The sequence below is a fragment of the Metaplanococcus flavidus genome, assembly GCF_042675885.1.
Classification (GTDB): domain Bacteria; phylum Bacillota; class Bacilli; order Bacillales_A; family Planococcaceae; genus Planococcus; species Planococcus flavidus.
Genome location: NZ_JBHTKI010000012.1, coordinates 170,630 through 228,300, shown reverse-complemented (window position 1 = coordinate 228,300; position 57,671 = coordinate 170,630). Strand labels below are relative to the sequence as shown.

General features: G+C 42.7%; 54 protein-coding genes and 2 pseudogenes (2 of these 56 running past the window's edge). 52 read left to right on the top strand and 4 right to left on the bottom strand.

Translation table 11 applies throughout. The features are described from left to right. From rnpA to ACFQ1X_RS09950, 14 genes are all read left to right on the top strand, one after another. Positions 1 to 239: the 3' portion of a ribonuclease P protein component gene (rnpA, locus tag ACFQ1X_RS10015; protein ID WP_144839693.1), read on the top strand. It extends 103 nt beyond the left edge of the window; 239 of the gene's 342 nt are visible here — the last part of the coding sequence; its start codon lies beyond the left edge, outside the window; the stop codon is at positions 237 to 239. 406 nt (positions 240 to 645) lie between these two features. Next, on the top strand, positions 646 to 1,425 hold the full coding sequence (yidC, locus tag ACFQ1X_RS10010) for a membrane protein insertase YidC (protein WP_144839695.1): 780 nt from the start codon (positions 646 to 648) through the stop codon (positions 1,423 to 1,425). Further along, on the top strand, positions 1,422 to 2,183 hold the full coding sequence (gene jag, locus ACFQ1X_RS10005; protein WP_144839697.1) for an RNA-binding cell elongation regulator Jag/EloR: 762 nt from the start codon (positions 1,422 to 1,424) through the stop codon (positions 2,181 to 2,183). The genes yidC and jag overlap by 4 nt, the downstream gene beginning before the upstream one ends. A 336-nt stretch (positions 2,184 to 2,519) precedes the next feature. Continuing rightward, a complete protein-coding gene (gene mnmE / locus ACFQ1X_RS10000; protein WP_144839699.1) occupies positions 2,520 to 3,905 on the top strand; it encodes a tRNA uridine-5-carboxymethylaminomethyl(34) synthesis GTPase MnmE in 1,386 nt (461 codons plus the stop codon). A gap of 22 nt (positions 3,906 to 3,927) precedes the next feature. Then, on the top strand, positions 3,928 to 5,817 hold the full coding sequence (gene mnmG / locus ACFQ1X_RS09995; RefSeq protein ID WP_144839701.1) for a tRNA uridine-5-carboxymethylaminomethyl(34) synthesis enzyme MnmG: 1,890 nt from the start codon (positions 3,928 to 3,930) through the stop codon (positions 5,815 to 5,817). A 368-nt stretch (positions 5,818 to 6,185) separates the two neighbouring features. Further along, positions 6,186 to 6,899, top strand: coding sequence for a 16S rRNA (guanine(527)-N(7))-methyltransferase RsmG (gene rsmG / locus ACFQ1X_RS09990; protein ID WP_144839703.1), 714 nt, complete (start codon positions 6,186 to 6,188; stop codon positions 6,897 to 6,899). A 103-nt stretch (positions 6,900 to 7,002) separates the two neighbouring features. Continuing rightward, positions 7,003 to 7,863: a nucleoid occlusion protein gene (noc, locus tag ACFQ1X_RS09985; RefSeq protein ID WP_144839705.1), complete on the top strand. Its 861-nt coding sequence runs from the start codon at positions 7,003 to 7,005 to the stop codon at positions 7,861 to 7,863. 153 nt (positions 7,864 to 8,016) lie between these two features. Next, positions 8,017 to 8,778 carry a ParA family protein gene (locus ACFQ1X_RS09980; protein ID WP_144839707.1) on the top strand — a complete coding sequence of 254 codons (762 nt, stop codon included), beginning with the start codon at positions 8,017 to 8,019 and terminating at the stop codon, positions 8,776 to 8,778. Next, positions 8,771 to 9,604, top strand: coding sequence for a ParB/RepB/Spo0J family partition protein (locus tag ACFQ1X_RS09975; protein ID WP_144839709.1), 834 nt, complete (start codon positions 8,771 to 8,773; stop codon positions 9,602 to 9,604). The genes ACFQ1X_RS09980 and ACFQ1X_RS09975 overlap by 8 nt, the downstream gene beginning before the upstream one ends. A 110-nt stretch (positions 9,605 to 9,714) precedes the next feature. Further along, positions 9,715 to 10,431, top strand: coding sequence for a DUF554 domain-containing protein (locus ACFQ1X_RS09970; protein WP_144839711.1), 717 nt, complete (start codon positions 9,715 to 9,717; stop codon positions 10,429 to 10,431). Between the two features lie 15 nt (positions 10,432 to 10,446). Beyond that, a complete protein-coding gene (locus ACFQ1X_RS09965) occupies positions 10,447 to 11,337 on the top strand; it encodes a mechanosensitive ion channel family protein (protein WP_144839713.1) in 891 nt (296 codons plus the stop codon). A gap of 143 nt (positions 11,338 to 11,480) precedes the next feature. Continuing rightward, positions 11,481 to 11,681 carry a DUF951 domain-containing protein gene (locus tag ACFQ1X_RS09960; protein ID WP_144839715.1) on the top strand — a complete coding sequence of 67 codons (201 nt, stop codon included), beginning with the start codon at positions 11,481 to 11,483 and terminating at the stop codon, positions 11,679 to 11,681. A gap of 86 nt (positions 11,682 to 11,767) precedes the next feature. Further along, on the top strand, positions 11,768 to 12,868 hold the full coding sequence (gene ychF / locus ACFQ1X_RS09955; protein ID WP_144839717.1) for a redox-regulated ATPase YchF: 1,101 nt from the start codon (positions 11,768 to 11,770) through the stop codon (positions 12,866 to 12,868). Positions 12,869 to 12,987: 119 nt separating this feature from the next. Next, positions 12,988 to 13,362 (top strand): gamma-glutamylcyclotransferase family protein, encoded by a 375-nt coding sequence (locus tag ACFQ1X_RS09950; protein ID WP_379082355.1) that lies wholly within the window; start codon positions 12,988 to 12,990, stop codon positions 13,360 to 13,362. 142 nt (positions 13,363 to 13,504) lie between these two features. Here ACFQ1X_RS09950 and ACFQ1X_RS09945 read toward each other — a convergent pair whose 3' ends face one another. After that, on the bottom strand, positions 13,505 to 14,056 hold the full coding sequence (locus tag ACFQ1X_RS09945; protein ID WP_144839721.1) for a DUF3267 domain-containing protein: 552 nt from the start codon (positions 14,054 to 14,056) through the stop codon (positions 13,505 to 13,507). Positions 14,057 to 14,281: 225 nt separating this feature from the next. Between ACFQ1X_RS09945 and rpsF the strand changes: the two genes are divergently transcribed. The 22 genes and pseudogenes from rpsF (at position 14,282) to ACFQ1X_RS09835 (ending at position 38,934) form a co-directional block, all read left to right on the top strand. Continuing rightward, on the top strand, positions 14,282 to 14,569 hold the full coding sequence (gene rpsF, locus ACFQ1X_RS09940; protein WP_144839723.1) for a 30S ribosomal protein S6: 288 nt from the start codon (positions 14,282 to 14,284) through the stop codon (positions 14,567 to 14,569). A gap of 50 nt (positions 14,570 to 14,619) precedes the next feature. Continuing rightward, positions 14,620 to 14,889: pseudogene (gene ssb, locus ACFQ1X_RS09935) on the top strand (single-stranded DNA-binding protein); the annotation flags it as partial. Between the two features lie 582 nt (positions 14,890 to 15,471). After that, positions 15,472 to 17,283, top strand: a complete 1,812-nt coding sequence (gene ltrA, locus ACFQ1X_RS09930; protein ID WP_144839725.1) for a group II intron reverse transcriptase/maturase — start codon at positions 15,472 to 15,474, stop codon at positions 17,281 to 17,283. Positions 17,284 to 17,446: 163 nt separating this feature from the next. Then, a pseudogene (locus ACFQ1X_RS09925) lies at positions 17,447 to 17,662 on the top strand (single-stranded DNA-binding protein); the annotation flags it as partial. Positions 17,663 to 17,713: 51 nt separating this feature from the next. Then, positions 17,714 to 17,950, top strand: a complete 237-nt coding sequence (rpsR, locus tag ACFQ1X_RS09920; RefSeq protein WP_144839727.1) for a 30S ribosomal protein S18 — start codon at positions 17,714 to 17,716, stop codon at positions 17,948 to 17,950. 564 nt (positions 17,951 to 18,514) lie between these two features. Further along, positions 18,515 to 19,474, top strand: a complete 960-nt coding sequence (locus tag ACFQ1X_RS09915) for a YybS family protein (protein ID WP_144839728.1) — start codon at positions 18,515 to 18,517, stop codon at positions 19,472 to 19,474. Positions 19,475 to 19,487: 13 nt separating this feature from the next. Continuing rightward, positions 19,488 to 21,464, top strand: a complete 1,977-nt coding sequence (locus tag ACFQ1X_RS09910) for a DHH family phosphoesterase (RefSeq protein WP_144839730.1) — start codon at positions 19,488 to 19,490, stop codon at positions 21,462 to 21,464. Next, positions 21,461 to 21,910 (top strand): 50S ribosomal protein L9, encoded by a 450-nt coding sequence (rplI, locus tag ACFQ1X_RS09905; protein WP_144839732.1) that lies wholly within the window; start codon positions 21,461 to 21,463, stop codon positions 21,908 to 21,910. Before ACFQ1X_RS09910 ends, rplI begins: the two co-directional genes overlap by 4 nt. 12 nt (positions 21,911 to 21,922) lie before the next feature. Further along, positions 21,923 to 23,278 (top strand): replicative DNA helicase, encoded by a 1,356-nt coding sequence (dnaB, locus tag ACFQ1X_RS09900; protein WP_144839734.1) that lies wholly within the window; start codon positions 21,923 to 21,925, stop codon positions 23,276 to 23,278. A gap of 132 nt (positions 23,279 to 23,410) precedes the next feature. Then, positions 23,411 to 24,697, top strand: coding sequence for an adenylosuccinate synthase (locus ACFQ1X_RS09895; RefSeq protein ID WP_144839736.1), 1,287 nt, complete (start codon positions 23,411 to 23,413; stop codon positions 24,695 to 24,697). 942 nt (positions 24,698 to 25,639) lie between these two features. After that, positions 25,640 to 26,833 (top strand): M23 family metallopeptidase, encoded by a 1,194-nt coding sequence (locus ACFQ1X_RS09890; RefSeq protein WP_379082346.1) that lies wholly within the window; start codon positions 25,640 to 25,642, stop codon positions 26,831 to 26,833. A 288-nt stretch (positions 26,834 to 27,121) separates the two neighbouring features. Next, a complete protein-coding gene (yycF, locus tag ACFQ1X_RS09885) occupies positions 27,122 to 27,829 on the top strand; it encodes a response regulator YycF (protein ID WP_144839740.1) in 708 nt (235 codons plus the stop codon). Positions 27,830 to 27,834: 5 nt separating this feature from the next. After that, positions 27,835 to 29,661 (top strand): cell wall metabolism sensor histidine kinase WalK, encoded by a 1,827-nt coding sequence (gene walK / locus ACFQ1X_RS09880; protein WP_144839743.1) that lies wholly within the window; start codon positions 27,835 to 27,837, stop codon positions 29,659 to 29,661. Continuing rightward, positions 29,658 to 30,995: a YycH family regulatory protein gene (locus ACFQ1X_RS09875; RefSeq protein ID WP_144839745.1), complete on the top strand. Its 1,338-nt coding sequence runs from the start codon at positions 29,658 to 29,660 to the stop codon at positions 30,993 to 30,995. Before walK ends, ACFQ1X_RS09875 begins: the two co-directional genes overlap by 4 nt. Continuing rightward, the gene (locus tag ACFQ1X_RS09870; RefSeq protein WP_144839747.1) at positions 30,982 to 31,794 is read left to right on the top strand and encodes a two-component system regulatory protein YycI; all 813 of its coding nucleotides are present in this window, start codon (positions 30,982 to 30,984) and stop codon (positions 31,792 to 31,794) included. Before ACFQ1X_RS09875 ends, ACFQ1X_RS09870 begins: the two co-directional genes overlap by 14 nt. Positions 31,795 to 31,806: 12 nt before the next feature. Further along, a complete protein-coding gene (locus ACFQ1X_RS09865; protein ID WP_144839749.1) occupies positions 31,807 to 32,595 on the top strand; it encodes an MBL fold metallo-hydrolase in 789 nt (262 codons plus the stop codon). Between the two features lie 120 nt (positions 32,596 to 32,715). Next, on the top strand, positions 32,716 to 33,930 hold the full coding sequence (locus tag ACFQ1X_RS09860; RefSeq protein ID WP_144839751.1) for a S1C family serine protease: 1,215 nt from the start codon (positions 32,716 to 32,718) through the stop codon (positions 33,928 to 33,930). A 572-nt stretch (positions 33,931 to 34,502) separates the two neighbouring features. Beyond that, positions 34,503 to 35,006 carry a DinB family protein gene (locus ACFQ1X_RS09855; protein ID WP_144839753.1) on the top strand — a complete coding sequence of 168 codons (504 nt, stop codon included), beginning with the start codon at positions 34,503 to 34,505 and terminating at the stop codon, positions 35,004 to 35,006. Between the two features lie 249 nt (positions 35,007 to 35,255). Then, positions 35,256 to 35,477, top strand: a complete 222-nt coding sequence (locus ACFQ1X_RS09850; protein WP_379082340.1) for a CxxH/CxxC protein — start codon at positions 35,256 to 35,258, stop codon at positions 35,475 to 35,477. 89 nt (positions 35,478 to 35,566) lie between these two features. Next, positions 35,567 to 36,046 carry a 23S rRNA (pseudouridine(1915)-N(3))-methyltransferase RlmH gene (gene rlmH, locus ACFQ1X_RS09845; protein ID WP_144839755.1) on the top strand — a complete coding sequence of 160 codons (480 nt, stop codon included), beginning with the start codon at positions 35,567 to 35,569 and terminating at the stop codon, positions 36,044 to 36,046. Between the two features lie 227 nt (positions 36,047 to 36,273). Continuing rightward, on the top strand, positions 36,274 to 37,401 hold the full coding sequence (locus ACFQ1X_RS09840) for a DNA methyltransferase (RefSeq protein ID WP_379082337.1): 1,128 nt from the start codon (positions 36,274 to 36,276) through the stop codon (positions 37,399 to 37,401). A gap of 24 nt (positions 37,402 to 37,425) precedes the next feature. Continuing rightward, positions 37,426 to 38,934 (top strand): DNA methyltransferase, encoded by a 1,509-nt coding sequence (locus ACFQ1X_RS09835; RefSeq protein WP_144839759.1) that lies wholly within the window; start codon positions 37,426 to 37,428, stop codon positions 38,932 to 38,934. Between the two features lie 43 nt (positions 38,935 to 38,977). Here ACFQ1X_RS09835 and ACFQ1X_RS09830 read toward each other — a convergent pair whose 3' ends face one another. Then, positions 38,978 to 39,991 (bottom strand): hypothetical protein, encoded by a 1,014-nt coding sequence (locus tag ACFQ1X_RS09830; protein ID WP_379082334.1) that lies wholly within the window; start codon positions 39,989 to 39,991, stop codon positions 38,978 to 38,980. A gap of 432 nt (positions 39,992 to 40,423) precedes the next feature. Here ACFQ1X_RS09830 and ACFQ1X_RS09825 point away from each other — a divergent pair, with 432 nt between their 5' ends. Then, a complete protein-coding gene (locus ACFQ1X_RS09825; protein WP_379082331.1) occupies positions 40,424 to 40,921 on the top strand; it encodes a JAB domain-containing protein in 498 nt (165 codons plus the stop codon). Then, positions 40,921 to 41,259, top strand: coding sequence for a hypothetical protein (locus ACFQ1X_RS09820; RefSeq protein WP_144839763.1), 339 nt, complete (start codon positions 40,921 to 40,923; stop codon positions 41,257 to 41,259). The genes ACFQ1X_RS09825 and ACFQ1X_RS09820 overlap by 1 nt, the downstream gene beginning before the upstream one ends. A 119-nt stretch (positions 41,260 to 41,378) precedes the next feature. Here ACFQ1X_RS09820 and ACFQ1X_RS09815 read toward each other — a convergent pair whose 3' ends face one another. After that, positions 41,379 to 41,873, bottom strand: coding sequence for an arginine repressor (locus ACFQ1X_RS09815; RefSeq protein ID WP_144839765.1), 495 nt, complete (start codon positions 41,871 to 41,873; stop codon positions 41,379 to 41,381). A gap of 300 nt (positions 41,874 to 42,173) precedes the next feature. On the opposite strand from ACFQ1X_RS09815, the gene ACFQ1X_RS09810 reads away from it, so the two are divergent. The 6 genes from ACFQ1X_RS09810 (at position 42,174) to ACFQ1X_RS09785 (ending at position 48,854) form a co-directional block, all read left to right on the top strand. Continuing rightward, entirely contained in the window at positions 42,174 to 42,659 is a 486-nt protein-coding gene (locus ACFQ1X_RS09810) for a hypothetical protein (RefSeq protein ID WP_379082327.1), read from the top strand. A 36-nt stretch (positions 42,660 to 42,695) separates the two neighbouring features. Next, entirely contained in the window at positions 42,696 to 44,477 is a 1,782-nt protein-coding gene (locus ACFQ1X_RS09805) for a DNA primase family protein (protein ID WP_144839769.1), read from the top strand. Positions 44,478 to 44,812: 335 nt separating this feature from the next. Further along, the gene (locus ACFQ1X_RS09800) at positions 44,813 to 45,349 is read left to right on the top strand and encodes a recombinase family protein (RefSeq protein WP_144839771.1); all 537 of its coding nucleotides are present in this window, start codon (positions 44,813 to 44,815) and stop codon (positions 45,347 to 45,349) included. Positions 45,350 to 45,353: 4 nt separating this feature from the next. Continuing rightward, the gene (locus tag ACFQ1X_RS09795; RefSeq protein WP_379082378.1) at positions 45,354 to 47,006 is read left to right on the top strand and encodes a recombinase family protein; all 1,653 of its coding nucleotides are present in this window, start codon (positions 45,354 to 45,356) and stop codon (positions 47,004 to 47,006) included. Between the two features lie 63 nt (positions 47,007 to 47,069). After that, the gene (locus ACFQ1X_RS09790) at positions 47,070 to 47,360 is read left to right on the top strand and encodes a hypothetical protein (RefSeq protein WP_144839775.1); all 291 of its coding nucleotides are present in this window, start codon (positions 47,070 to 47,072) and stop codon (positions 47,358 to 47,360) included. Positions 47,361 to 47,816: 456 nt separating this feature from the next. Next, complete coding sequence (locus tag ACFQ1X_RS09785) at positions 47,817 to 48,854, top strand: restriction endonuclease PLD domain-containing protein (protein WP_144839777.1); 1,038 nt, start codon at positions 47,817 to 47,819, stop codon at positions 48,852 to 48,854. Between the two features lie 69 nt (positions 48,855 to 48,923). Here ACFQ1X_RS09785 and ACFQ1X_RS09780 read toward each other — a convergent pair whose 3' ends face one another. Beyond that, positions 48,924 to 49,283, bottom strand: coding sequence for a cyclic-phosphate processing receiver domain-containing protein (locus tag ACFQ1X_RS09780; protein WP_144839779.1), 360 nt, complete (start codon positions 49,281 to 49,283; stop codon positions 48,924 to 48,926). Between the two features lie 60 nt (positions 49,284 to 49,343). On the opposite strand from ACFQ1X_RS09780, the gene ACFQ1X_RS09775 reads away from it, so the two are divergent. From ACFQ1X_RS09775 to ACFQ1X_RS09740, 8 genes are all read left to right on the top strand, one after another. After that, positions 49,344 to 49,562, top strand: a complete 219-nt coding sequence (locus ACFQ1X_RS09775) for a hypothetical protein (RefSeq protein WP_144839781.1) — start codon at positions 49,344 to 49,346, stop codon at positions 49,560 to 49,562. A 195-nt stretch (positions 49,563 to 49,757) separates the two neighbouring features. Further along, complete coding sequence (locus ACFQ1X_RS09770) at positions 49,758 to 50,837, top strand: hypothetical protein (protein ID WP_144839783.1); 1,080 nt, start codon at positions 49,758 to 49,760, stop codon at positions 50,835 to 50,837. After that, positions 50,816 to 51,019 carry a hypothetical protein gene (locus ACFQ1X_RS09765; protein WP_144839785.1) on the top strand — a complete coding sequence of 68 codons (204 nt, stop codon included), beginning with the start codon at positions 50,816 to 50,818 and terminating at the stop codon, positions 51,017 to 51,019. Before ACFQ1X_RS09770 ends, ACFQ1X_RS09765 begins: the two co-directional genes overlap by 22 nt. 521 nt (positions 51,020 to 51,540) lie before the next feature. After that, the gene (locus tag ACFQ1X_RS09760) at positions 51,541 to 52,881 is read left to right on the top strand and encodes a Sapep family Mn(2+)-dependent dipeptidase (RefSeq protein WP_379082319.1); all 1,341 of its coding nucleotides are present in this window, start codon (positions 51,541 to 51,543) and stop codon (positions 52,879 to 52,881) included. Positions 52,882 to 52,901: 20 nt separating this feature from the next. Further along, complete coding sequence (locus tag ACFQ1X_RS09755; protein ID WP_144839789.1) at positions 52,902 to 54,164, top strand: M24 family metallopeptidase; 1,263 nt, start codon at positions 52,902 to 52,904, stop codon at positions 54,162 to 54,164. 20 nt (positions 54,165 to 54,184) lie between these two features. After that, positions 54,185 to 55,099: a dihydrodipicolinate synthase family protein gene (locus ACFQ1X_RS09750; RefSeq protein ID WP_144839791.1), complete on the top strand. Its 915-nt coding sequence runs from the start codon at positions 54,185 to 54,187 to the stop codon at positions 55,097 to 55,099. After that, positions 55,096 to 56,277: an NAD(P)/FAD-dependent oxidoreductase gene (locus ACFQ1X_RS09745; protein ID WP_144839793.1), complete on the top strand. Its 1,182-nt coding sequence runs from the start codon at positions 55,096 to 55,098 to the stop codon at positions 56,275 to 56,277. The genes ACFQ1X_RS09750 and ACFQ1X_RS09745 overlap by 4 nt, the downstream gene beginning before the upstream one ends. Before the next feature lie 19 nt (positions 56,278 to 56,296). Continuing rightward, positions 56,297 to 57,671 carry the 5' portion of an FAD-dependent oxidoreductase gene (locus ACFQ1X_RS09740; protein WP_144839795.1) on the top strand. 284 nt of this gene lie beyond the right edge of the window, so the window shows 1,375 of its 1,659 coding nt (coding positions 1-1,375); it begins with the start codon at positions 56,297 to 56,299; the stop codon falls past the right edge of the window.

The window sequence follows — 57,671 nt, the reverse complement described above, 5'->3', positions numbered from 1 at the left end:
GTGACCAGTCCGAATTCAGGATCGGCTTATCCGTCAGCAAAAAAGTAGGCAACGCAGTGGCGAGAAATCGCATCAAGCGTTATATCAGGCAGGCTTTCCTGGAAATGAAGGAAGAGCTGGTGCCAAACGCGGATTATGTTATCATCGCCAGGCAACAGGCGGCCACATTGGATTACCATGAAAGCAAGAAAAGTTTGCAGCATGTTTTAAAAATTGCCCGCGCACTGCCAAAGAAGTAGAAAGCGCAGCAAAGGGAATGTTACTATAGAAGTAATTAAGAAATTGAATTAAAGCATCAGCATAAATATGCCGCTTCGTCGCTTTGGACAAGGCTCTCGCAATAAGCCAAGAAGAACGCTTGTCTTATTGCTTCGCCCAGTCCGGAGGCGCGCCGGCGCTAGAGAAACCTCTAGAGATATGGAGCAAAACAGCGAAGACTCCATGGGGAGCAGAAACGGCGTTGGCTTTCCAACGTCGTTTCGACGAAGTGCGAGTTCCTTTAGGTGCTCCTGCATCGCTTCGCTGCTTCGTCGCAAAGACTTAGCCTCGCCTGCTTCGGCTAATGTCTTCGAAGCTGTTTTGCGGAATATCGGTTACTGCAGTAATTTATTTCAATTTATTTAGAATCAGTTTGGGGGAAGAAGCTTGAACAAGCGTAATTTATTGATCATCGCGCTGATAGGCGTTGCTTTGCTTTTATCCGGCTGTACAGAATTCGATCAGCCGATCAACAGCGACAGTGATGGGTTCTGGAACGAGTTTATCGTCTGGCCGCTCGTATCAGCAATCACTTATTTCAAAGACCTTTTGGGAACATATGCATTCGGGATCATCGCAGTAACCATCATCATCCGTTTGGTGATGCTGCCACTCATGATCAAACAGACACGCAGTTCGAAGCGTATGCAGGAAATTCAGCCGGAACTTAAGAAGCTGAAAGAGAAATACCAATCGAAAGATGCTGTGACTCAGCAAAAATACCAAAAAGAAATGATGGCGATGTTCCAGGAAAGAGGCGTCAATCCGATGGCGGGCTGTCTGCCGATTGTGGTCCAGATGCCCGTACTGATCGGTTTCTATCACGCTATCAGCCGTATGAACAGCACACCGGAGATCAATCTTGGGTCGTTCCTAATTTTTCCGCTTGCAGAACCAAGCATTATTTTGGCGGTCATCGCCGGTGCGATGCAGTATGTCGTATTACGTACAGGACCGGCAATGGACAATCCGCAAATGAAAATGATGATGTATTTCATGCCTGTCATGATCGTCGGATTTGGTGCTATTTTGCCTTCCGCCTTGACATTGTATTGGGTAATCGGAAATATCATTTCAATGATTCAAAATTTATTCATCTACCGTCCATGGGAAAAGAAAGAAGTGCAACAACCTGTTAAAACGAAAGCAGGAGGGGCTAAAAAGTGAAACAGATTACGCAGACGGGTCTAACTGTTGAAAACGCGATATCTGCAGCATTAGAAAAACTCCAAGTTACACGTGAAGAAGTAAGTATCAACGTAATCCAGGAAGAGAAAAAAGGATTTTTCGGATTTGGCGCCAAACAGGCGGAAGTTGAAGTGACGGTGAACAAACCGGAGCCGACACTGCATGACAGCGAAAAAGAAACCGAAATTCCTGTAATTACAGAAGAAACAAACGAAAAGTCTGCTGAAAAAGAGGGACAAGAGGAAGAATCCGGCGACCTGCAGGAAAAATCCCGTCCTTCGAATGATCAGGCGATTGAAGAAACGAAGAAATACTTGCAGGCAGTTGCGAAGGAAATGGGAATCGACGATTTATCGATCAGCCATACCGTCAAAGGCAAGCAAGCCAGTTTTTATCTGGAAAGCGAAAAAGTGGCGATGCTGATCGGAAAAAGAGGGCACACCTTGAATTCGCTTCAGCAATTGGCACAATTAGTGGCCAATAAATACGCCAATCAATTCATGATGGTGGAGCTGGATGCGGAGAATTACCGGGAACGCCGGCAGGAAACGCTGGAACAGCTGGCCGACCGGATGGCTGATAAAGCAATCCGCACCGGCAGCCGTGTCCAATTCGAACCGATGCCGTCCTATGAACGCAAAGTGATTCACCAGGCTTTGTCGAGACGCCTTGATATTGATACCTTTTCGGAAGGAAAAGATCCGAACCGCTACCTGGTCATCGAACCGGTGCGATAAAAAGAGCAGCCCGCTTGTAAAAAAGCGGGCTGTTTTTTTGTGGGCTGAAAACATGGACTGAACTGGAGCCATAACAGAAAAAGAGGGAGAAGAGGCAGTGATGGATTGCCGGTTGAATTAATTCACAAAAAAAAGTTCTCTGTCTTTCAGTCTAAAGGGAATTATGCTATTGTAATATGTTAGAAAGTCATGTAATTTTCTCAGTTGTCCACATGTGGACAACTTTTTTAAAGAGCAAACTGAAATTATATAGATGAAGAGACCAAATGACGGGTGTGGATAATTAATTATTCCGGCCCGGCATTTGATTTTTCTGCACATAGAGGAGGATACATCATGGAGTTCGATACGATTGCTGCGATATCGACACCCAGCGGCGAAGGAGCCATCGCCATTGTCCGTTTGAGCGGACCGGAAGCAATATCGATTGCTGATTGCCTGTTCCGAGCGGCCAGCGGCAAAACTTTGGCAACGCAGCCGACGCATACCATTCACTACGGCCACCTTCAGGATCCGTGGACAGAGGAAATAGTTGAAGAAGTGATGCTGTCATTCATGAAGGGCCCGAAAACCTTTACACGGGAAGACGTCATCGAGATCAATTGCCACGGGGGAATCGTTTCGGTTAACCGTGTGCTGCAGCTCGTATTGCGCGCCGGAGCACGGCTTGCGGAACCGGGTGAATTTACGAAACGCGCATTCCTGAACGGCCGCATCGATTTATCCCAGGCGGAAGCCGTCATGGATTTGATTCGTGCGAAGACGGACCGTGCCATGGACGTGGCTCTCGGGCAAATGGAAGGGCGGCTGTCGAAACTGATCGGCACATTGCGCCAGGCGCTGCTCGAGTCGATTGCCCAGATGGAAGTCAATATCGATTATCCGGAATACGATGACGTCGAAGAAATGACACGGCCGATGATGCTTGAAAAGGCAAAATGGGTGCAGACGGAAATCGACAAACTTCTTCAGACTTCGTCACAGGGGAAAATTCTCCGTGAAGGGCTTTCCACTGTCATCGTGGGACGTCCGAATGTCGGAAAATCGTCTCTTTTGAACAGTCTGGTCCAGGAAAATAAAGCCATCGTGACTGAAATTGCGGGGACGACCCGTGATATAATAGAGGAATACGTAAATGTTCGCGGTGTGCCGCTTCGCCTGGTCGATACGGCCGGCATTCGGGAAACCGAAGACATTGTTGAACGCATCGGCGTCGAGCGCTCCCGCAAAGTGCTGAAGGAAGCGGATCTTATCCTGTATGTGCTGAATTACGCGGAAGAATTAACCGAAGAAGACGCTTTACTATTTGAAGCGGTCAAAGGGATGAATTATATTGTCGTGGTCAATAAAACCGATTTGCCACGCAAAATCGATATGGAACAAATGCAGCAACTGGCAGGCGGTAATTTGATGGTGACGACTTCTTTAATAGAAGAAGAAGGGATCGATCAACTTGAAAAAGCCATTGCAGATCTGTTTTTTGAAGGCGAAATCGAAGCAGGGGATATGACTTATGTTTCGAACGCACGCCATATTTCATTGTTGCACCAGGCACACCAAACCATTTCGGATGCCATCGGAGCTGCAGAAATGGATGTGCCGGTCGATATGATCCAAATAGATGTTACACGCACTTGGGAAATACTCGGGGAAATTATCGGCGATACGGCTGATGACGGACTCCTGAACCAATTATTCTCGCAGTTCTGCCTAGGAAAATAAAATTTGAAGGGAATGAACGGACATGCCACAATTTGAAGCAGGCACGTTCGATGTAATCGTTGTAGGAGCGGGACACGCAGGCGCTGAAGCAGCGCTGGCCTCTGCACGCATGGGAGCAAAAACGCTTGCCTTAACGATGAATTTGGATATGATCGCGTTTATGCCTTGCAACCCGTCCATCGGTGGACCGGCGAAAGGGATCGTTGTACGCGAAATTGACGCACTTGGTGGAGCCATGGGGCGTGTAATCGATAAAACACACATTCAGATGAGAATGTTGAATACTGCCAAAGGGCCGGCTGTGCGCGCCTTACGTGCCCAGGCTGATAAAGTGCTTTACCAGCAGGAAATGAAACGCTTGATGGAAGACGAAGAAAACCTCGCTCTTCATCAAGGTGTCGTTGAGAAGCTGATTGTTGAAGATGGCACGGTCAAAGGATTGATTACACAGGCTGGCGGCATTTACCGCGCCAATTCGGTAGTCATCACAACAGGCACGTTCCTGCGCGGTGAAATCATCATCGGCGACCTGCGTTATTCAAGCGGACCAAACAACCAGCAGCCTTCGATCAAGTTGGCTGAGCACCTGGAGGAACTCGGCTTTGAAACGGTGCGTTTCAAAACCGGGACACCTCCGCGCGTCAACAGTAAAAGCATCGATTATTCGAAAACGGAAATCCAGCCGGGTGATGAAGAACCGCGGGCATTCGGTTTCGAAACAACAGAATTCATTATGGATCAATTGCCTTGCTGGCTGACATATACAACTGCCGAAACACACCAGATCATTGACGATAATCTTCATCTGTCGCCGATGTATTCGGGGATGGCAAAAGGGACAGGCCCGAGATACTGCCCGTCCATCGAAGACAAAATCGTCCGTTTCGCCGACAAGCCGAGACACCAGATTTTCCTTGAGCCGGAAGGCCGCAATACAAGCGAAGTCTATGTCCAGGGGCTTTCGACGAGTCTGCCGGAACACGTGCAGCGCAAACTTATAGAGTCCATCCCGGGACTTGAAAAAGCGGATATGATGCGCGCCGGCTACGCCATCGAATACGATGCAATCGTACCGACGCAATTATGGCCGACACTCGAATCAAAACAAATTGAAAATCTTTATACAGCCGGCCAGATCAACGGAACATCCGGCTACGAAGAAGCGGCAGGACAAGGATTGATGGCCGGCATCAATGCAGCAGCGAAAGTGCTCGGCAAAGAAGAAGTGATCCTGAGCCGCTCGGAAGCCTATATCGGTGTTCTGATCGACGACCTGGTAACAAAAGGCACGAGTGAACCCTACCGTTTATTGACGTCGCGCGCTGAATATCGTTTATTGCTGCGCCATGACAATGCGGATATGCGCTTGACTGAGCTGGGCTACAAACTCGGCATGATTGATGAAGCACGTTATGACCGCTTTATCGGGAAAAAACAGCGCATCGAAGAAGAAATCGCACGCTTGCGCAAAGCCATGATCAAGCCGACTGAAGAAACACAGCAAGCAATCCGCGATGCAAGCGGCAGCGAACTGAAAGACGGCATCCGTGGTGCGGATCTGTTGAAGCGTCCGGAAATGAACTATGAAATGATTGAGAAATTGACGCCACCTGAAACTAAACTTAGCGAAGATATTAAAGAGCAGGTTGAAATCCAGGTGAAATACGAAGGCTACATCGAAAAGTCCTTGCAGCAAGTGGACAAACTTAAAAAAATGGAAAACAAGAAAATTCCGGACCACATCGATTACCATGCGATTTCCGGCATTGCGACGGAAGCAAGAGGGAAATTGTCAGAGGTCAGACCTCTTTCCATCGCACAAGCTTCCCGAATTTCAGGCGTAAACCCTGCTGACATTTCGATTCTTTTGGTGTATATTGAACAAGGAAGAATCGCGAAAGTTTCGGTATAATTTAGACACAAAAATAATAAAGATAGTAAGGCATTCATATCGCTTCGGCGCTCTGGACAAGGCTCCTGCTATAAGCTAAGTCCGAAGGCGCGCCGGCGCTGAATGAAATATCTGGAGATATGGAGCAAAACAGCGAAGACGCCCAGGGGACCAAGCGAAGTGATGAGATCCACTCGGACGAAGTGAAACGAGACCGAGTTAGCTCAGTGCGAGCCCCCAGGCAAGCGAAGCTGTTTTGCGGAATATCGATTTATATGGACTTACTGTTAGAATATACAAAAAGCCGAAAAAAAGGGCTGGGAGATACCAGCCCTTTTTACATATGATGATGCGTTAAGGTTTGGACAAAAGAGGGAGGAAGAAGCAGATTGAATGAACAGCAATTTAAAGACGCCCTCAGCGAAAAAGGAATAGAACTGGACGACCGGCAACTGCAGCAATTCAAAATTTACTTCGAAGAACTGGTCGAATGGAACGACAAGATGAACCTGACAGCCATCACTGATCAGCCATCTGTTTACCTGAAGCATTTCTACGATTCGATAACGGCGGCTTTTTATTTGGATTTCACCAAGCCGTTAAAATTATGTGATGTAGGAGCCGGTGCCGGTTTCCCGAGCATTCCGTTAAAAATCTGTTTTCCGCAGATCCAGGTGACAATTGTGGATTCATTGAATAAACGCATTCAATTCCTCAACCATTTAAGCGATAAGCTGGAATTGAAAGATGTTGAGTTTGTGCATGCACGAGCGGAAGACTTCGGCCAATCGGAGCATCGCGCAAAATATGATGTGGTGACGGCCCGTGCTGTGGCAAGGCTGTCCGTGCTGGCCGAGCTATGTGTGCCTCTTGTTAAAAACGGAGGAATATTCGCTGCGATGAAAGCAGCTTCCGCAAAGGACGAATTGAAAGATGCCGAACGGGCTCTCGATAAACTCGGGGTCAAACAGGAAAGTGTCCACGCATTCACCTTGCCGATTGAGGAAAGTGAACGGTATTTGCAAGTGTTCCGGAAATTCAAGGAAACACCGAAAAAGTATCCGAGAAAACCGGGTATGCCTAATAAATCACCGATTACTTAAATCAGAAATTTTAATGTTTCACGTGGAACAATTGGAAAAGCAGGTATTGCAGCAGAAACAGCGAATTATGTACAAGTGAGCTTTTAAAAGGTGGTGCTTGAGGATGAAAAGTCCTTTTTCACGTTTCTTCGGGGGCGGAGATAAAGAAGAGACAGAAGTTATTGAAAAACCGGCGAGTGGATCTTCAGAAGAAGTTGTCAAGTTGCCGATTGATAAAATAATTGCGAATAAATTTCAGCCAAGAACAATCTTTGATGAAGATAAAATCGAAGAATTGGCGCGTACGATTCATATGCACGGGGTTATCCAGCCAATCGTAGTGCGGGTTGATGAAGACGATAATTTTGAAATCATTGCAGGGGAACGTCGTTTCCGGGCGATGAAATCATTGGGCTGGGAAGAAGTGCCGGCTATCGTTCGCCAATTGAATGATAAAGAAACAGCGTCTATCGCTTTGATTGAAAATCTTCAGCGCGAAGAACTGACAGCAATCGAGGAAGCCAATGCCTACCACAATCTTTTGGAAATCCATGAGATCACGCAGGAAGCACTGGCTCAACGATTAGGCAAAGGGCAATCTACGGTTTCCAATAAGCTGCGGTTGTTAAAATTGCCGGAAGAGCTGAAGCAGGCTTTGATGGACAGGGTTATTACGGAACGCCATGCCCGTGTGCTGCTGCAATTGAAAGATCCAGCAGTCCAGATAAAATTTTTCCAGGAAACAGTTGAACAGAATCTGAACGTGAAGCAACTGGAAACGAAAGTGAAAAATCATCTTTCGACTGAACCGAAAAAAGCCAAGCCAAAGCGCAAAGCATTCAGCCGTGATGTCAGGATTGCGATGAATACGATCAAGCAATCTGTGACGATGGTGACAAAAAGCGGAATCGATGTATCTTCAGAAGAAGAAGAACATGACGATTATTATCAAATAACGGTGAAAATACCGAAGAAAAAGTCTTAAAAAGCACTTTCCTGTGAGGGAAAGGCTTTTTTTAATCGCTTTGTAATCTTACTTTAGAATTATTTTGATACAATAGAGTGACGGGGAAGAAAACAACAGCGAGAGCGCTGTTTTCTGCAGAAATGAGAAAAGAAGAAGAAAGTTGGTGCAAGTGTGGGTAGAACAATTGCGATCGCCAATCAGAAAGGCGGCGTAGGGAAGACAACATCCTCAGTGAACTTAAGTGCCTGTCTTGCATACTTAGGCCAGAAAGTTCTTTTAATAGATATCGATCCACAAGGGAACGCAACCAGTGGGGTAGGCGTCAATAAAGGAGACGTCGACCAATGTATATATGAAGTACTGATTGACGATGTGGACATTAAAGACACCATTATGGAGACGAAGGTGGAAAACCTTCATTTAGTCCCGGCGACCATATCCCTGGCCGGCGCTGAAATCGAGCTGGTTTCCACCATGTCAAGAGAGGTTCGGCTGAAAGGTGCACTCGAAGAAGTTAAAGGGATGTATGATTACCTCATCATCGATTGTCCGCCGTCATTGGGACTGCTGACCATCAACTCTTTAACGGCTTCCGATGCCATCATCATTCCTGTGCAATGCGAGTATTATGCACTGGAAGGATTAAGCCAATTATTGAGCACTATCCGTCTGGTCCAAAAGCATTTAAACCATGATTTGATGATTGACGGTGTATTATTGACTATGCTCGACGCCCGTACGAATTTGGGCATTCAGGTTATTGAAGAAGTCAAAAAGTATTTTCAGGACAAAGTATACCGGACAATTATTCCCCGGAACGTACGCTTGAGCGAAGCACCAAGCCACGGCGAACCGATTATCATCTACGATGCAAAATCAAAAGGCGCAGAAATGTACTTAGAATTGGCGAGGGAAGTGATTCGTAATGGCTAAAGGATTGGGGAAAGGCATCAACGCTTTATTTCCAGGTGAAAATTTAACGAAAAATGAAACGGTCAGTGAAATCAATATTGCGGATATCAAAGCGAACCCTTATCAACCACGTAAAATCTTCGACGATGCTGCACTGGGTGAATTGGCGGAATCAATCAAAGAGCATGGTATTCTGCAACCGGTAGTGGTCAGGAAAGCAGGAAAGCGTTTTGAACTGGTTGTTGGAGAAAGACGTTTCCGGGCTGCCAAGCTTGCAAAATTAGATGAAATTCCAGCGATCATTAAGGAATTAACAGACCAGCAAATGATGGAACTTGCTATATTGGAAAACCTTCAAAGGGAAGATTTAACACCGATTGAAGAAGCTGAGGCTTACCAGAAATTGATGGAAGCTTTAAACCTGACGCAGGAACAATTGGCTTTCCGTTTAGGAAAAAGCCGTCCACACATAGCAAACCATGTTCGTTTATTGGCATTGCCGAAAGAGGTCCGCCAATTGATTTCAGACAAGAAATTGTCGATGGGGCATGGGCGTACGCTATTAGGTCTCCGTTCTAAGAAAACCATTCCGGAAACAGCTCAGAAAGTTGTCAAAGAAAACTTGAACGTTCGTCAACTTGAGAATCTGGTGCAAAGACTGAACGAAGATGTTCCACGTGAAACAATTGAGAAAAAGAAAGATATCTTTATAGAAGAAAAGCAATCTGAACTTCGTGACCGGTTCGGTACAAACGTCCAAATCAAGAAAAACAAGAACAAAGGAAAAATTGAAATTGAGTTTTTCTCGGAAGAAGACCTGGAACGAATATTGGAACTTTTGAATTAACAAGCCTGTGCCTATTCTCCTCAGAAGGGGAATAGGTTCTGTTTATGTGACAGGGCTTTGAATGTTGAAAGTGGCGAGTCAGTTTTGGAGTGGGGGAAGGAGCTGGATAGATGGTTCTTTTAGGAACGTTGATAAATGCGGCATTGATAATTGCAGGAACTCTTATCGGCAGAGCTCTTCGGAATATCCCGGATAAGATGAAGGAAACAGTTATGTATGCGATTGGATTGGCAGTAGTGGTGCTCGGCCTGCAAATGGGATTCGAAAGCCAGAATTTCGTAATTGTCATCATCAGCCTGGTGTTTGGAACGGTCATCGGTGAATGGGCGAATCTTGACGGGAAACTCAATAATTTTGGCCATTGGATTGAAGTTAAACTTGGCGCGAAAGAAAGCAAGGGAAGTATCGCACAGGGCTTTGTTACCGCCACGCTGATTTTCGTGATCGGGGCAATGGGTATCATCGGCGCTTTGGAAAGCGGCCTGAGCAATGAACACGGCGTTTTGATCTCGAAAGGCATTATCGATGGATTCACCTCGATCATCCTGGCGTCGACGCTGGGCATCGGAGTATTATTATCTGCTGCGCCGGTATTCGTTTATCAGGGGCTGATTGCGCTTTTTGCCACGCAGATCAGCCTGCTTATACCTGAGGCGGCACTCGATTTGTTTATCTCAGAAATGTCAGCTGCCGGCGGTATAATGATTGTCGCAATCGGTTTTAATCTGATGGGTATTACAAAAATACGGGTGGCGAATTTATTGCCCGGAATTTTAGTTGTTGCATTGGCAGTCACGGTAATTTATCAATTCAATTTGATGCCTTAAGGAAGTGAAACAATAATGACTTTAGAAAGCCTGTATGAGGCAGCCTTTGAGATGCTGACAGATGAGGCGATGTGGATAGGGTTTGGTTGGATCATTGTGAAAGTGATCCTGATTACACTGGCCGCCTATATTACCGTAATTGTCATAAGAGTTGTCGTACGGAAAACATTCTCGGTCAGGATCCGCGGACCGTTGAAATACAATGAGCGGCGTCAGCAGACTTTGTCGAAATTGCTTGAAAATGTTGTGGCTTATGTCGTGTATTTTGTTGCCATCATTGCGGTGTTATCGACCTTCACGATCGACATTACCGGGTTGATAGCCGGTGCAGGTGTGCTGGGTCTCGCAATCGGCTTCGGTGCGCAGAACCTCGTGCGCGATATCATCACTGGATTTTTCATCATTTTTGAAGACCAGTTTTCGGTAGGTGATTACGTGCGGATCGGGCTGGCTGAAGGCACGGTTGAAGAAATTGGATTGCGGACGACAAAAGTGAAGGCATGGACGGGGGAATTATTCATTTTTCCGAACGGCAATGTAACCGATGTAGTCAATTTTTCCATTCATAATTCGATTGCGGTGGTGGATGTCAATATTTCCTATGAATCGGATATTGCGAAAGTGGAAAACCTGATTATTGAGTTTCTGGAAACTCTGCAGGATCGTTATGAACAGATCATCAAGCCGGCTGAATTGCTCGGAGTACAAAATCTGACGACAACAGAAGTGGTCATGCGCATTACAGCCGAGACCTTGCCGATGCAGCATTTTGCAATCGCCAGAAGTATGCGTCGGGATTTAAAGGAATTCCTCGATCAACGTGGAGTTGAAATTCCTTACCCCCGCATGGTGATGATGCAGCGCTCGCCGGAAGCATCGAATTCGACAGCAATTGCCAAAAAGTAATAAAGAGAAACTTCGTTCAGCGGGAATATTTACTACCGCTGAACGTTAGTTGATCCAATCGGGTTTTTATGGTCAGTCGGATCTCCCGTTCGAAGAAGAGGGAGTCATACTGACCGTTAATACGGGATAAGGGAGTTTGGACGATGGAAATGAAAGAGTTCGGTCTGAATGATGTCGTTGAAATGAAAAAAGGCCATCCTTGCGGCGCAAATGCCTGGAAAATCATCCGGATGGGTGCGGATATCCGCATCAAATGTGAAGGATGCCAGCACAGCGTCATGATTCCACGAAATGAATTCAATAAGAAGATGAAAAAAGTTCTGGTAAAAGCCGAAACGGAATGATTAATGGACATTTCGTTGTTCTGTTCCTATAATAGAGAAGCTGTAAAAAATAAATTGTTTTTTATAAAAGAAAGGTCGTGAATCCTTTGGCATTAACTGCAGGGATTGTAGGATTACCAAACGTAGGGAAATCCACATTATTTAACGCTATAACTAAAGCGGGCGCGGAAGCGGCAAATTACCCGTTCTGTACAATAGACCCAAACGTCGGGATTGTAGAAGTTCCGGATGAACGCTTAGATAAACTGACTGAATTGGTCGAACCGAAAAAAACTGTTCCGACTGCGTTTGAATTCACGGACATTGCGGGTATCGTAAAAGGCGCCAGCAAAGGTGAAGGATTGGGCAATAAATTCCTCTCACACATTCGTGAAGTGGATGCCATCTGCCAGGTAGTGCGCTGTTTTGCAGATGACAACGTTACACACGTGTCCGGAAATGTGGATCCGATTTCCGATATTGAAGTCATCAATCTTGAATTGATTCTTGCTGATATGGAAAGCATTGAAAAAAGGATTGCCCGTGCAGCGAAACTTGTTAAACAAAAAGACAAGGAAGCAGTGGCGGAAGAGCCGGTTCTTATGAAATTGCGCGAAACCTTCGAAGAAGGAAAGCTTGCCCGGTCCATCGATTTTACGGATGATGAAATGCGTATTGCTAAAAACTTGAATTTATTGACACTAAAGCCTATGCTTTATGTTGCCAACGTAGCTGAAGATGAAATTGCAGAAGCTGATAATAATCCGTACGTGCAGGAAGTACGGAAATATGCGGCTGAAGATAATTCAGAGGTCATCGTGGTTTGTGCGAAAATTGAGGAAGAAATGGCCGAGTTGGAAGATGAGGAAAAAGAAATGTTCCTTGAAGAACTTGGCATCGAAGAATCAGGCTTGGATCAATTGGTCAAAGCATCGTACAATTTGCTTGGACTTGCGACATACTTCACTGCCGGCGTGCAGGAAGTTCGTGCATGGACATTCAAAAAAGGGATGAAAGCCCCGCAATGTGCCGGTGTAATTCACTCTGATTTCGAGCGTGGTTTTATTCGTGCCGAAACAGTAGCTTATGAAGAGCTGGTGGAAGCCGGTTCAATGGCTTCTGCAAAAGAAGCTGGGAAAGTTCGCCAGGAAGGCAAGGAATATCTTGTCAAAGACGGCGATGTCATGTTGTTCAGATTTAATGTGTAAGACTTTGGAAGCCGCCATGGATACAACTCAAGAATAACCAAGGCGACAGACCGAGTCAGGAATAATAAACCAAACCGGATGCCTTTTTGCATCCGGTTTTTAATTTGGGAGGGTAAAACATGTTGTTATTTGTATATGGAACATTAAAGACAGGCGGAAAATATCATTTCTATCTGGAGGAAGCTTCCTTGAAAGCTGAGCAGGCAGTTGCTGCAGGTTCTCTTTATGATACCGGACTCGGCTATCCGGCGATGAGACTGGATGGAACGGATCAGATCCACGGAGAAGTTTACGAAATACCGGAAGTGCTGTGGCCGGCAATCGACTTTCTTGAAGACTGCACAGGAGATGAAGCAACCGATCTTTACGAGAAAGCGGTGATTCCTGTGGAAGTTAACGGAGAAGTTCTGGAAGCCACGGTGTATCTGGCAAAAGATAAAGAGCTATTGAAAACGAAAATTTCAGGCGGCGTTTGGGATATTGCATACGTATAGAAAAGCGACAGCGCCCGTTAAGCTCTGAAAGGCATAAGGCAGACCAGCGAAGTGGCCTTGGCCGCGCAGCTGGGTTGCCTTATGACCCGAAGAGCTGGGTGGCTGGAGTCTGGACAAAGAAAAGTAGAAACAAGAAAACCGTTCATTCTAAGGACTCGGGATATTCATCATAAATACGAAGACGGGGCTGTGAAGGATCATCGAGGATCCAGGCTTCGTCTTTTTCTTTGCGCAATTTACTGTGCATCAGAAAATCTCCCGCTGCCCCAGTAGCGAGCATCGCACCGAGGAGCACGAGAACCTGGTCTTCCAGCCAGAAACCGATGATCGTCGGAAGAACAGCAGTGGTCCAAAAAGGCAACAGCAGCACTTTGCGCATTGTCTTGTTTTGAACCGGTGCGCTGCTGGTCGCGTAGGCATAGCCCTTAGACAAATCAATGCCGTAACTGAGGGAAGAAAGCGGCACTTTTCCGAACACTATGAAACCAATAAGATGAAAAAGTTCATGCAATAGGATCAACACGATATAGCCGATTGTAAAATAGGCAATGCCAAAAAGGGAAAAGCCGAATGTTAAGGGCTCTGCAAACAGGTGATAGGCGACAGCAAAAGCGATCAGCAGCCATATATTGATCCACAGCATTTTAGGTGCGATTTCTTCCAGTTTTAATTCGATTACGGATGAAGGTTTCACTGGTTCACTTCCTTTTCGTTTGAAAATTCGGTGGTGAAGAGGGATTCTAAAAGAGAGAAGTTTTCCTCTATATAATGAAATTATAGCTGATTATCCTGTGGAAATGACAGTTGCAGGGCATATCCGTTTGTGCTACAATACAGTGATGTGAGTAATATTTTTAATTGCTTGCTCCTTGCCCGCTGAAATCAGTAGGGCCCAAGTCCATAAGGAGGTGACAACACGATGAGAGAGTATGAACTAATGTACATTATTCAGCCTGCAATTGAAGAGGAAGCGAAAAAAGCTCTAGTTGAGCGTTTTGACGAAATCCTTACTACTAACGGTGCTGAAATCATCGAGTCGAAAGAATGGGGTAAACGTCGTTTAGCTTACGAGATCAATGATTTGCGTGAAGGTTTCTACCAGATCGTTAAACTTAACGCTGGCTCTGAAGCTATCAACGAATTTACACGTCTTGCGAACATTAACGAAGACATCATTCGCCATATCGCTGTACGCAAAGACGCGTAAGCGCCATATGGAATTGTAAATATTCTTGACTTAAAGGAGGTTGAATTCTGATGATTAACCGAGTTGTTTTAGTCGGAAGGCTGACAAAAGATCCAGATCTTCGCTACACACCAAGCGGGGCGGCGGTGACACGTTTTACACTGGCTGTAAACCGGACATTCTCCAATGCGCAAGGTGAAAAAGAAGCGGATTTTATCAACTGTACTGTTTGGCGCAAACAAGCTGAAAACACAGCGAACTTCCTGAAAAAAGGAAGCTTGGCAGGTGTTGAAGGCCGTATCCAGACAGGCAGCTACGAGGGACAGGATGGAAAACGTGTTGTGCGCCCATCAGGTGCGATGAATAAAATGTTAGTAGCGTAAACATACAGATAATTCACAAAAGTGCTTAAAGCACATCTGTTCGTCAACAACCTTATCCGAGAGGGAAACCAAACGGGGAGTGTAGCATGGTTGTAAAGTGGTAAGTTGGAAAGTCATCATTCCACAACTGAACTGCGAGACGATAAAAGTAGTATGAACAAGGTTGAAAGCTAAACTGCTTGAACACTAACCCAAAGTGGAATAATGCCACCCGTGACAAAAGATGGCTAGACATGTCATGCGATGTTCAGCAACACAAATTAGACTCGGTTGTGTTGCGTTGTGAAGGAATATCGGCTATATATCATCGATATAAAAGGGTGAAAGGTGCAACCGAAATCATACGAACGCTGTATTCATCGTATTTAATGGGGATTACCTAACCTGGAAAGCCCTAATGGGCTATGACATTTAGTGTCTGAATATCCAGTATGGTAACGGAGTTCTCGTAGTAGTCCGAGATAGGGAAAGCCTATCACATGGCGAAGGGGAACAGCTTGCAATGTTCAATAGAGAATATGGAAAGGTGCGTGAGGCACTATGAGAAATCCACTTTCGGTATTGGACAGTCTAGAGGGAAAAGATGCCAACTATGAATTTCATAGACTATACAGAAACCTTTATAATGTTGATTTCTACTTAACAGCGTATAGCAACATATACGCTAAAGAAGGAAACATGACTAAAGGGAATGACAATCTTACGATAGACGGCATGAGTATTGAGAGAATCAACAATATAATAGAAAGAATCAAGGATTTGAGCTATAAACCAAATCCAGCACGAAGAGTTTACATCCCTAAGAAAAATGGGAAGAAGAGACCGCTAGGTATTCCTTCCTTCGATGACAAACTCGTTCAAGAAGTGTTAAGAATGATTCTCGAAAGTATATATGATAAAAACTTCTCTGATAAATCTCATGGTTTCAGACCTAACAGAAGTTGTCACACAGCTCTTGAACAATTCCAAACTTTAGCAACTGGTGCAAAATGGTGGATTGAGGGAGATATCGAAGGTTTCTTCGATAACATCGACCATCAAACCCTTATAGGTATCCTAAGAAGAAGAATCAAGGACGAACGCTTCATCCAACTGATCCAGAAATTCTTGAAAGCAGGATACATGGAAGAATGGACCTTTCATAAAACTATTAGCGGAACACCACAAGGAGGAATCATCAGCCCCCTGCTAGCTAACATCTACCTAAATGAATTAGATGAGTTTGTAGAAGAACTCAAAGGAAAATTCGATATAGGAAAGAAAAGAGCTAGGAGCCATGAATATAAAATGGCTTCTCAAAGATTATACAGAGCAAGAAAAAGATATGAGGAAACTAAAGAGCATCTATCTGACGCTGAAAAAGCTGAAGCAATAAATATCATCAAAAATCTAAAAGAGGAAACCTACCGTTTCCCCTCAACAGAACCTTTTGACGAAAACTTCAAACGAATTCAGTATGTTAGATACGCAGACGACTTCCTCATAAGTGTAATCGGGAGTAAAAAGGACGCTGAAATGATAAAGGCAGAATTGACAGGTTTCCTCAAGGAAACATTAAAGCTCAATCTCTCACCGGATAAAACTCTTATTACTCACTCACCAGAAAAAGCTAATTTTCTTGGATATGAAGTGTTCATAGGTAAAAACGACAACAGAAGTAAAGATTCCAACGGAATCTCAAAGAGAAGATACAACAATGCCGTCAATTTATCAATGTCAAAAGATGTATGGATAAATAAACTCTTCGAACTGAAAGCCATCAAAATAAGTAACGATGGTAAACAGTTCAGAGCAATGCATAGAGCATCTCTATTAAACAACGATGATTTAGAGATTTTTCTCACCTATAACGCGGAAATTAGAGGTTTGTATAATTACTACCAACTAGCCAACGACGTACACATGTTAAATGACTTTAGATTTTGGATGAGATGGAGCTTACTTAAAACTCTAGCTAATAAGTACAAAACTAACGCCAAAACCATGAACAAGAAGTACAGCGTCAATGGCAAATTAGGAGTTAAATATACAAACAGCAAGGGCATAGAAAGAAGTATTATCTTCTTTGATGAACCCATCCGCAAGGGAACAAAAATCATAAATCAAGAAGTTGATAAATTACCCACCACTATGAAGTACAAGAGTAGAACAAATCTAACGGACAGATTAAAAGCTGAAAAATGCGAATGGTGTCATGAAAAAGAAAACCCAATCGAAATCCATCACGTCAGGAAACTTAAAGACCTAAGTGGAAAGAAGAAATGGGGAAAATTCATGATTGCCAGAAACAGGAAGACTTTAGCACTCTGCCGAGATTGTCACTACAAACTGCATAGAGGCTTACTAGACTAAATACAAGTGGAAAGCCGTATACATCGAGAGGTGTACGTACGGTTTGGAGGAGAGTTCAAGGAAACCTACTTAGAGACATCGCAAGAGTACAGTTCGTAGAGCGCAATTGACTATATGAACCGCACTGATGGAATCTAAGCAAGGCGTCGGGTTCTTATCCTACTATACGACTGAAGTGGTGGCGGACAGCGTTCAATTCCTTGAACCGCGAAGCGCAAATGCCGGTTCAGACCGTTCACAAGGGCAACAGCCATCCTATCAGCAGAACCAACCGACAAGTCAGCCAAGTCAGCAAAATAATCATACCCGTGTAGACCAGGATCCATTCTCGAACAACAGCGGACCGATCGAAGTTTCGGATGACGATCTGCCGTTCTAAGAGGAACTGGCCAAAGGGCTTAAAATCTTAACAAAAAGGAGGTAATTCGATATGGCACCACGTCGCGGAGGCAAAAAGCGTAAAAAGGTTTGTTATTTTACGTCAAACAACATCACGGCAATCGACTATAAAGATACAGACCTATTGAAGAAATTCATTTCTGAAAGAGGGAAAATCTTGCCACGTCGTGTTACAGGCACAAGCGCTAAATGGCAACGTAAGTTGACAATCGCTATCAAACGCGCTCGTATCATGGCACTTATTCCGTTTGTTGCGGAAGAAAGATAATTAACACACAAAAAGACCGGGAAACCGGTCTTTTTGTGTTTGTCGAAAAACTATTGTCTGTTCTAATCATTTCGCTCTAGGCGGACGCTTTCCGCGGGCGTGGCCTGAGCCTCCTCGCTCGCTTCGCTCACTGTGGGGTCTCAGGACTCACGCTATTCCCGCAGGAGTCGCCGCCTGCTGCTTCATTCGGGATTTGTTATCTAACTTGCTATTACATTTAAAAATGAAATTTCTAAATCTCGCATTTTTATTTAAGAATTTCCGAAGATATGGAGCAAAACAGCGAAGACGCCCAGGGGACCAAGCGAAGTGCTGAGATCCACTCGGGCGAAGTGGAACGAGCCCGAGTTAGCTCAGTGCGAGCCCCCAGGCAAGCAAGCTGTTTTGCGGAATATCGGTTATATAGTAGAAACATTTTTTTATTTTCATACATATGTGAACTTTTAAAGAAGAGGGCGAGGCAGATGCAGTGCCTCGAGGCTTCACCCTTTTTTGTTCACGTTCTGCAATCGTGTTACAATTATAAGGATGAAATAAACCCGAAAGAAGGGGAAAAACAGCTTCATGCAAAATCAACGCACAAAACAAATAACGAACGGTGCTTTGATGGCGGCAGTGTTTACGGTATTGCTGGCCATTTCGGTATACGTTCCTCTTTTAAATGTAGTTACCACCTTGTTTCTGGCTTTGCCGGCAGCCTGGTACAGCGCCAAATATTCATGGAAACCGACTGCACTGTTTGCTGCGGTCTGCCTGTTTCTCAGCTTTATCATCGGTGGTATTTTATCTCTTCCGCTGGCACTGATTTATCTGCCGTTGGGGCTGGCTATTGGACAGTCAATCCATTACAGGAAAAGTAAATTATTCATGTTCATCAGCGCAAGCCTTGTGACGCTGTTTTCGGTCATGGCGCAATATGTGATTTCAATCTGGCTTCTGGGTATCAATGTTATAGAAGAATTTATTACAATGACCCGCACAACGTATGCTAAAGGTGGAGAATGGGTGGAACGAATCGGCGGCGATGCCGAACAAATTGAACAGTACAATGAAGCTTCAAGGCAAATGCTTACTTCATTGGAAACTTTGATACCAACTTTGCTCATTATGGCAGTTTTTATGACTGTCTGGATCCTTCTGCTGATTAATTTGCCGGTTTTAAAACGGCTGGGCATAGCGGTTCCAAAATTCCCTCCATTTTCTGATATGAAATTACCGAAATCTGTATTATGGTATTATTTAATCGTATTACTTATTTCATTGCTGATGGAATTGGAACAGGGAACTATGGCATACTTAGCGTTTATGAATGCGACAATGCTTTTACAGATGCTTCTGTTCCTGCAGGGGATATCTTTCTACCATTTCTATATCAAGCAGGAAGGCTGGCCGAAATGGGTGACAGTCGTTGTCACAATCCTGGCATTGCCGTTACAGGCATTTACAATAATCGTTGGAATCGTGGACCTTGGATTCGATATCCGGGGCTGGGTCAAAAAGGCACATGATTTTAAAGGGAAATAAGGAGCTGAAATGAATGTCGGCTTTTTTTAGGAAAAGAAAATTGAGGTACCCGCTCTTGGCATTGCTTATACTGGGACTGGCCGCAACAATTATGATCGCGTTTTTATCAGAATTGGCTGCGGGTATATTCTTTTTTCTTTTCGCTGCCGCTTTTGCGTATACGTGGCTAATTGAAAAAAGGACATATGAAACAACCGAAAAACATATTGAAACCCTTTCCTACCGAATGAAAAAAGTCGGGGAAGAGGCGTTGCTTGAAATGCCGATCGGTATTTTATTGGCAAATGACAATTTCGATATTGAGTGGGCGAATCCCTATATCAGCTCTGTACTTGAATATGACACCTTGATCGGCGAGTCGATTTACACTTTGTCGGACGATTTTCACACATTGGTGAAATCAGAAGAAATCCGGGATTTGACGATCACTCTCGGCGATCGTAAATACCGCGTCTACTATAAAGCGGATGACCGGTTATTCTATCTTTTCGACATTACGGAACAAGTGGAAATCGAAACATTGTATTACGCGGATCGCACTGTCATCGGCATTCTGTTCATCGATAATTATGATGAATTGGCCCAGGGCATGGACGATCAGACGCGCAGCAATTTGAACAGTCTGGTCACGTCGCTCGTCAATGACTGGGGAGCGACACACGGTATCTTCGTCAAACGGGTTTCATCAGACCGTTTCATGGCCGTATTTAACGAATCAATCCTGAAACAGCTGGAGATGTCGAAATTTGCCATCCTGGATGATATCCGGGAAGTGACAGCAAAAGATAATCTGGCACTGACCCTGAGTATCGGTGTAGGTGCCGGTTCGGCATCGCTTGTCGAACTTGGCAGCATGGCGCAGTCGGGGCTTGATCTGGTTCTTGGCCGCGGAGGCGACCAGGTGGCGATCAAACATCCGAGCGGAAAAGTGAAGTTTTACGGAGGCAAAACCAACCCGGTCGAAAAACGTACGCGGGTTCGGGCTCGCGTCATTTCGCACGCATTGCGCGATCTGATCCAGGACAGCGACCAGGTGTTTATCATGGGGCATAAGATGCCGGATATGGATGCCATCGGGGCAGCAGTCGGAGTCGCCAAAATGGCGGCGATGAATCAGGTCAAAGCACGCATCGTGCTCGATTTCGATGAATACGACCGCAGCGTCAGCCGCCTGATGGAGGAAATCGAAAAAGATGATGATCTTTTCGAACAATTTATCACGCCGGAAGAGGCGCTGGCCGATATGACGGATAATTCGCTGCTCGTTGTAGTGGATACGCATAAGCCGTCGATGGTCATCGAAGAACGGCTGCTTCAGCGGATGGAAAGGGTCGTATTAATTGATCACCACCGCAGAGGCGAAGAATTCATCACCAATACCATGCTTGTTTATATGGAACCTTATGCATCTTCCACTGTCGAACTGGTGACGGAATTGATTGAATATCAACCGAAGCATGAAAAGCTGTCGATGCTGGAAGCAACAGCAATGCTTGCGGGAATTATCGTGGATACAAAAAGTTTTACATTGCGGACAGGAGCCCGTACATTCGAGGCGGCATCCTATTTGCGCGCAAACGGCGCAGACACCGTACTGGTGCAGCGCATTCTGAAAGAAGATATGGATACGTATCTTGAACGTGCGAGAATCGTTGAAACAGTTGAATTTGTCGGCAACGGCATCGCGGTTGCCCACGGTCAGGCAGGACAAACCTACAGCCCGGTGCTGATCGCACAGACGGCGGATATCCTGCTGACGATGAAAGATGTCAACGCATCGTTTGTCATTGCGGAACGGGTTGAAGGCGGCATCGGCATATCGGCACGCTCGCTCGGAGAAGTGAATGTCCAGGTCATTATGGAAAATCTCGGAGGCGGCGGCCATTTGACAAATGCGGCGACGCAGATGCCGGAAGCGACCATTGAAGAAGCGATTGAGAGCGTAAAACAAACTATTTTAGAAACTTATGAGGGGGATCAATCCGAATGAAGGTAATATTTTTGAAAGACGTAAAAGGCAAAGGCAAAAAAGGTGACATTAAAAATGTGGCGGACGGTTATGCACATAACTTCCTATTGAAAAACAATTTGGCAAAAGAAGCCGATCAGGCAGCAATCAGCCAATTGGCCGGCCAGAAGAAAAAAGAGGAAAAAGAATCTGCGCAGGAATTGGCAGAAGCCCAGAAATTGAAAGAAGAACTGGAAACTCTGACAATCGAGCTGACAGCAAAATCCGGTGAAGGCGGCCGTCTATTCGGTTCCATCACAACAAAGCAAATTGCGAAAGAACTTGAAAAAACCCACGGCATCAAATTGGACAAACGCAAAATGGAGTTGGATGACGCCATCCGCGCGCTTGGCTACACAAATGTGCCGGTAAAATTGCGCAACGATGTAACAGCGACGCTCAAAGTTCATGTAACAGAAGAAACGTAAGGAGATGGACCGATGAATGATGTTATGGATCGTGTCCCTCCGCATAACCAGGAAGCCGAGCAATCGGTTCTCGGTGCCATATTCTTAGAGCCGCAATCTTTAATTTCGGTTGCAGAAATTGTTATGCCGGAAGATTTCTACCGCATCGCGCACCAGAAAATATTCCAGACAATGATCAATTTATCGGATCGCGGAAAAGCGATTGATGTGGTGACAGTAACAGAAGAGCTTTCCGCTAAAAAGGAATTGGAAGATGTCGGCGGGCTGTCGTATTTGACGGAAATCGCCAATGCGGTGCCGACCGCGGCGAACGTCGGCCATTACGCCCATATCGTGGAAGAGAAAGCTTTGCTGCGCCGCCTGATCCGCGTAGCGACTTCCATTGTGGAAGACGGTTTCAGCCGCGAAGATGAAGTGGAAGCATTGCTTGCTGAAGCGGAAAAGAAAATGATGGAAGTGTCCAGCCGTAAAAATGCCGGCGACTTCATTCATATTAAAGATGTGCTTGTGAAGACGTATGACAACATCGAGTTGCTGCATACCCGCAAAGGGGACGTCACAGGCATTCCTACCGGGTTCAAGGACCTCGATAAGATAACGGCAGGATTTCAGCGCAACGACCTGATTATCGTGGCTGCACGTCCTTCTGTCGGTAAGACGGCATTTGCACTCAACGTCGCACAGAACGTTGCAACAAAGACCGATGAAAATGTGGCCATCTTCAGTCTCGAGATGGGTGCGGAACAGCTCGTCATGCGTATGCTCTGTGCGGAAGGCAATATTGATGCGCAGGTGCTGCGTACCGGTGCTTTGCAGAACGAAGACTGGCGCAAGCTGACGATGGCGATGGGCAGTCTGTCGAATGCCGGAATTTTCATCGACGATACGCCGGGCATCCGGGTCAATGATATCCGCGCGAAATGCCGTCGTTTGAAACAGGAGTACGGTCTCGGCATGATCATGATCGATTATCTTCAGTTGATCGCTGGTCCCGGCAAATCCGGCGAAAACCGCCAGCAGGAAGTATCGGATATTTCCCGTTCCCTCAAAGGCCTGGCCCGTGAACTTGAAGTTCCGGTCATCGCACTGTCCCAGCTTTCCCGTGGAGTGGAGCAGCGCCAGGACAAGCGGCCGATGATGTCGGATCTTCGTGAATCCGGAAGTATTGAGCAGGATGCCGATATTGTGTCGTTCCTGTACCGGGAAGATTATTACGACAAGGAAACAGAAGATCAGAACATGATTGAAATCATCATTGCCAAGCAGCGTAACGGCCCGACCGGCACAGTGAAGCTGGCTTTTGTGAAAGAATACAATAAATTCGTCACCATCGACTGGAGTCAGCACGAATCCGGCGGCGACTTCTAAACACGAACATTCAAATGTGGAAACGCATTTTATGTTCGTGTTTTCTTTGATTTTTTATTGACGAAAATAGGTTTCATTGATACAATGGACACTGTTTGAAACAAGGGCGAAAGCCTGACGGAGGTGCGGACAATGACATCAGTCGTAGTAGTAGGAACGCAATGGGGAGACGAAGGCAAAGGGAAAATCACGGATTTTCTATCCGAGCACGCGGAAGTGATTGCACGCTATCAGGGCGGAAATAACGCCGGGCACACAATCATCTTTGGCGGAGAAACATATAAATTGCACTTGATTCCATCAGGAATATTCTATAAAGATAAAACTTCAGTGATCGGCAACGGCATGGTCGTGGACCCGAAAGCATTGGTCAAAGAATTGAAAGGCCTCCACGACCGTGGCGTCACAACAGAAAACCTGCGCATTTCAAATCGCGCACACGTTCTACTGCCTTATCACATCAAGCAGGACGAAGTGGAAGAAGCGCGCCGTGGCGCCAATAAAATCGGCACGACCGGAAAAGGCATCGGACCGGCATATATGGACAAAGCTGCACGCGTCGGAATCCGTATGGCCGATCTGCTGGATCATGTCGTATTTGAAGAAAAACTTCGCATGAACTTGAAAGAGAAAAATCGCCTGTTTGAGAAATTTTACGAAACAGATGGTTTTACTGTTGAAGAAATCATGGAGGAATATTATCAATACGGCCAGGAAATCGCCAAATACGTGACGGATACATCGAAAGTATTGAACGATGCATTTGACGAAGGCCGCCGCGTATTGTTTGAAGGTGCACAAGGCGTAATGCTCGATATCGACCAGGGTACTTATCCTTTCGTAACTTCATCCAACCCGGTTGCCGGTGGTGTCACTATTGGAGCGGGTGTAGGACCGACGATGATTTCCCATGTTATCGGTGTCTGCAAAGCCTATACATCACGTGTAGGGGATGGACCGTTCCCAACAGAATTATTCGACGAAGTCGGCGACCAGATCCGCACAGTCGGCAAAGAATACGGCACCACGACTGGCCGTCCGCGCCGCATCGGTTGGTTCGACAGCGTTGTCGTGCGTCATGCGAGACGTGTCAGCGGGTTGACGGATTTGACGGTCAACTCGATCGACGTTCTGACGGGTCTTGATACGGTGAAAATCTGTACAGCATACCGTTACCAGGGCGAGCTGATCACAGAATATCCGGCGAACCTTCGCATGCTTGCTGATTGCGAGCCGGTCTACGAAGAACTTCCAGGCTGGACGGAAGATGTAACGAGCTGCAAATCGCTCGATGAATTGCCTGAAAACGCGCGCCATTATTTGGAGCGCATCTCGCAATTGACAGGCGTTCAAATCTCGATTTTCTCAGTAGGACCTGACCGCAACCAGACGAATATTGTTACAAGTGTTTGGAGATAACAAAGAAAAGCGACGGCACCCGTTTAGCTCCGAAAGGCATAAGACGGACCAGCGAAGTGGCGTTCTGCCACGCAGCTGGGCTGGCTTATGACCCGAGGAGCTGGGTCGCCGGAGTCTGGACACCGAAAAGCGGAAACGGCCGTTAAGCTCCGACAAGCGTAAGACACTCTGGCGAAGCGGCGTGTTTTCAGCCGTACAGCCAGAGGGGCTTACGCCTCGAGGAGTTGGCCGTTGGAGTCTGGACAAAGAAAAGCGACGGCACCCGTTAAGCTCCGAAAGGCATAAGACGACCCAGCGAAGTGGCGGTTTATGCCACGCAGCTGGGTTGGCTTATGACCCGAGGAGCTGGGTCGCCGGAGTCTGGACATCGAAAAGCGACGGTACCCGTTCAACATATAAACAACATTCTATACTTCATTGATTTATTGAAAGAGGCAAAAAGCCGGACACAATTGTGTCCGGCTTTTTGCCTTTTTGAAAGTTTATGATTCTCGACCAATGACTCATTGTGGAACATTGGATATAAGGTCATACACAATTTGGACGCTTTTTTTGCTATGTCAAAAAAATATCCGTCCCTAAAATTAAAGAATGCTACAGGAATATGACAAAAATTACAGGCATTTACCGTTAATATCCTTTTTAAGCACTCATTATTAGAAAAAATAACTAATTATAAACGTTAAAAACCTAATAAAATCCATTAAATGTAATAAAATGTAAGTTATATATCGTTTTATTTACAGTGGGCAGTTTTATGCTATTTTGGTATAAGTTTGTGATATGGTGATGGAGGCTTAAATTTAATCAGAGAAATGTATGAGGAAATTGTAAGTGAAAGGGGATTATGAGTGCCATATGGGAAACTTTAACGTTAAGAGCTTCAACATTAGCGGCTCACACCTTATTAAAATAGCAGCATCGGTTTTTCTGGTGATGGGGATGCATACTAATCCAGCAGCCGCAGAAGACGGTTTTGAAACGATTTATCATATATATAATGATGGGAACTATGTAGGTGCCGTTAATGAAGGCGAAAAAGTCGAAGAGCTGGCGGCGGCAAAATTAGCTCTTGCAGAAGAAGATTTTACAGAGCTGGACCTGGAGCCTGATGAAAGCTTCAGTATGATTGCCGAGCAGGTTTTTGAACCTTCAGAGAATAATGAACAGGAAGTCCTTGAAAAACTGGATCAAGAATTGGACATTAAAGCTGCTTCATTTGCATTGACTCTTGACGGAGAGGTAATTGCACAGCTGAAAGACCGTTCAGCTTATGATGCAACAATCCGTGAGCTGCTGCTTGCTTATGCAAGCCCTGAAGAGTTGGATCAATGGGAAGAAAATAAGCGTACAGGAAACGGTTTACCCGAACTCGAAGCGGGTCAAACACAAATCACGGCCATTAATATAGAAGATAGTATTTCCGGCACAAGAGATCAGGCCGACCCGGAAACGATAAGCACGCCTGAAGAGGCGGCTGAGATTCTGTTGGCAGCAAAAGACATCACTGTCTCTGTTGAAAAACAGCAAAAAGAGGAAGAAAACGTAAAATTCGAGACTGTCGAGAAAGAAGACAAGAATCTTTTTATCGGCGAATCGGAAGTTGAGCAAAAAGGGAAAGACGGCGAAAAGCAGGTTCTGTATAAAATGATTGAAAAAGACGGTGAACAATTGGAGCGGGAAGCGGTTGGAGAAGCTGTCACCGTTGAGCCGGTCGAAAAAATAGTGTTGAACGGCACAAAAGAGTTGCCATCAATTGGAACCGGTGAATTTGTCTGGCCGGCACAGGGCGGCTATATTTCCAGCAAGAAAGGGCCGCGCTGGGGCAAGCAGCATCAAGGCATCGATATCGCCCAGCCGGACGACTTTGCTATACTGGCTTCTGACCACGGAGTCGTGAAGACTGCCGGCATGCACAACACTTTCGGCAATCACGTCATTATTGACCACAATAACGGCTTTGAAACAATTTACGCCCATCTTGATTCCATCGATGTGAAAGTCGGCGATAAGCTAACACAAGGTACCAAGCTAGGTGTTATGGGAACAACAGGCCGCTCTACCGGAATTCATCTGCATTTTGAAATTCACGAGAATGGGGTTAATAAAGACCCTTTGAATTATATAAGCGAATAAAATAACAAGGGAAGCCGGCATCTCCACAAGCCGGTACTGTTTAAAAAGTAAACAGCGGTGCCAGCAGGGAAAAGCCAAGCTTTTCCCTGCTGGCATTTGCAATTGAAAACAGCTCAACAGCCGCTTTACAGCAAAATGAAAAATATCCCCTTAAAATTGAGTAATTATTTCCCGGGAAATATCACGCAATGAATGAGAGATGCTAAACAACCTGAACAGTGATAAAGTAAAGGAAGAAAAGTTTAAAATCAGGGTGGGAACTTCTATTCAAAAAAGGGGAGATCATTGATGAATAAGACGATTTTGGTAGTGGATGATGAAAAGCCGATTGCGGATATCCTGCAATTCAACTTAAAAAAAGAAGGATTCAACGTGGTGTGTGCGTATGACGGGGATGAAGCGATCAAATTGGCGGAGGAAGTAAAGCCGGATTTGATGCTTTTGGATATCATGCTTCCTAACCGCGACGGCATGGAAGTATGCCGGGAAGTGCGCAAAAAGTTTGATTTTCCGATCATCATGCTGACCGCAAAAGATTCTGAGATCGATAAAGTGCTCGGCCTCGAACTGGGAGCAGATGATTACGTGACAAAACCGTTCTCGACGCGGGAATTGGTGGCACGCGTTAAAGCCAACCTGCGCCGCCAGAATATCGTCCCTTCTGAAGAGGCTGGACCGAATTCGAATGATATCCAGGTGGGTGCTTTGACGATACAGCCGGATGCCTACCTGGTTCTGAAACGTGAAGAAACGATCGAGCTGACTCACCGGGAGTTTGAATTGCTGCATTATCTCGGCAAGCATATCGGCCAGGTGATGACCCGTGAGCATTTGCTTCAAACCGTATGGGGCTATGATTATTTTGGTGATGTACGCACAGTGGATGTTACAATTCGCCGACTGCGCGAAAAAATTGAAGATAACCCGAGCCATCCGGCATGGATAGTGACGCGCCGTGGTGTTGGGTATTATTTGCGGAATCCTGAACAGGAGTAGACTGAATGCAGAAAGTAACTTTTTTCAAATCAATCCATGTGAAAATCGTGTTGATTTATATCCTGCTGATCCTATTGGCTATGCAGATCATCGGCCTTTATTTCGCAGAGCAATTAGAAGAGAGACTGATCGAGAACTTTGAAGAGTCGATTATGGACCGGATGGAAATCATCGAGTTCAGTGTCCGGGAAGAAATAATCAGAACCCGGACAGAGGACGATCTGACTGTGGAACAAAGTCTCCGGTCGGTATTGAGCGGCTTTAACTCCTCGGATATTTCTGAAATCCGGGTAGTGGATTCGCGTTACCGGATCCTTGGCTCATCAGCGATTGAGAAACAGCCGCTGATCGGGCAACGGTCGGCCGATGAATTGGTCCGACAAACGATTGTCGGTGTAGAGCCACAAGAACAAATCAAGATAAACAGAGCGAACGACCGCCGGGTATGGGTTAAAACACAGCCGATTGTTACGGTGGGCGGTGAGCTGCTTGGAACCCTCTACTTGGAGGCAAGAGTGGAAAATGTTTATGACCAAATGGACGAAATTAACTCGATCCTGGCGGGCGGAACAGCTCTGTCACTCGTCATTACAGCAATTCTGGGTATCCTGGTGGCACAAACCATTTCCAAGCCGATTTCGGATATGCGAAAACATGCACAAGCTATGGCCAAAGGGAATTTTTCACGTAAAGTCCGTGTCTATGGTGATGATGAAATCGGCCAATTGGCGAAAGCATTTAACCATCTGACAAACAGGCTGCAGGAATCCCAGCAATCGACGGAAAGTGAACGGCGAAAGCTCGCTTCCATCCTGGCGAATATGACGGACGGGGTGTTGTCCACAGATCGCAGAGGAAGAATTATTCTGATCAATGATCCGGCTCTCCGCTTATTGGATGTTTCACGTGAAACGGTGATGAATCGGCCAATAACAGCGATTTTAGGACTTGAAAGTGAATATACGTTTGAAGATTTGATTCATATGAAAGATGCAATCACACTCGACTTCGGCACGAATGAACAAAGTGCATTGATGCGAACTAATTTCTCAGTCATCCAGAAAGAGACCGGCTTTGTAAATGGGTTGATTGCGGTCCTGCATGACAATACGGAGCAGGAAAAGATTGATATGGAACGGCGCGAATTTGTTGCCAATGTCTCCCATGAACTTCGGACGCCGCTGACGACAATGCGCAGCTATCTTGAAGCGCTTGCTGAAGGTGCATGGCAGGACAATGACCTGGCGCCGCGATTCCTCAATGTGACGCAGACGGAGACGGAACGCATGATCCGTCTGGTCAATGATTTACTGAAACTGTCCAAAATGGACTCCGGTGAAACGGAGCTGAATAAAGAAATGGTTGATTTCAAAGTATTTTTCAACCGTATTATTGATCGTTTTGAGATGTCAAAATCACAGAACGTCACGTTCGAGCGTGATATGCCCAAAACTCCTTATTTTGTTGAAATCGATCCGGATAAGATGACGCAGGTATTTGATAATATCATATCCAATGCCCTGAAATACTCACCGGAAGGCGGCAAGGTTTCCTTTACCTTGCGTGAAGAGGATGGTCTGCTGCAGACGAAAATCAGTGATCAGGGCATGGGAATTCCGAGAGAGAATCTCGATAAGATTTTCGATCGTTTCTATCGTGTTGACCGTGCGCGTTCACGGGAAATGGGGGGGACCGGACTGGGGCTCGCCATTTCCAAAGAAGTAATCAATGTCCACGGCGGAACGATTTGGGCGGAAAGCAGTTATGGAAAAGGAACGACAATTTTCTTCACGCTTCCGTTCGAAACAGATGACGGAGGTGAGTGGGAATGAAGTATATCGAACAAGTAAAATCGATCGTTTTGTTTTTGCTGGTTTCTCTGAGTCTTGGACTGACTTTTATCATCTGGAATTTCACGCCATCTACATTGGTGTCCATTGAACCGTCACCTGCAATTGATATCGATGTGGGCGAAACAAAGAAAATCGAACAGATTGTCCGGCCTACAAAAATTCTTTACCATAACGGAGAAAACGTTAACGGCACTGTCAATAAAGATGAGATGGATTTATTCCTTAGTCTGATGCGACAGCAATGGGAGATAAGTGATTTGTCCCTGCAGACGGATGAAGCGACAGCGGAAGATATGACAGAAATAATGCATAATCCTTCGCGGGCTGTGCTGTATTATCCGGGCAATGTGCCGTTTCCCGTTTTCGATACCTTGATGGATATCTCAGATACCAACGTACCGGAAGCAACATTCAATCGAATGGTCGTCAATTGGGAGAGCTCCGCGAGTGGCGAACTTGATATTAATTTTATCAATTCCGAATCGGGACGCATCTACCAGGGAACTGTTCAGTTAAATGATTTCGCGAGTTTTGAAGAAAGCATAATCAAACCTGCTGAACAGTATCCTCTCTATATAACAGACGAATCTATCGGCTTACTGCCGATTTATGTACCGGCTGAAAGTATCGATACATCGAGTTATGTATATCTCTATGAAGAAACGCCATTGGAGGAGTATGCAAGGGGGTTGTTTGCCGGCAGTGTGGAACCGGCCAGAAATTTAATTGATGGCGGCTATACGGACAACACTGGTGCATTTCTTGAAAAAGAGTCCGCTGTTAAGAGCTTGAATTACTTTCAGTCAAAAGCGGAAACAACAGATCCGGCAATTCCCTCAGAATTGGTTTTCAATACAATCGGTTTTATCAATGATCACGGCGGCTGGACAAATGAGTACCGGTATTTTGGCATGGAACCGCTCAGCCAGCAAATCGAATACAGGCTGTTCATCAATAATCTTCCGGTATTCGGATCGTCAATATCGACTGCCATAGATGTGCAATGGGGGATGTCGGGCGGCGAGGAACAGGTCTTCCGCTATGATCGGCCAATCTATGTGCTCGAACCTACGGGCAGAACGATTGACAAAGATCTCGCTTCCGGATCAACGGTGCTCACAGCATTGTCGCGTCTTGATGAAGAAGAGAAGGCCGCTGTAACTGACGTTATACCCGGCTATGAATTGGTTCGGAATTCAAATGATGTGGACCGGCTGATGCTTGTCGAGCCGACATGGTATTTCAAGACGGATGGAACATGGCTGAAGTTATCGAATGAAGTGTTAGGGGGAGGCTCATTTGGATTGGAGTAGAACAAAGACGATATTCATTATCGTCTTTTCCATTTTGAATATCTTTTTATATACCCTGTATGTGGACCGTTATACAGAAGCCGAAAATTTTTCGGATCTGGCTGAACCACAAGTGGATGAGCGGCTGGACGGCGATAATATCACTTATCCCGAAGATCTGCAGTCTGATCCAGAGGAAGAACCTTATATCAGCGGAACCAGACAAGCGTTCACAAATGAACAGGTGCTGGTGGAGGATGCTAAGGCCACTATAGTGGAAGATTATTTATTGGATGTTTCATTCGATGAACCGATCAACCTTGGTGAAGATCCGGACACAGAAAGCCTGGAAGATTTTCTTGCAGCGAACGTCTATGAAGGCGGAAAATATACACTTTGGGATGTTGTCGAAGAAGAAAATAAGGCGATCTTCTTTCAGGTAATAAATGAAAAAACATTGTATCATAGTGATAGCGGCAGTGTGACGCTCTATTGGAATGAAGAAGGACAGGCTGTCCGCTATGAACAAACGCTCTTTACCAATCTGGTGGAGAATGAACAGGCTAAAGATTTGATTTCTCCTAAACGTGCCATTGAAACGCTTTACCAAAACGGGATGCTGCAGCAGAACTCCGCTATCACATCAGCAAACCTCGGTTATTCTGTTTACGTGGCAGTATCAGATGACACACGGATGTTCCTGCCGACATGGAGGTTCATCGTGGAACTCGAAGATGGATCGACTGCTGATTATTATGTGAATGCCATCAAAGACGGAGTCATCGAATTCAAGCAGGCGGAAGAAGAAGGTTCGGAATAAGGAGTTTTTATTATGCGTTTTAGTGTATTGGCAAGCGGCTCAAGCGGCAATGCCATCTATATAGAAAATGACCAGCATTCATTTCTGGTCGATGCCGGTCTGAGCGGCCGTAAGATGGAAGAGCTTTTTGCTTCCATCGGCAAAAAGATGAGCGATTTGGATGGCATTCTGGTCACCCACGAGCACAGCGATCATATCAAAGGGCTCGGAATTGTGGCCCGTAAACACAAAGTGCCGATTTACGCCAACGCCAAAACCTGGCTGGCGATGGACAAGCTGGTCGGGAATATAGCAGTTGAACAACGTTTCCATTTCGACATGGATACGGTGAAAACGTTCGGGTCATTGGATATCCAATCATTTGCGGTGTCTCATGACGCTGCCGACCCGATGTTTTATGTATTCCATGAAAACGGGCGCAAGCTGGCATTGATCACAGACACGGGCTACGTCAGCGACAAGATGAAAGGCATCATCCAGGCATCCGACGCGTATGTGTTCGAAAGCAATCACGATGTCGGCATGCTGCAGATGGGCCGTTATCCTTGGTCAGTCAAACGCCGGATCCTGAGTGATGTCGGCCATGTGTCCAATGAAGACGCAGCAGTCGCGATGAGCGAAGTGCTGGCTGAAAAGCCGACGAAAATTTATCTGTCGCATTTGAGCAAAGATAATAATATGAAGGATTTGGCGCGCATGAGCGTGGAGCAGACCCTGCAGACCAAAGGCATCATTGTCGGTGAGTATGTGGATCTGCTGGATACGGATGCGAATGTGGCGACCAAGTTGGTTATTGTATGAAAAGGGCTTCGCGGTTGCGGAGCCTTTTTCCTATTAACTTTTACAAAGTGCTCAAGCTTGCATTGTCAGAATTCTATTCATAGAATTAGGGAAAGATAGTTTTCTGAGAGGATGGGACAGATGGGGTATTACGATCAAACACCAAATGGAAGACAGCGGCCGAACAGGGGGCGTGTATTTCTAGCGGGGCTTTCCGGCGTTCTCGTGGGCGCTTTGATTATCGGGCTGTTGTTTTTTTTGAGACCGGAATTGATGCCCGGCTATAATACGGACACGGCTCAAAATCAGCAGGAAACGGTGGACAGCGGCGAACAGGGGCAGACGGAGCAACGTTCAGTGGAAGTGACGAATGATGTTACGGAAGCTGTGGAAGTAGCCAATGATACGGTTGTCGGAGTCACCAACCTGCAGGCGGGATCGGATTTCTTTTCTGAATCTCCGAACCAGGAAGCGGGTACTGGATCAGGGGTTATCTATAAAAACGAAAACGGCACCGCTTTCGTGGTGACGAATCACCACGTTGTAACTGGAGCCACTGATATTGAAGTGACGATGCCGGATGGCGAAAAAAAAGAAGCGACACTTGTCGGCGGTGATGTCTGGACCGATTTGGCCGTGCTCAGCATGGACAGTGAAGGAATAGAGGACGTTGCGCAATTTGGTGATTCAGATGTCTTGAAACAAGGTGAAACGGTCATTGCCATCGGAAATCCTCTCGGCCTCGATTTTTACGGATCGGTTACGACCGGTGTAGTATCCGGGGTGGACCGGGCAGTGCCAGTCGATATCGATAGAGATACCGTGGTGGACTGGGAAGTGGAAGTATTGCAGACGGATGCGGCCATTAATCCCGGCAATAGCGGTGGTGCATTGATCAATATCAGCGGCCAGCTGATCGGCATCAATTCGATGAAGATTAATCCGACAACTGCGGAAGGTATCGGTTTTGCGATTCCGATCAATACAGCCATCCCGATTATTGAAGCGCTCGAATCAGAGGGCCAGATGGTGCGCCCGGCTATGGGCATTACGTTGACGGATTTGAACCAGGTGCCGCAGATGTATCGTGAAGATACATTAAATCTTCCGGATGACGTCACTTCAGGCGTTGTGGTCAGCTCCGTGCTGCCGGATTCCGGAGCAGCCGAATCCGGGCTTCAGGAATATGATGTGATTGTCGAGATGGACGGCGAACCGATCGACGGCAGCATCGCGCTCCGCAAACATCTTTATGAAGACAAGGAAATCGGGGAAACGCTACAGGTAAAAGCTTACCGTGACGGTGAACTTTTGGAGTTCGAATTCGAGCTTGTGGACAGTTCTTCATTGCAATAATAAAGAAGGAACCGGAGAGAAATCTCCGGTTTTTTTCTGGCTGTCGAGAAACTGACAACTTCTCCAATCATTTCGCTCTAGGCGGACGCTTTCCTCGGGGAGCTGCCTGAGCCTCCTCGCTCGCTCCGCTCCCTGCGGGGTCTCAGGACTAGCTCTGGTTCCCGATGGAGTCGCCGCCTGCCGCTTCATTCTGTTCTGATAATGCAAGTGTTCACCTTCTCACATACCACACACTTAAACGTCGATTCCTTTATAAAAAGTAAGCTGAGATATGGAGCAAAACAGCGAAGACGCCCAGGGGACCAAGCGAATGCCGACGAAGCTAGCGAAGTGATGCAGGAGCAGCCTTAAAATCGTGCTCCTGCAGTGCTGCGCACTTCGTCGCAAAGACAGTTTCCGTGCAGGACACGTCTACTGTCTTCGAAGCTGTTTTGCGGAATATCGGCTTTCATTTTTACTTTCTTAACAAGCTCAAAAAAACCGGAGAGAAATCTCCGGTTTTTTTATTGCAGGAAAAAGAAGGTTTCAGGCGAATTTAACAGAGACTAGAAATTGATGAACGGAGGATGGACATGTTCAGAACGATGAATGATTTTTATACAACGTGGAAAGAGGAAGCGAAAGGGACCCAACAGGTGCTGGATTCGCTGACAGACGAGTCCCTGCAGAAAAATTTCACTGAAGGACACCGGAATCTTGGGCGACTCGGCTGGCATTTGGCGACGACATTGGAAGAAATGGTTTCACATACAGGCCTGCAATTTTCAGGAGCGGATTTCAGCAAACCCGTACCGGACACTGCCGAGGAAATTGCGGAAGCCTACCGTTTCACGAACCAGTCGATGATCAGGGCAATGAAAGACAATTGGACGGATGAAACGCTGCAGGAAGAACACGATATGTACGGGGAGAAATGGACCGTGGCGACAATTTTGAAAGTATTGCTGCTGCATCAGGTGCATCACCGTGCGCAGATGACAGTGTTGATGCGCCAGGCCGGATTAAAAGTGCCTGGCCTTTACGGACCCGCAAAAGAAGAATGGACTGCAATGGGTGCAGAACCGCCAACTGTTTAAAATCCACCGCAGAGCTGGTCAGCTCTGCGGTTTCTTTACGTAAAATTTTCTACTTCCTTTTTTAGATTGTAATATTATTGTAAAATTTGTTAACAAAAACAGTGGAGTACACTTGTATCGTTCGGAAAAGCAGAAAAATAACATGTGGATAACTTTCGGGAGAAGTGAGATGGGACAACTATCCACAGGCTGAAAAAAAGTTGATTATGCGAATTGTCTTTCTTCTGTTACAATGACTTGTGGATAAATATGAATGAAATGTGCATAACTGTGTGGAATATTCGGAAATCGAAGGGAATGAAAAAAATGGAGATTAAATGCTGTAAAACCCATGTAGAACATGGCTTGGATGTATTCGTTGCAAAGACAGAAAGCTATCCTATCCTAACAGAATTATCAGAAGACGAAAAGTTATCCACAGTCTGTGATTACTGTGAAGAGCCTGCTTTGTATCTTGTGGCCAGTTCATAAAAAGCCACAAGATGTAGAAGAGCCTGTGGATATGTGTATAACAATGGTGGATAACTTGTTTGTAAATTTACTGTAAAGGGGGATATCTTGTGAATATCTCAATTGTCACTGTAGGAAAGCTGAAAGAGAAATACTTAAAATCAGGGATAGAAGAATATACAAAAAGGCTTGGCAGCTACTCAAAGATTAACGAAATCGAAGTGGCGGACGAAAAAGCGCCGGAGCAATTGAGCGATGCGGATATGGAGATCGTTAAGAAAAAAGAGGGAGAAAGAATCCTCGCTAAAATTCCGGCTGATGCCTATGTAATTGCACTGGCAATCGACGGCAAGATGAAAACGTCGGAAGGGCTGGCAAAAGACCTGGAATCCCTGATGACTTACGGCCGCAGCAAAATCGTCTTTGTCATCGGCGGCTCACTCGGTTTGCATGATGAAGTATTGAAGCGGGCGGATGAGAAACTATCGTTTTCCAAGATGACGTTTCCGCATCAATTGATGAAGTTGATTTTGGTGGAGCAGGTGTATCGGGCATTTAGGATAATGAAGGGTGAACCTTATCATAAGTAAATGAGGTTTTTTCGATAATATTAGTGTAAGAAATCTTGTTGAATCTAGTTACTGATGTAAGGGAGCAAAATTTAACTATGATATAATAAAGAAATGCCATTACTATATGTTTTGTAGGGCATTTTTTTATTTTGTCTTTATTAAATGGAGAATGTATGTTCTTATTAGGGTATAATAAGATATAAGAAATTTTGTTCAAATATAATTGTCGATGGAAGGTGCTAATATTGAGTCAAATTAAAACTATTGAAGACCAACTTGGTGGTATCGAGTGGGATTTTTTAACTTCTAGTGCTGTGAAGGGCATTCACTCAATTCACCCCTATCCAGCTAAGTTTATACCAGAAATACCTAGAACCCTACTTGATATCCTTCCACTTCCTGAAGGTACCGCAGTTATGGATCCTTTTTGCGGAAGCGGCACAACACTAGTCGAGGCACAAAATAAAGGTATTCCAACAGTTGGTGTTGATTTAAATCCAATAGCTTGTTTAATGAGCAAAGTAAAAACAACCTCACTGCCTGGAGAGTTTCTTGAGGTAGCTGAATATTGTACTAAGAACGCAAAGGATAAGAGTAGATATGAAATTAAACATATCCCAAATTTGGATCACTGGTTTGAAACGGATATACAAAATGCTATCTCAGCATTAATTGAGGAAATTGATAAGGTTGAAGTAAAGGATATCCAAGACGGATTAAGGTTAGCTTTATCAAGTATTATCGTAAGAGTTTCTAATCAAGAAAGTGATACTCGTTATGCGGCTATTGAAAAGAACGTAACCAAAAATAATGTATTCGACTATTTTTTGGTAGCATGTAAAAAATTCAGTATTCATTTAAACGGAAATCTTTTTAGTGACAATGTATCTTGCGAAGTTATTAATAAAAGCATTTTAGAAGTCACACCTTCTGATATAAATAAGAAAATAGGAATGGTTATCACCTCGCCACCATATCCCAATGCATACGAATACTGGCTATATCACAAATATCGGATGTGGTGGTTAGGGTATGATCCAAACGCAGTAAAAGTAAATGAGATAGGCGCAAGAGCACATTATTTCAAGAAGAATCACCAAACTATAGAAGATTTCATAATTCAAATGGATTATGTTATATCATTGTTATCGCAGGTAGTAGTATCTTCCGGTTATATATGTTTTGTGGTTGGACGATCAATCATTCACGGAAAAGAATATAATAATGCTCAGATAATTGAAGATCTAGCTTTAAAACACGAGTTATCAGTTGTATCAATCATTGAACGGAACATAGCTAAAAACAGAAAATCTTTTAATTTGTCTCATGCTAAGATAAAAAAAGAAACTTTATTAGTGTTACAAAAGAAATGACTGTAAGTAAGAAGGCGGGATATTATGGAATGTATTTTATATTGGCATGATTATAAATATTTAGCTTATGAAAAAGAGTTAGCCCTCAAGGAGATAGAATCTTTAATTCAACCGGAAGATATGTATGTTGAACAAAATACAATAAAGATTGTTTTAAATAGTAATTCAAAAAAAGAAAATTTATCTAAGCTAACCTATTTTTCAAGAGTTGAATTGGGAGATGAATTAATAATACCAATTCAAGCTAAGTTAGAAAAAATTGAAGGAAACGGTGCCAACAAAAGACAAGCCACAAGGTATTCAGCACACGGAATACATGAATATAAAGGGAAATTTAATCCTCAAGTGGTAAAGTCATTATTAAACATACTAAAAATGAATGAAAATAGTAATTTGGTTGATCCATTCTCTGGAAGTGGTACGACTTTATTAGAATGCTCATTACAAAATATAAATGCAGTAGGGTTAGATATCAACCCCTTAGCTATATTTATTGCTAATGCTAAACAAACAGCTATTTCAACGGATGTCGAGAGAATTGAAGAGATTGGGGAAACCATAATCCAAACGTTTCGTAATCAAAACTCTATAAGAGATCCACAGGTTGAATCAACTGCTCGTGAAGAGTACTTATTAAAATGGTTTCCAGAAGAAACATTTCTTGATATAGAGAAACTGAGAAGAATTATTAGCAATAGTGGAGCTCAAGTAGAGAACGTATTTTTTGTTCTATTAAGCAATATTATTCGGGACTACTCACTACAAGAACCTGGAGATTTGAGAATTAGAAGACGTAAGTCCCCTTTTCCGGAAGAATCACTAATTGATACTTATGAAAAATCAATTAAAAAATTCGTTAATAACATGCGGTATTCACAAAGTGTGACAGGGTTGAACCTTCGGAGAAACACAGCTTTGCAGTTTGATTCTAGAGACCTGAGTGCACAAGAAGGGTTATTAGAAACCGAATATTTTGATGGGGGAATAACCAGTCCACCTTATGCTACAGCGTTACCTTATATTGATACTCAACGACTCAGTTTAGTTTGGTTAGGTTTAATTCCACCCAATGAAATAATGTCTTTAGAGAGTCATCTTATCGGTAGCAGAGAGTTCAAAAATGCAATAAAAAAAGAATGGGAAGAAAAATTAGTGAATAATACATCTGATCTTCCCATAAGCATACATGAGTACTGCTCCGAACTACTGAACTCTTTAGGAGAAGCTGATGGGTTTAGAAGACAAGCAGTTCCTTTTCTGTTATACAGGTATTTTGCTGATATGCAATTAATGTTTCAAAATCTACTTCCTTATTTTAAAGAAAATGCCCCTTATGCATTGATAGTGGGACATAACCATACAACACTAGGTGGAAAGAGATTTGATATTGATACACCGAAACTTTTAGTAGAAATTGCAAATCACGTAGGCTGGAATCATAAAGACAGTATTGAATTTCAAACTTATCGAAGATATGGAATGCACCAAAAAAATGCAGTTCAATTTGAAACTCTGATTATATTAAATAAATAAAATCCTTGGTATTGTAGTTATACAATACCAAGGATTTTTGCAATTAAATCCCCATAATATCTCTAAATTCTTCGTTGGGTAGGTATCCATAACGTTTATTTCTATTTCCGATATAACTTATAGCATAAGGTTCAAGATTATAGTAATCTCTAGTTCCAAATTGAATAATCCTTAATTCGTAATCTGAATCACCTGTACGTGTTATTGCTGCAATGTCCCCCGGTTGAGCAATATTAGTGTTTTTAAGTTTGTTGGTACCTAATCTAAAATCAAAATTATTTTCGGCTTCAAAAGTTACTCTACACTGAGGATCAATAACCCCTAAATCAATGTAATTCATATTTACTAGGGCAGAGTAAGTTGCTTTTGTGCCGCGGCTATTTCTAACTGTAAGGGGTGGAAAGAAGTCATAACTATCCTTACTCAGCCAAAAGTATTGTGTCCCTAGACTTTGGGAAGTACCTGGAGCAGCTTGTATACGGGCTGTATCGGCACGTCCTAAAGTTATTATCAAAGTAACTTCTTCAGTTTCATCTAAAGTTACAGTTCTAACACGCTCGTCATACAAAAGACTCCAACCAGGAAGATTAGCTGCTGCATTAGTCATGTCATGAATTTGCCAGTTTTGTTGAAACATACTCTGAATCATATCTTCCCAAGAAAATCCTATTGATCTTGTAGTGTCAAAGTCGAGTAATAGCGAAGCTTCAATGTTTTGTGACATTCCAGGACCAGTAAAGTTGCCTGAAGAAACGATCAAAGATTCTAAAGAATTGTTGTCATTACTAGTACCGTATAATTTTGAGTGAAGTATGCGTTTTCTATTAATTAGATAGGTTTCTACTCCTCTATTGACTAATTCTTCAACAACTTGTTTACTTGAAAGTCTTTGTGAAGTGCTTCCTCCTAAAATAGCTACAACACGCCCACCTTGAGCAATATGTTCTGAAAAAACATCGTAAAATCTGATTCCGCCATTATAGTTAGCAAAACCTGATATTAAATAGAAGGTTCCTTCGCCCGGCGTGTGATTAGTAACCCAAGCTTGTTCTAACATATTGACTAACCCCTTAGGTCTACCTGTGGAGTAAACGTTCGGGTGTAATGAGAAAAAATTCATATATATTTATCTCCTTTTATCATAATAACTATATTTTACCATAATAGATTTAAATTAACTAAAAACTTTAAAAGCATTTATAAATCCTAATACTCCTCTCAATGTATTAATATATATAGAATCCTTAAATATTCTGAGCAGTATTATGAATTCGATATAATCAGCTAGGATCAATCAATTTATAATTTATCAATGAGGCCGACTTTTCATGAAGATATATAAAACAATAGCTATAAGTAGTGTGTAGCCTATTAATAATGTTCCAAAGAGATAAAAAGACATTTGAAAATATTTATTATAAATATGAAGGTAAAGGGATCAACTTCTTCTCAGAGGTTGATTCCTTTTAATTTTGAGGAGGGTTTAATTTTGAGTTTAGACAAAATATACGATTTAAAAGTACAAGGAGTAGAAAGTAGAAGGAACTCGGCAAAACGCTTTAATATTGTATCGGTAAAGTTAGTAAAAGAATCGAGCCTGTTGTACAAAGAAAGGTCAGTAAAATCCCCAAAAGACAGTTACAACTTGCTCAAATATTTCCTAGAGGATAAGGATAGAGAATTTTTTATAGTTTTGAATTTGGACATCAAAAACCAGCCGGTCTCAGTTCACGTATGCCATGTAGGAAGTCTGAATGCCTGTATCGTCCATCCTAGAGAAGTTATGAAGTCTGCTATTCTCTCGAATGCTGCCTCGATTATTGTGGGTCATAACCATCCATCCGGACACACAACGCCATCAGAAGAAGATCACAAAGTGACTAAACGATTGAAAGAGGCAGGAGAAATTATTGGAATTGAATTATTGGATCATATCATAGTTGGTACGGATTCATATTTATCCTTTAATGAGAAGGGATACTTATAATGGAAAGTTATAAACAGACTAACGCAGAAATCTCGAGAGAAGTTCAGTGGTTTATGGAAACTCTAGAAGAGGTGTTCCATGTAACAGTAGCAATAGAAGAGATAGGACTGGAGGCCACTGAACTTAGTACAGAAGAAGTAGAAGATTTCTACGTTCCACGAGAGTTGTTTACAGAGGTTCCTACAACATTTTTGTATGAGGTAATGATAGTAGATGATGACCAAGGTAACGAATGGATAGGAGCAGTCGCATATTATCCCAATACACCAGACTGGTGTCTCCAAATTATTACAAAAAATGGAACATTGCTTATACGAAATTCAATCTCGAATATATAAAGGTAATTGGTAATTCTACGCATAAACAAATTGGCATCAACAACAATGATGACTAAAACTAAAGGTAGATAAAAAATTAAAAAGAACCATGCACACAATGTGTACGGTTCTTTTTAATTCTAATTTTTTAGCAGCTCTCCAGCATTAACTACTCTCTGAAAATCATCTGATAATTCATCTCCATCAGCAAAAATCAAAACAGTATCCATATCGACTATGGTCTTCAAGACTATTTCCTCAAAAACTTCCTCAATAAGCATAGAAATTTCTTGGGCCTTTCCTCTGTTTGTTTTAATGATGAACGTTTTAACGTTACTGCATATGGCAGAATTGTTGTCTTCTAGTAAGTCGTACAGTGAATCAAGAGTGTATTGGTATTTCGCTTGAGAAGAAAGCTCAAAATGACCGTCGTTCTTATTTTTTTTAAATCCTAAATACTCTAAGTCTCTTTGAACGGTTGATTGACTTGCTGTAATTCCATGTTGCTTGAGTGCATTTTTAATGTCCTCCTGGTTAAATATCTTCTCTGTATCTAATAAGTTCTGAATAAAATTTCGACGAGCTTTTTTTGTTTTACTTCTTTGCTTGTTGGTTACATCAATGTTCGAATTCATGATTTTCCACCTTTCAGTAAATTGTCACATTTTAGACACATTCATATTTTCTTATAATAACGATTGTTTTTATTACAGACTAATTAAATTGAACTGAATAATTTGCAATCGATAAGAAACTAATGGAGTTTGCTTGAAAAATAGAAGTATATAATCTGTTTTGAATAAAGTGTTGAATATTTTAATTATAAATGAATAATTTTTATTTATAAAGCTTTTTAAATCAACATTCTTGTATTCACATTAATGGGTTCATCAAGTTATATTGAGTTGGCAGGAAAAATGAATGGAGGAATTACATTGACAGAATATCAAACGAATTTCGAAATTGCATGTGAATCATTAAGCAGCGCGAGAGAAGATCATTATGATGGTATCCATTCCATCTATCGGTTATCAGCTTGGGTTGTCGTTCCAGACAGTATGTCCTTTGAAGAATCGGTAAAACAATTTGATCAGTTAGTAAAAGACTTATCGAATTTAAAAGTAAGACCTAACCGTATTTACAAACATGGAGGAGGGTTGTTAGAAGTAGACTATTATCCTCGGGGCTACCAAATGGTAATGAACAAAGGACAATATGCAGGACTTCAATTAGAATTTGCACAGTTTTTAGATCAATCACCTATTCTTGGAATGAGCATACAAGAAGGTTGCTATTACGATGATCCTGATGATTCCGTCAAGTCGGTAAGTAATGCTCAAATCAACTTTTTCCCAGAATTTAACTCAAAATGCTTTGGAACACTAGAGAATGAAAAAATCAATATTTACAATATCCGGTAATTATTCTGCCAAATATAAAATGAAGGAGCAATTACAATGGCATTGAAAAAGGTTAAACGAGATAGGTTCTTAAACGCAAGCGAGCAAACAAATACTTTTAAATTAAAAGCCACTGAACAACAATCCTATCCGCAAAATTATAATAATGAATCAGATGGGGAAGGACAAGCTTTTTTATCAGCATTTCCTATCAGTGATGTAAGGTTGTTGGAATCCTCGGGATACCTTCAAGATATCATCACGGAGATAAAAGTCCCGCAAAATTGTGCTCGGTTAGTTACTGCGATTAACATGGTAGCAATTGGCGAGGAACAGGCCTTTTTTTCTGCGTTAGTAAGAAGATGTCATGAAATGAGTCCTAATAGAATAAACGATCTGTATAAATCTGCAGAAGTAACCGATCCTTCAGAGATACCTGAAGCATTGTTATTAGAGCTAACTCATCTGTTGAATATTGGGAAGGCAGAAGAGAGAGGATTTCTTTTCGATGAAAGCAAGAAACGATTTAATTTTAATGCGAACGTTTTTGCAAAGCATTTCCTCAAAAGGTGTCATATACGGTCGACAGTAGATGGCAGGCTCTTTATATACACAAAAAAAGGCGTATATGAAGAGCCCTCCGAGATAATGCTTGGAAAAATAGTTAGGCAAGTTCTGCATGAAGGCAAAGCTAATAGTTGGAAAAGTGCGATTGAAACGGAAATTGTTAGAACTCTTAAGCGTGAAGCACCGGTAGTTGCTGAAATGAACACGAAGCATGATGTACTGAACTTAAGAGACGGTATGTTAAACCTCTTTACCTATCAGTTACATTCCCATTCGCCTGATTACCTCTCCACAGTTCAAATTCCTATCTATTACAACCGGGAAGCAACAGCTCCAAGGTTTCTTCAGTTCATGCGTGAGATTACCTTAAATGACAATGAATTAATCGCTGTTCACCAAGAACTAATAGGATACTGGTTAACAGGAGAGACCAAGGCAGAGAAAGCGGTCTTTTATTATGGAAGTGGAGCGAATGGAAAGAGTGTGTTAGCTTCAATAATCAACGAACTCGTAGGAGCGCCAAATGTTAGCAGCGTTCCACTTTCTCAGTTTAGTGATCAGTTTGGTATGGAGAGCATGATTGGGAAGTCGCTCAATATCTCTGCCGAGAATGAGATGGGGGCGAAAGCTTTGAAAACTGAAAACTTTAAAGCAATTGTAAGTGGGGATACAATCACTATCAATATAAAATACCGGCCAGCCATTAGTTACCGCCCATATTGTAGGTTAGTATTTTTGGTCAACAGTCTTCCTGACTCATCAGATGTAACGGAAGGTTATTTTCGAAAACTTATGATCGTTCCTTTTTCGAAAACCTTTAAAAAAGATGAGCGGAATGTGAACTTGAAAAATGAGTTACTTCAAGAGCTCCCTGGGATTTTGAATTGGGCGATTCTTGGATTGAAGAGATTACGAGAAAAGAATTACCAGTTTAGTCCCTGTGCAGTAATTGAAGAGGCTGAACGTAGTTACATTGGTGAGCAGAATCCAGTATACGAGTTTTATCAAGCACATGTAATTACTGAAAAGGGTGTTCGTACAAAACAGCCAGACTTTCACAATTTGTATCTTTGGTGGTTAGAGAATCAAGGCATTGACGACAAAGGAACAAAAGTGCCTAATATTTTTTGGAAATATTTAAAAATCATCTTAGAGAATGAAAATATCCCGATCAATCGAAAGAAAGTGAATGGTACAAACTGTCTTTATGGAATTAGATTGGTTGGATTGGAAGACATGAAACGCTCTCTTCTCAATAGTGAGTTTCATTAATATCAGAGAAGGGGGACAGGGGGAGGTGAAAACTAAAAAGTAATTTCAGTAATTTTAGTCAAATTTTAAAGTGAAGGGGGCAGGGGGATTGTGAAAACTAAAAATGTGAACAAAAGTTCTTTTAAAATTCCACAAACAAAAAGTTATGTGGGTGCTAACCACCTGCCCCCCTCCCGTTATTAATAAAAAATCAAAATTATATTATCTATTGGTAGAGGAGAGTTTAATTATGTGTAAATCAGAAGCTTCAATATATGAATATCAAAATCTGCTAGACGTTTTAGCAGAGATGGTTACAGAATACCTTGCAGATACATCTAAAGGAGAAGAATCCAATGAATGATAAGAATAAAGTTGTTCAACGAAACCAACCTAGGTTAGTAGTCTATACAAGACATACATCTCAAAATCAACTTGCGGGATATCAAGTCAATCGGAGTATCCAGAAACTGAAAGATGAGTGTCAGCTAGCAGGGTATAATGTTACCAACGTCTATTTAGAGGAAAGTCGGCAACCCTCATACAGAGCAAGACCAGTACTTAAGCAAATGTTAAAGGATGCTTTTAATGGTTCTTTCGAAGTTGTAATGATAGCGGATGCTTTTACATTGTCTTCCGATGGAGAAGAACGACAGCAATTAGAAATAGAGCTAGCAGGATATAACATCGTCCTCTATTCCGAGTCTGATTATATCGCCGACTCGCCAGAAGAAGGAATGAGGTTATTTGAATATATGCGCAAGCTAATCAATACTAAGCATTTGAGGTTAGCAGCTCTGCAAGGCATTTCGTTGTCCCAAGTAGCCAGGTGGATGATTGAAGATGACTGCAAAGGAGGTGAAACTATTGTCAAACCATGCGAGAAAATATAACAATCTGGCTGCCCCATTCGGGCAACCTGAAACGCAGAAAAGAGCTGCTATATATGCCAGGGTTTCCACTACCGAACAAGCAGAAGAAGGTTACAGTATTGATGAGCAAATTCGTGTTCTAAACGAATACTGTGAGCAGCATGACTACATCGTATACGAGCAGTATGTCGATCGGGGTATTAGCGGTAAAAACATCACGGGGCGTCCAGCAGTACAACGACTCTTACAGGATGCAGAGCTGAAGAAATTTGATGTTGTTTTCGTATGGAAGATGAATCGCTTAGCAAGAAAAAGTCTAGATTTGATGACCATTGTGGACCGGCTAAATAGCAAGAACATCGCATTCAGATCTTACACCGAGAGCTATGAGACGGAAACTTCAAGTGGCAAACTACAGTTTCAAATGATGGCTGCCATTGCCGAGTACGAACGGAATAACATCGCTGAAAACGTAAAGATGGGTATGATTGCTAGGGCAAAAGAGGGCCGATGGAATGGCGGACAAGTATTAGGCTACGATATCGTAGAAACACCAAGTATGAATAAAAAGCGAAAAGATACGCATCTAGTCATCAACGAAAAAGAAGCAAATCTTATTCGATTAATTTTTGATCTCTACACTACGGGAAATGGCTACAGATCAATCGCTAACTATACCAATAAAAAAGGGTATCTCACTAAAAAGGGCAAAACGTTTTCATTGGCTGCCATTAAAACGATTGTTACCAATCCCGTGTATGCCGGATTGATCCGCTATAACGTTCGCAGGGATTGGAATGAGAAGCGACGCAACAACATCAATCCAGAGCCAATCATTCAACAAGGCCAACATGAACCGATTATCTCAATGGAAATTTGGGAGATTGCCAAAAATGTATTCGAAAGTCGGGCTGGCAAACCAAACCGTGTACATGATGGGGAGTTCCCCCTAACAGGTATCATGCGGTGTCCAGTTTGTAATGCAGGCATGGTAATTGGCCGAACAACTAATCGCACAAAGGATGGTACAAAAAAAGTCCTCGAATACTATGTATGTGGAGCATGGAAAAACAAAGGGACAATGGTTTGCCGCTCGAATGGTGTCCGAACTGACTACGCGGATCCTTTTGTGTTAGATAAATTACAACGCTTAATGAGAAGCGATAAGCTCATTAAAGACTTAGTAAATAAGGTGAACAGTCGAAATGAATCCACGTTTGCCCCCTTGCAACGTGAGTACGATATCTATGAAAAGCAGGTGATTGATTTAGAGCAGAAACTCTCTAAAACGTTCGATGCTTATACAGATGAACTAATATCCAAAGCGATGTATTTAGACAAAGCTAGACAGCTTGAAGAACAGATTCGTCAGTTGAAAGAACACATGGAACCGTTAAGAAAGCAGGTAGAGGGGAATACCGTTGAAAATGTTTCGTATGAAGTCATCAAAGGTGTGCTATCGAATTTTTTAGTAGCATTTAAAAAGTCCTTGACCAGAGAACAGCGAAAACGGTTATTCCATCTACTTATTCACAAAATTTCCATTGGGGAAGACAGAAAAATCGAAAGCATCCAGCTAATGTTGAACGATGAAATACTTAAAGCACTAAACATAGAAGCAGATAACTTATCTAACGATGAGTTATCTGCTTCTTTTTCTATTTTAATCGCAATTTAATGGAGGTGATTAAGCAGGCCGAATAGTTCTATAAATTTATTAATCAAAAAGGAGCAAAATGAAATGAGTATTGTTAAAGTGTTTAGAAATTACATGGAAGCCTATCACCCATACCTAGCAGACAAGGACTGGAAAGTGGACGTTCAGACTCTTTTGGTGAGTGATATAAGGCATGAAGAGGTTAAGGCTCTTATTCCAGCCGAATACAAACAGGAACTGACCTGCTGGATATTCTTCTATGATGGCGGTGCATCAACCCTGGTTTACTTGTTCCAGGATAAGCGAGGGCTGAAAAATATCGGCATCTGTCTTTTAAAAGACGATAAGCCTGTTAAGCCTATTAGCTTGATGTGAAGTTTCTCCGGATTGAAAGATAGCACAACTGAATATGTTAACAAGTCGAGGGAGGCTAGCTCTGAAAGGGTGATTGTCTCTTTTTCATATCCAAATTTAAATGGAGGGCGGTGAAGTCATGGCTCCAATTGACCTATTTAAAGCTGGGGTAGCATTTGGTGTATCGATTTATGTATATGTGAAGAAGAACATTTACTTTGAAAAATAAGGGAGGAATAAGCATGCAATATTTTTTCTTAGGAACAGTCATTGGAATTGTAGTTTCTTTAGCAATGGAATTTATGCAAAAACCCTATAAAAATTATAGGAATGACAAAATGATAGGATTTAGATGAACCATGAATAACTTACCACCAGCATTATAACAGTTCTTTTCTAGTGACATAGAAACTGAAAATTGAATAATGTATACTAGGATAAGGTAAATATTACATGTTGGTGTGAGAGGTGAGTATCGTGAAAATCCTAAATAATATCAATTCGAATCATTACAGTGATATTAAAGATATTCTTGTAAATGCAGATGAACTTAAAATCGTGAGTCCTTTCTTAATGGAATCATTCGACGATTTCTTTGCTCAATTAAACGGTACGGATATTAGACATGTTTCGTTGACAACTACTTTAAAGGATAATGATACTGATTTAATGAAAAAATCAAATTCACTTTATTCTTTTTGCTTGAATTGCAAAAAGAATAATATCACTTACAGTGTTTATGTTGATAACGATTTACACGGGAAGATATATATAGCTTCAAAATCAGGAAAGCCCCTACAAGGCATAGTTACTTCTGCTAATTTTACTAATGCGGGATTGAAAACCAATCACGAATGGGGAATTTTAATTGACGATAGTAATCAATTGTTGCAATTGATTAAGGAAGTTCAAAGTGTACAGAAAAGCAGCTTATCTACTAACGAATTAGAAGAAGTAATAAAAAAAATAGATGCTTTTTCAAAAATGTATCCCGTTCAGAAAGAGCCGGAAATAAGTTTGACTGTCAGTGATATCTTTAGTAAAAGAATTCATGCAGTCACTTCTGACAAGCGATACTTTATTAAGCCTGTTGGCGTATCGGACGATCCTTTCACTGAAAAAAGAAGGCTATCGACAGATATACAGGAGCTTCATTTTTCTAAGAAAAGACCCGCTTCTGTAAGGGCGGGGGATATTCTTATCTGCTATGGTGTAGGATCGACCAAGTTGTTAGGTTACTTCGAGGTTGTGGAAGGTCCATATTATTTGGAAGGAACGTCTAGTAGGTGGCCATGGGAAGTTAAAGGGAAAAATTTGTGTCCAGCTTACAGCCAAAGGTGGAATACTTTTGATAACACACTTTCAAGTATACAAGCTTCTTACGGCGCTAAAGCCCCAATCACAAAAAATAACAACGGAATCAACCTCAATGGTTTAAAATACGGCTCAGATAAAATTCAATTAACAGAAGAATTTGCCAGCCATGTGATAAGTATAATGGAAGATTCGATATAAACGTTGGGTAGAGGATTACTCGTTTTCTTAGAGAACACTCCCTGTAATTAACTTGAAAGCTTATTCCTCTTAACCTGAATACTTGTTAACGGTTATAGAGTAGTGGAATATCTCAATATCCTGATCAATAAATCCTCTTCTTTGAGCTCCTTTCAAAGTATGAAACATATTATCACGGCCTGGCCCATTATCAGTGTGTATATAGATTTTATTCACACGATAACCTTTTTCGCAGAAAATTTTCACCAAATCATAACCGGTCGGGAGGAGATTTCCTTGTTCATCCTCTCCTAGATCATGATCCAGAGAAAGCGTCTGGACCGTATAATTCTCTAAGTAAGAAATGGCTTCTTCTACATTTCTCGCTACTACAAAACCGTCGGGACAATCTCTCAAGTCATCAACGTATAAATTGATTTCTTTGGGCAATTGAAATACCTCCATTCAGAACTATCAAACTAAAATATGCACGGCAAAGGAGCAGAGCTAATGAAATTTGTTTATTTTAATGATACCGGAAGAGAAGTAGGAATACATTCTGCAACCGAAATCCATGGTACTACTGGTGATATGAGCACTATTCAACCACTAGAAGAACGAATTTTCTATTTGCCGCCAAATACGTATCCATGGGTCAAGATGTGGGATTACGGAGAAGAGCGTGGATTGAGTATATTGGTTTCTCCGAGAAAAAACGAAGCAGAGTAAGAGTAGTGAGAGGCGAATAAAAATAAGATTCTGCCCATTCCTTAAGCGAGTAACGAACAATTCAGCAAAAAATGGAGATTAAAGGGATGGAGAGTGACAAAACTTAATATAAATCCAGAATAGATTACCAGCGCCCCGGTAGCAGACCAACAGTTTTAAATGGTTTTAAAATAGTCTACATTTAAGGAGTAAAAGATGAGCTCGAATTTCAAACAAAATTTATTAAATCTAAGTGGGGATTTCGATGAATTCTTCAATATATTACAGAAAAGTTATAGTGATGAGAAGTTAGCTCCATGGTTGCCTACTTTACTGATAGCACCTTTCACTAAAAAGAATTTCTGGAGTCTTATAAAATCTTTATTTCCTTTTATTCTCGGTATTTTTATTAACCTTGGACTAATATTTTTACCTGAAACTTCTATGATGGTTAAAGTAATTAGTGGAATTTCAACTCTGCTTGTTGCACTCCTTCTCACATACGTTTTGCATTTTTTTAAAATGATTAACCCTAAAGATGCTACTAATTTTCATATAGGAGCTTATAGGGTTGCTAAAAAACAAGAGTATGAACTGTTTGTAAAATATTTACCGTATAATTTTTCGTTCAATGGCCTTTATGATGAAGTTGTTACCCATAATCCGAGTAGACAGGAACTATTAATAAAAGAACAACAGGTCAGTTTACAAAAGGAACAACATGAAAAATATGTTAAAGAAGCCGAAAAGAATTATATGGAGCTTAAACAAGAATTTAAAGATTTACAGGAACAAAACTTGTTGGTTGTTGAACTGTTTAAGGAAATAGTAACGGTATTTTATCAATTTCTTAATGGTTATTTCCATGTCTATTCACTTAAATTCTTCTCTGGATTTACTATTTATGAGGTGGATAATGCTACAAGAAATGATCTTTATAAGATAGCTGATATTGGGACCTCAGGGCACTCACCCGAAAAAATTCCCATACCCCAGGAGATTACCGAAAGTAGTTATGCTGTTTTAAGAGCTTTAAAGCCAAGAGAAGACAGGTATGAACCGGAGTTTGATACACCATACAAAAATCGTTTTATTGTATCACTCAGTATGAAAATGAATAATAATAATACATGGGTATTTAATTTTCACGCAGATGAAGATAATACGAAGGCTTTGTTTTTTCTTCTTACAGACAGTATAATGGAAACAAGAGAAGTATATCGTTTAATTCACTCTCTTTGTTTAAATTTAGAACAAAGAAAGGGGCAAAGAATATGTGGAGAGAAGTTGCATTAGATAAAATTAAAAGCAGAAGTGGTAGCCTTTCCTTTAAAACACAACGAGAAATTAACTTAGATCAAGAAAAAAAGTTAGAAGAATTTGATGAGAAGTTATCTAGATTGCGTGACTTAAATATAAAATTTCATGAGATATCAATTAATGAAATGCCTACTAGAGAAGAAGTGAGAGTAAACTAATTGTTTACTCTCTTTTTTATATCAAAAACCTCATTTAGACATAATACGGAGAACCGTACCATAAGTAGTTTTAAAAGGGCTGATGTTAGTGCATGTGCACTAACATCAGCCCTTATTTTTTTACGATTTTAATAGTGGCTGCAGCATCAATTCATTCAACAATACATCAAGCAATCTAGATGAGAAAAATTAAATTTTCCAATTAATCGGCGGACACCTACTATTATGTAAATACTTATTTTAAAAATGCATCTCCTTCTCTTTACTCATTGTCATAAAGTATTTATTTTATAATCGAAGAAAGAAGCGAAGCCTATAAATATTCAGTAGATGATCAGTTATATTTCATGCTATTTACAAAGAATTTTGTAGGGAAAACAGCTTCTTGATTTCAAATAGCAATCTGAAAAATATAAAATAAATTTTAAAACCGTTAAATTTTTTATATTCCGAAAATTAAATTTATGTGAAGCTATATTATATATGTGGAGAAGTATATAAATTTGGAGGTGTATTTAAATTTGGAAGCAATAAACAAAGTTCAATTTGCTGCATATTTAGAGGATTTAAAGTCGTTAATTGCCATCCCAAGTGTGAAGGGACCAGCAAAAGACTTTGCTCCTTATGGTGAGGAGGTAAAAAAAGCGCTGGATTACTACTTGAGCCGAGCACAGGATCTAGGTTTGAACACTTTTGAGATCGATCACAAAGTTGGTGTAGTGGAGTTTGGAAGTGGAGAAGAAGAAGTGGCTATTTTCGTCCATATTGACGTAGTGCCAGCAGAAGATGCAGAGAACTGGAGATTCCCTCCATTTACAGCAACCGAATATGAAGGGAGCTTGTATGGCAGAGGAACATTAGATGATAAAGGTCCGGCGCTTGCTGTTTTATATGCGCTTGCTGCCCTACAACAAAAGAATTTTCAACCAAAGAGACGAGTTCGAATTGTGATCGGTGGTGACGAAGAGAGCGGGATGGATTGCATCGCTACATATAAAAAAATGGAAAAGCCTCCTACTATCGGCTTTACGCCAGATGGCTATTTTCCTGTGACATACAGCGAGAAAGGCATTTTGGTAAAGGAAGTGACGATGGCTCTTTCTGAGCAAGCAGGCCGGTTAGAATTATACTCGGGCAAAGCACAAAATGTTGAACCAAGCCAAGCGAGTGGCTCACTAGTGATGAGGAAAGAACCAGCCGGGGGTGCAAGTGTGAGCCAAACTGAAAAAGGTAATTGGGAACATAGTTTTTCGATAAAAAAACAGAACGAAGATGACCGTGTTATTTTCCGCCTTCTAAAAGAGGTTGCAGTTTGCCTTAATGAACCCGAAATGATTAAAAAGATTCAACATGCCATTACTTTATTGGCAGATGAATCTGGCATGGCACTGGGCATTGAAACAATGGATGAACATTCAGGTGCTTTGACGATGCAAGCGACGAAATTAAGATTCGATCAAGGCATCCTGAAATTTACATTGAATATCCGCTATCCTTCATCAGCAGATGCTGAGGAGATGGAAGCCAAAGTGATAGAGGCTTTGAAAGCACAAGGATTTGAGACTAAAACAATTGATTCTAAAGCGCCGATTTATTTTGATCCCGAGAAACCTTTTATTAAATCTATGACTAAAATTTATCGGGACACGACAAACCGTGACGATGAGCCGATGGCAATTTCAGGTGGCACATACGCAAGAGCTTACCCGGACAGAGTCGTCGCATTTGGTGCACTTTTTCCTACTGAGCCATTGAACGCACATGCAGTAAACGAGCATGTCAAATTGTCCGTGATGGAAGAATGGCTTCATGTTTACGAAATAGCGATTGAACAATTAGCAAATGAGAATATTACACCATAAAATTTTAGAGGAGTGATCAAATGCAACATTCATTTCAACCAAACCATCAAGCGGCAATCTTGCCTTTAGCTTCGAGAGAACAAGTTCAGGATGAGTGGTTAGCGGATAGATTGGAAAAAATCATTAAAGAGGCGATGATAAAGGCCGAGCTGGATTGTTGGATTACGATAAGCCGTGAATATAACGAAGATCCGCTGACGAAGACGCTGACTCCATCGAAACATGATGAAACACGGCGAATCGGCATAATTGTTTATTATTTAGACGATAAATTGACCCGGTATTGGATTGGCCTGCCGATTCCGTCCATTGAAAGTTATTACACATGTATTTGGGATCGAAAAAAAGAAACAGAGTGGGAGTGTCTAAAGGAGTTGATTGATCGTCTTGATCCCCAGTCGATTGGAATCAATCAATCAGACGATATTCCCGTGGCAGATGGTTTATCCAGTTCTCTTTTACGCAAACTGACTGAAACATTGAGTAAACAATATATTTCTCGCCTTTGCAGCTCAGAAGCAGCAGTTGTCCATTGGTTTTTAAAGCGCAGCGAGAAAGAGATGAGGGTTCTGCCGTTTTTGACGGATTTGACCCAACAGATCACTCGCACTGCTTTATCGAATGAAGTAATCACACCAGGTGTTACGAAGTGTGAAGATGTCGTCGCCTGGATGCGGCAGCGCGTACTCGAATTGGGTCTTGAAACCTCGTTTTATCCAACAATCGATGTTCAACGACAAGGAGAAGAGATGGACCGCTTGAACAATACTACGATTCAGCCGGGTGACATTGTGCATAGTGATTTTGGAATAACTTATTTGGGACTCTCTACTGATATGCAGCAACTGGGCTATGTTTTGAAGCCAAATCAATCAGATGCCCCAGAAGGATTAAAGGCTTTATTAGCAAAAGGAAAAATGTTTGCAAATATGGTTATGAAAGAATTCAAGACGGGACGGTCAGGTAATGATATTTTCGAAAAAAGTATAGAGAGAGCGAGAGAAAAAAAACTGCAAGTGATGCTCTACTCTCATCCAATTGGTGTACATTGTCACGAAGCAGGTCCGACGATTGGAATGTTTGATCGCCAGGAAAGGATTCCTCATAAGGGGGAATTTAGAGTTGTGAACCAGTCCGCATACGCGTTGGAGTTTAACGTGAAAGACTACATTCCTGAATGGGGACACGAAACGTATGCATTCTTAGAGCAGCCCATTGCGGTTTATGAAAATGAGTCAATCTATCTGGCACCAATGCAGGAGGACTTCTATTTAATTCGATAGTCTGTGAGTGGAGGTTTAAAATGAATAAAATGTCAATAAGTTGGAAAGGTTATATTCCTGCAATTACATTACCATTTGATGAGCAACAACGCATTGATTGGAATGCCTATAAAAAGCTGTTGAATTGGTTGGTAGACGAGGGGATGCACGGTATTGTCATCAATGGAACGACAGGTGAGTGGTTTAGCTTAACCGACGAAGAGGTCCGTGAAGTTTTTGCATTTGTCGGAAAAACGATTGATAACAGAATTCCAGTCATTGCAGGGTGCACTGGCTATACGGCAAAACAAGCTTCAAGATTTGCACAATGGGCGAAAGAAGCAGATTTGGACGGTGTGTTAATTGCACCACCGCCATACATGGTACCGAATGATGAGGAATTATTTCAGCATTATCAACAAATCAGTCAGTCTGTAAGCTTGCCCATATGCGTTTATAACTGGCCGAGAGGAACGCAGGTTGATATATCGCCAGCATTGATGAAGCGCCTTGCAACTATCGAACATGTTGTGGCCGTTAAAAACTCTACAACTGATATGGCAAACTTCATTCAAATGCTGTTAGAGGTTGGCCAAGATGTGCGTTATTTTGGCGCACCGATGAATGCACTCGGCATAAGTTTGCTGAAGCATCATCAAGCGGATGGTCTCATGGGCGCTGGTGCAGTGTTAGGGCGGATACACCCACAATTTTTTGAATATCTGTGGGCAGGTGAAGAGGAAAAAGCTCTCGAATGTGGGAAAAAGGATCAATTGTTATTCAAACAGTTTTTTAACCCGGATTTTTCTGTGAAATTCGGTTCACAGCAAGCGATTCTTAAAACTGCACTGAATCTGCAGGGGTTGCCGGGCGGCCATGTGCGCCAGCCATTGATCGACCTTACACCTGACGAAGAGGAAAAGGTGAAGAGTGTATTGAATGAGGCTTTGAAATGAATTCACATACCGAAACTCTTGTGATTGGCGGCGGTCTTGTCGGAGCTGCGACAACTTACTATCTTTCAAAGAAAGGCCATGACGTTACTTTAGTCGAACGAGGACAATTAAATCGCCAGTCTTCTGGTCAAAATGCGGGAAGTCTCCACTTCCAGTTGGAGTATCGGATGATAGCGTTTTGGGATCAGCTTCAGAACGAACTGTCCCAATTAATTCCGTTCTCCAAAGCATCCGAGCTTGTTTGGCGGGAGTTGGAAACCGAGCTGCAAATGGATTTGGAAGTGGTGCAGCATGGCGGGTTAATGGTTGCTGAAACCACAGAAGAATGGCAGCTTCTAAAGAAAAAATTCGACCTGGAAAAGCGGCTTGACTTAAATACAGAACTTCTCTCAAAATCTGAAACACTCAGACTTGCACCATATTTATCAAAATCAGTGGTCGGTGCTGCTTATTGTCCAGATGAAGGCCATGCCAACCCTCGTGAAGTAACACCGGCATTTGCCAGACGTGCAATTGAAAACGGTGCAAAAGTTCACATTAACACCCTTATTCAATCGATTGAAAAATACAACGGCAAATGGCATGTTCAGTTGAATGCGGACGAAGTCATCATTGCAGAGAATCTGGTAGTCGCTTCTGGTGCATGGACTGCGGAGGTCGGCCGAATGCTTGGGATTCATCTTCCTGTTTACCCTGTTCCTCTTTTAATGAATGTCACGGAACAAGCGGCCCCCTTTCTAACTCATATGGTGCAACATGTTGGGCAACGGTTAACGATGAAACAAGTTCGAGATGGAAATATATTAATCGGAGGCGGCTGGCAAAGTTATTTTCAAAAAACAGCTGGTAAAGTGCGTTATGACATACCACCTATTGTAGATCCAAGGCTCGTGATCGAAAATGTTAAACTTGCCGCTTCTGTGGTGCCGGCACTCAACGATCTCCGCCTTATTCGTTCATGGACCGGAGTAACGGGAATTACTCACGATCAACTGCCATTGTTAGGGGAATTGGCTGAAAGAGAGAATGTTTACTTGGCAGTTGGAGGATCTGGTTTTACATTCGGTCCGCTTTATGCAAAAATTTTGTCCGATTTGATTACTGAAAACAAGACAGAATTTGATATGCGCGCGTTTTCACCTCAAAAACTTGCACACCTTAATCTTTTCATGAGGTAGTGAAGAAAGTGTGAAGTAAATGATCCATATAAATATTGATGGGGAAAAACATCAAGTTCCTGCGGGCTGGTCAGTGGCAACTGCAGTTTCTCATGTAAAAGGGATTGAAAATTATCGTCTCACTGAACAGAATCACCGCCGGGCACCTATGTGTCACATGGGGGTTTGCTATGAGTGCAGTTTACACGTTTCAGGACAAGGTAATGTTAGAGGATGTATGGTGCAGGCAACTGAGGGCATGGAAATAAGGACACTTCATGCTGAAGCGTTGGATTGGAAAGAGTCCGAGCGTGAAATATTATCGGAGAACGACCATATTTATGACGTCGCTATCATCGGAGCAGGACCTGCGGGAATGGGTGCAGCCGATGAGTTGGCTAAATCTGAAAAAGATGTGCTGCTGATCGATGAACAATTGAGAGCAGGAGGGCAAATTTACAAGCAGCCATTTGCCGGACGTCAACCTCCTCATCAATTAATTTTGACAGTCGATCAACTGGTAACAATTGATCGCTTATTTGGTCATGCTGTTTGGTCCATACAATCTTATACTGCTTCGGATCAAATTACGGCAGATCCGAAATCGCGAGCGTTTTTTCGTGTATTTCTCGAAAATCATTCACCAATCCGTGCGAAAAAGATTCTACTGGCGACCGGTGCCTATGACCGGATCCATCCTGTAAGAGGCTGGACGCTTCCGGGAGTAATGAGTGCCGGTGGCATTCAAGTGCAATTAAAGACACAAAACTATGCAGCAGGTCAGTCGGTTGTATTAACAGGCAGCCATCCGTTTATTCTTATAGTTGGAAAATTACTATGTGAATCGGGTGTCGAAGTCAAAGGAATCGCAATTGCCCAGTCGCTTAAAACCTTGTTAAAAATGAGTAAACATGCTGGTACGATGCGTCATCACCGTGCAAAATTGAACGAATTAAAGAATGCTATTCAAATTTTGCGTAAAAATCAAGTGCCGATCTGGTTTAATGCAATGCCGACCGAAATAGCTGGTGAAGAAAAAGTGAGGGCGGTGACGATTAAACAGTCGAAAGCAGCAGTCCCGCTCATACGCACCATCCCTTGTGAAGTCGTTGGGATGTGTTACGGCTTCACTCCTGTGCTGGACTTGGCAAAGCAAGCAGGGTGTCACATTGAACGTACGGCTCATGGAACAAGGAAAGTCGTTATCAATGAACAGAATGAAACCTCAATTCAAGGGATTTTTGCTGCTGGAGAATTAATTAGAGTAGGTGGAGCTGAGCGCTCGGAGGCGGAAGGGAGACTTGTCGGGCGAAATTTGGGTGGCACTGATCAAGGAATTGAAAAGCAAAGTTTGAAGAAGGCTATGGAAAAATGGAATCGCTTTGCGGAAGTTCTTGCTGAGGTGGAACTTGAAG

Coding starts and splice junctions, on each gene's coding strand:
- mnmE (WP_144839699.1), top strand. CDS start 2,520: ATGGAGTTCGATACGATTGCTGCGATATCGACACCCAGCGGCGAAGGA.
- mnmG (WP_144839701.1), top strand. CDS start 3,928: ATGCCACAATTTGAAGCAGGCACGTTCGATGTAATCGTTGTAGGAGCG.
- noc (WP_144839705.1), top strand. CDS start 7,003: ATGAAAAGTCCTTTTTCACGTTTCTTCGGGGGCGGAGATAAAGAAGAG.
- ACFQ1X_RS09975 (WP_144839709.1), top strand. CDS start 8,771: ATGGCTAAAGGATTGGGGAAAGGCATCAACGCTTTATTTCCAGGTGAA.
- ACFQ1X_RS09970 (WP_144839711.1), top strand. CDS start 9,715: ATGGTTCTTTTAGGAACGTTGATAAATGCGGCATTGATAATTGCAGGA.
- ACFQ1X_RS09965 (WP_144839713.1), top strand. CDS start 10,447: ATGACTTTAGAAAGCCTGTATGAGGCAGCCTTTGAGATGCTGACAGAT.
- ACFQ1X_RS09960 (WP_144839715.1), top strand. CDS start 11,481: ATGGAAATGAAAGAGTTCGGTCTGAATGATGTCGTTGAAATGAAAAAA.
- ACFQ1X_RS09950 (WP_379082355.1), top strand. CDS start 12,988: ATGTTGTTATTTGTATATGGAACATTAAAGACAGGCGGAAAATATCAT.
- rpsF (WP_144839723.1), top strand. CDS start 14,282: ATGAGAGAGTATGAACTAATGTACATTATTCAGCCTGCAATTGAAGAG.
- ltrA (WP_144839725.1), top strand. CDS start 15,472: ATGAGAAATCCACTTTCGGTATTGGACAGTCTAGAGGGAAAAGATGCC.
- rpsR (WP_144839727.1), top strand. CDS start 17,714: ATGGCACCACGTCGCGGAGGCAAAAAGCGTAAAAAGGTTTGTTATTTT.
- ACFQ1X_RS09915 (WP_144839728.1), top strand. CDS start 18,515: ATGCAAAATCAACGCACAAAACAAATAACGAACGGTGCTTTGATGGCG.
- ACFQ1X_RS09910 (WP_144839730.1), top strand. CDS start 19,488: ATGTCGGCTTTTTTTAGGAAAAGAAAATTGAGGTACCCGCTCTTGGCA.
- rplI (WP_144839732.1), top strand. CDS start 21,461: ATGAAGGTAATATTTTTGAAAGACGTAAAAGGCAAAGGCAAAAAAGGT.
- dnaB (WP_144839734.1), top strand. CDS start 21,923: ATGAATGATGTTATGGATCGTGTCCCTCCGCATAACCAGGAAGCCGAG.
- ACFQ1X_RS09895 (WP_144839736.1), top strand. CDS start 23,411: ATGACATCAGTCGTAGTAGTAGGAACGCAATGGGGAGACGAAGGCAAA.
- ACFQ1X_RS09890 (WP_379082346.1), top strand. CDS start 25,640: ATGCATACTAATCCAGCAGCCGCAGAAGACGGTTTTGAAACGATTTAT.
- yycF (WP_144839740.1), top strand. CDS start 27,122: ATGAATAAGACGATTTTGGTAGTGGATGATGAAAAGCCGATTGCGGAT.
- walK (WP_144839743.1), top strand. CDS start 27,835: ATGCAGAAAGTAACTTTTTTCAAATCAATCCATGTGAAAATCGTGTTG.
- ACFQ1X_RS09875 (WP_144839745.1), top strand. CDS start 29,658: ATGAAGTATATCGAACAAGTAAAATCGATCGTTTTGTTTTTGCTGGTT.
- ACFQ1X_RS09865 (WP_144839749.1), top strand. CDS start 31,807: ATGCGTTTTAGTGTATTGGCAAGCGGCTCAAGCGGCAATGCCATCTAT.
- ACFQ1X_RS09860 (WP_144839751.1), top strand. CDS start 32,716: ATGGGGTATTACGATCAAACACCAAATGGAAGACAGCGGCCGAACAGG.
- ACFQ1X_RS09855 (WP_144839753.1), top strand. CDS start 34,503: ATGTTCAGAACGATGAATGATTTTTATACAACGTGGAAAGAGGAAGCG.
- ACFQ1X_RS09850 (WP_379082340.1), top strand. CDS start 35,256: ATGAATGAAATGTGCATAACTGTGTGGAATATTCGGAAATCGAAGGGA.
- ACFQ1X_RS09835 (WP_144839759.1), top strand. CDS start 37,426: ATGGAATGTATTTTATATTGGCATGATTATAAATATTTAGCTTATGAA.
- ACFQ1X_RS09830 (WP_379082334.1), bottom strand. CDS start 39,991: ATGTTAGAACAAGCTTGGGTTACTAATCACACGCCGGGCGAAGGAACC.
- ACFQ1X_RS09820 (WP_144839763.1), top strand. CDS start 40,921: ATGGAAAGTTATAAACAGACTAACGCAGAAATCTCGAGAGAAGTTCAG.
- ACFQ1X_RS09815 (WP_144839765.1), bottom strand. CDS start 41,873: ATGAATTCGAACATTGATGTAACCAACAAGCAAAGAAGTAAAACAAAA.
- ACFQ1X_RS09805 (WP_144839769.1), top strand. CDS start 42,696: ATGGCATTGAAAAAGGTTAAACGAGATAGGTTCTTAAACGCAAGCGAG.
- ACFQ1X_RS09800 (WP_144839771.1), top strand. CDS start 44,813: ATGAATGATAAGAATAAAGTTGTTCAACGAAACCAACCTAGGTTAGTA.
- ACFQ1X_RS09790 (WP_144839775.1), top strand. CDS start 47,070: ATGAGTATTGTTAAAGTGTTTAGAAATTACATGGAAGCCTATCACCCA.
- ACFQ1X_RS09775 (WP_144839781.1), top strand. CDS start 49,344: ATGAAATTTGTTTATTTTAATGATACCGGAAGAGAAGTAGGAATACAT.
- ACFQ1X_RS09770 (WP_144839783.1), top strand. CDS start 49,758: ATGAGCTCGAATTTCAAACAAAATTTATTAAATCTAAGTGGGGATTTC.
- ACFQ1X_RS09765 (WP_144839785.1), top strand. CDS start 50,816: ATGTGGAGAGAAGTTGCATTAGATAAAATTAAAAGCAGAAGTGGTAGC.
- ACFQ1X_RS09755 (WP_144839789.1), top strand. CDS start 52,902: ATGCAACATTCATTTCAACCAAACCATCAAGCGGCAATCTTGCCTTTA.
- ACFQ1X_RS09750 (WP_144839791.1), top strand. CDS start 54,185: ATGAATAAAATGTCAATAAGTTGGAAAGGTTATATTCCTGCAATTACA.
- ACFQ1X_RS09745 (WP_144839793.1), top strand. CDS start 55,096: ATGAATTCACATACCGAAACTCTTGTGATTGGCGGCGGTCTTGTCGGA.